Annotated in this window: 54 protein-coding genes, 1 tRNA gene and 2 pseudogenes (1 of these 57 only partly in view); 30 read left to right on the forward strand and 27 right to left on the reverse strand. The window is 64.1% G+C overall.

Features of this window, described 5'->3' with window-relative positions; translation table 11 throughout:
- Window positions 1–48 precede the first annotated feature (48 nt).
- Window positions 49–885 carry a D-hexose-6-phosphate mutarotase gene (locus QZY06_RS10830; RefSeq protein WP_295683998.1) on the forward strand — a complete coding sequence of 279 codons (837 nt, stop codon included), beginning with the start codon at window positions 49–51 and terminating at the stop codon, window positions 883–885.
- Here QZY06_RS10830 and rsgA read toward each other — a convergent pair.
- Entirely contained in the window at window positions 882–1,919 is a 1,038-nt protein-coding gene (gene rsgA, locus QZY06_RS10835; RefSeq protein ID WP_295684001.1) for a ribosome small subunit-dependent GTPase A, read from the reverse strand. The genes QZY06_RS10830 and rsgA overlap by 4 nt on opposite strands.
- A gap of 97 nt (window positions 1,920–2,016) precedes the next feature.
- On the opposite strand from rsgA, the gene QZY06_RS10840 reads away from it, so the two are divergent.
- Together QZY06_RS10840 and QZY06_RS10845 are read left to right on the forward strand one after the other, a co-directional pair.
- Window positions 2,017–2,619, forward strand: coding sequence for a DUF938 domain-containing protein (locus QZY06_RS10840; RefSeq protein WP_367275615.1), 603 nt, complete (start codon window positions 2,017–2,019; stop codon window positions 2,617–2,619).
- On the forward strand, window positions 2,616–3,005 hold the full coding sequence (locus QZY06_RS10845; RefSeq protein ID WP_295684007.1) for a YchJ family metal-binding protein: 390 nt from the start codon (window positions 2,616–2,618) through the stop codon (window positions 3,003–3,005). Before QZY06_RS10840 ends, QZY06_RS10845 begins: the two co-directional genes overlap by 4 nt.
- Here QZY06_RS10845 and QZY06_RS10850 read toward each other — a convergent pair.
- A complete protein-coding gene (locus tag QZY06_RS10850) occupies window positions 2,981–3,391 on the reverse strand; it encodes a hypothetical protein (protein WP_295684009.1) in 411 nt (136 codons plus the stop codon). The two genes, QZY06_RS10845 and QZY06_RS10850, sit on opposite strands and share 25 nt — an antisense overlap.
- 93 nt (window positions 3,392–3,484) lie before the next feature.
- Here QZY06_RS10850 and QZY06_RS10855 point away from each other — a divergent pair, with 93 nt between their 5' ends.
- The 6 genes from QZY06_RS10855 to hutG all read left to right on the forward strand — a co-directional run bounded on the left by QZY06_RS10855 (window position 3,485) and on the right by hutG (window position 8,353).
- Complete coding sequence (locus tag QZY06_RS10855) at window positions 3,485–3,715, forward strand: AbrB/MazE/SpoVT family DNA-binding domain-containing protein (RefSeq protein ID WP_295684011.1); 231 nt, start codon at window positions 3,485–3,487, stop codon at window positions 3,713–3,715.
- 7 nt (window positions 3,716–3,722) lie between these two features.
- Window positions 3,723–4,109, forward strand: coding sequence for a type II toxin-antitoxin system death-on-curing family toxin (locus QZY06_RS10860; RefSeq protein ID WP_295684013.1), 387 nt, complete (start codon window positions 3,723–3,725; stop codon window positions 4,107–4,109).
- A 26-nt stretch (window positions 4,110–4,135) separates the two neighbouring features.
- Window positions 4,136–5,275: a mechanosensitive ion channel family protein gene (locus tag QZY06_RS10865; RefSeq protein ID WP_295684016.1), complete on the forward strand. Its 1,140-nt coding sequence runs from the start codon at window positions 4,136–4,138 to the stop codon at window positions 5,273–5,275.
- Window positions 5,272–5,943, forward strand: a complete 672-nt coding sequence (locus QZY06_RS10870; RefSeq protein ID WP_367275614.1) for an MBL fold metallo-hydrolase — start codon at window positions 5,272–5,274, stop codon at window positions 5,941–5,943. Before QZY06_RS10865 ends, QZY06_RS10870 begins: the two co-directional genes overlap by 4 nt.
- A 222-nt stretch (window positions 5,944–6,165) precedes the next feature.
- The gene (locus QZY06_RS10875) at window positions 6,166–7,548 is read left to right on the forward strand and encodes a formimidoylglutamate deiminase (protein WP_295684018.1); all 1,383 of its coding nucleotides are present in this window, start codon (window positions 6,166–6,168) and stop codon (window positions 7,546–7,548) included.
- 1 nt (window position 7,549) lies between these two features.
- Window positions 7,550–8,353, forward strand: a complete 804-nt coding sequence (hutG, locus tag QZY06_RS10880) for an N-formylglutamate deformylase (protein WP_295684020.1) — start codon at window positions 7,550–7,552, stop codon at window positions 8,351–8,353.
- Here hutG and QZY06_RS10885 read toward each other — a convergent pair.
- The 3 genes from QZY06_RS10885 to QZY06_RS10895 form a co-directional block, all read right to left on the reverse strand.
- A complete protein-coding gene (locus tag QZY06_RS10885; RefSeq protein ID WP_295684023.1) occupies window positions 8,350–9,228 on the reverse strand; it encodes a pirin family protein in 879 nt (292 codons plus the stop codon). The genes hutG and QZY06_RS10885 overlap by 4 nt on opposite strands.
- A gap of 81 nt (window positions 9,229–9,309) precedes the next feature.
- Window positions 9,310–9,696 carry a DoxX family protein gene (locus QZY06_RS10890; protein ID WP_295684025.1) on the reverse strand — a complete coding sequence of 129 codons (387 nt, stop codon included), beginning with the start codon at window positions 9,694–9,696 and terminating at the stop codon, window positions 9,310–9,312.
- A 32-nt stretch (window positions 9,697–9,728) separates the two neighbouring features.
- Window positions 9,729–10,331, reverse strand: coding sequence for an FMN-dependent NADH-azoreductase (locus QZY06_RS10895; protein ID WP_295684028.1), 603 nt, complete (start codon window positions 10,329–10,331; stop codon window positions 9,729–9,731).
- Window positions 10,332–10,468: 137 nt separating this feature from the next.
- Between QZY06_RS10895 and QZY06_RS10900 the strand changes: the two genes are divergently transcribed.
- Genes QZY06_RS10900 through QZY06_RS10910 form a run of 3 tightly spaced genes read left to right on the forward strand, consistent with a single transcriptional unit; the run spans window position 10,469 to window position 12,137 of the window.
- Window positions 10,469–11,437, forward strand: a complete 969-nt coding sequence (locus QZY06_RS10900) for a LysR family transcriptional regulator (RefSeq protein WP_295684030.1) — start codon at window positions 10,469–10,471, stop codon at window positions 11,435–11,437.
- Entirely contained in the window at window positions 11,434–11,841 is a 408-nt protein-coding gene (locus tag QZY06_RS10905) for a GFA family protein (RefSeq protein ID WP_295684033.1), read from the forward strand. The genes QZY06_RS10900 and QZY06_RS10905 overlap by 4 nt, the downstream gene beginning before the upstream one ends.
- Before the next feature lie 32 nt (window positions 11,842–11,873).
- Window positions 11,874–12,137: a YkgJ family cysteine cluster protein gene (locus tag QZY06_RS10910; protein ID WP_295684036.1), complete on the forward strand. Its 264-nt coding sequence runs from the start codon at window positions 11,874–11,876 to the stop codon at window positions 12,135–12,137.
- Window positions 12,138–12,146: 9 nt separating this feature from the next.
- On the opposite strand, the gene QZY06_RS10915 is transcribed toward QZY06_RS10910, so the two are convergent.
- From QZY06_RS10915 to QZY06_RS10960, 10 genes are all read right to left on the reverse strand, one after another.
- A complete protein-coding gene (locus QZY06_RS10915) occupies window positions 12,147–12,710 on the reverse strand; it encodes a RidA family protein (RefSeq protein ID WP_295684039.1) in 564 nt (187 codons plus the stop codon).
- A gap of 38 nt (window positions 12,711–12,748) precedes the next feature.
- Entirely contained in the window at window positions 12,749–14,302 is a 1,554-nt protein-coding gene (locus tag QZY06_RS10920) for an FAD-dependent oxidoreductase (RefSeq protein WP_295684044.1), read from the reverse strand.
- Between the two features lie 157 nt (window positions 14,303–14,459).
- Window positions 14,460–16,328, reverse strand: coding sequence for an ATP-binding cassette domain-containing protein (locus tag QZY06_RS10925; RefSeq protein ID WP_295684046.1), 1,869 nt, complete (start codon window positions 16,326–16,328; stop codon window positions 14,460–14,462).
- A 47-nt stretch (window positions 16,329–16,375) separates the two neighbouring features.
- Window positions 16,376–17,827 carry a M20/M25/M40 family metallo-hydrolase gene (locus QZY06_RS10930; RefSeq protein WP_295684048.1) on the reverse strand — a complete coding sequence of 484 codons (1,452 nt, stop codon included), beginning with the start codon at window positions 17,825–17,827 and terminating at the stop codon, window positions 16,376–16,378.
- Between the two features lie 63 nt (window positions 17,828–17,890).
- Window positions 17,891–20,419, reverse strand: coding sequence for a Calx-beta domain-containing protein (locus QZY06_RS10935; protein ID WP_295684051.1), 2,529 nt, complete (start codon window positions 20,417–20,419; stop codon window positions 17,891–17,893).
- 200 nt (window positions 20,420–20,619) lie between these two features.
- A complete protein-coding gene (locus tag QZY06_RS10940; protein WP_295684053.1) occupies window positions 20,620–21,822 on the reverse strand; it encodes an ammonium transporter in 1,203 nt (400 codons plus the stop codon).
- Window positions 21,823–21,936: 114 nt separating this feature from the next.
- Window positions 21,937–22,764 (reverse strand): transporter, encoded by an 828-nt coding sequence (locus tag QZY06_RS10945; protein WP_295684056.1) that lies wholly within the window; start codon window positions 22,762–22,764, stop codon window positions 21,937–21,939.
- 79 nt (window positions 22,765–22,843) lie between these two features.
- Window positions 22,844–23,728 carry a metal-dependent hydrolase gene (locus QZY06_RS10950; RefSeq protein ID WP_295684058.1) on the reverse strand — a complete coding sequence of 295 codons (885 nt, stop codon included), beginning with the start codon at window positions 23,726–23,728 and terminating at the stop codon, window positions 22,844–22,846.
- 100 nt (window positions 23,729–23,828) lie between these two features.
- Window positions 23,829–24,878: an AraC family transcriptional regulator gene (locus QZY06_RS10955; RefSeq protein WP_295684061.1), complete on the reverse strand. Its 1,050-nt coding sequence runs from the start codon at window positions 24,876–24,878 to the stop codon at window positions 23,829–23,831.
- 38 nt (window positions 24,879–24,916) lie between these two features.
- Window positions 24,917–26,704: an ABC transporter transmembrane domain-containing protein gene (locus QZY06_RS10960; protein ID WP_295684064.1), complete on the reverse strand. Its 1,788-nt coding sequence runs from the start codon at window positions 26,702–26,704 to the stop codon at window positions 24,917–24,919.
- A gap of 202 nt (window positions 26,705–26,906) precedes the next feature.
- Between QZY06_RS10960 and QZY06_RS10965 the strand changes: the two genes are divergently transcribed.
- Together QZY06_RS10965 and QZY06_RS10970 are read left to right on the forward strand one after the other, a co-directional pair.
- On the forward strand, window positions 26,907–28,130 hold the full coding sequence (locus QZY06_RS10965) for an FAD-binding domain-containing protein (RefSeq protein WP_295684067.1): 1,224 nt from the start codon (window positions 26,907–26,909) through the stop codon (window positions 28,128–28,130).
- Window positions 28,131–28,282: 152 nt separating this feature from the next.
- Entirely contained in the window at window positions 28,283–28,969 is a 687-nt protein-coding gene (locus QZY06_RS10970) for a hypothetical protein (protein WP_295684070.1), read from the forward strand.
- Here the strand turns inward: QZY06_RS10970 and QZY06_RS10975 are convergent.
- From QZY06_RS10975 to QZY06_RS10985, 3 genes are all read right to left on the reverse strand, one after another.
- Window positions 28,966–29,919: an alpha/beta fold hydrolase gene (locus tag QZY06_RS10975; protein WP_295684073.1), complete on the reverse strand. Its 954-nt coding sequence runs from the start codon at window positions 29,917–29,919 to the stop codon at window positions 28,966–28,968. The genes QZY06_RS10970 and QZY06_RS10975 overlap by 4 nt on opposite strands.
- Before the next feature lie 126 nt (window positions 29,920–30,045).
- The gene (locus QZY06_RS10980; protein WP_295684076.1) at window positions 30,046–31,002 is read right to left on the reverse strand and encodes an alpha/beta fold hydrolase; all 957 of its coding nucleotides are present in this window, start codon (window positions 31,000–31,002) and stop codon (window positions 30,046–30,048) included.
- Window positions 30,999–31,301: a hypothetical protein gene (locus QZY06_RS10985; RefSeq protein ID WP_295684079.1), complete on the reverse strand. Its 303-nt coding sequence runs from the start codon at window positions 31,299–31,301 to the stop codon at window positions 30,999–31,001. The genes QZY06_RS10980 and QZY06_RS10985 overlap by 4 nt, the downstream gene beginning before the upstream one ends.
- A 149-nt stretch (window positions 31,302–31,450) precedes the next feature.
- On the opposite strand from QZY06_RS10985, the gene QZY06_RS10990 reads away from it, so the two are divergent.
- Window positions 31,451–32,440 (forward strand): nitronate monooxygenase family protein, encoded by a 990-nt coding sequence (locus QZY06_RS10990; RefSeq protein WP_295684082.1) that lies wholly within the window; start codon window positions 31,451–31,453, stop codon window positions 32,438–32,440.
- A 163-nt stretch (window positions 32,441–32,603) separates the two neighbouring features.
- On the opposite strand, the gene QZY06_RS10995 is transcribed toward QZY06_RS10990, so the two are convergent.
- Genes QZY06_RS10995 through rimO form a run of 6 tightly spaced genes read right to left on the reverse strand, consistent with a single transcriptional unit; the run spans window position 32,604 to window position 37,713 of the window.
- Window positions 32,604–33,245 (reverse strand): TetR/AcrR family transcriptional regulator, encoded by a 642-nt coding sequence (locus QZY06_RS10995; protein WP_295684085.1) that lies wholly within the window; start codon window positions 33,243–33,245, stop codon window positions 32,604–32,606.
- 39 nt (window positions 33,246–33,284) lie between these two features.
- A complete protein-coding gene (tesB, locus tag QZY06_RS11000; protein WP_295684089.1) occupies window positions 33,285–34,166 on the reverse strand; it encodes an acyl-CoA thioesterase II in 882 nt (293 codons plus the stop codon).
- 35 nt (window positions 34,167–34,201) lie between these two features.
- A complete protein-coding gene (locus tag QZY06_RS11005; protein WP_295684092.1) occupies window positions 34,202–35,386 on the reverse strand; it encodes an NAD(P)/FAD-dependent oxidoreductase in 1,185 nt (394 codons plus the stop codon).
- The gene (locus QZY06_RS11010) at window positions 35,383–36,084 is read right to left on the reverse strand and encodes a pseudouridine synthase (RefSeq protein ID WP_295684095.1); all 702 of its coding nucleotides are present in this window, start codon (window positions 36,082–36,084) and stop codon (window positions 35,383–35,385) included. The genes QZY06_RS11005 and QZY06_RS11010 overlap by 4 nt, the downstream gene beginning before the upstream one ends.
- Before the next feature lie 10 nt (window positions 36,085–36,094).
- Entirely contained in the window at window positions 36,095–36,373 is a 279-nt protein-coding gene (locus QZY06_RS11015; RefSeq protein WP_295684098.1) for a hypothetical protein, read from the reverse strand.
- Between the two features lie 11 nt (window positions 36,374–36,384).
- Window positions 36,385–37,713: a 30S ribosomal protein S12 methylthiotransferase RimO gene (rimO, locus tag QZY06_RS11020; protein WP_295684101.1), complete on the reverse strand. Its 1,329-nt coding sequence runs from the start codon at window positions 37,711–37,713 to the stop codon at window positions 36,385–36,387.
- 210 nt (window positions 37,714–37,923) lie between these two features.
- Between rimO and QZY06_RS11025 the strand changes: the two genes are divergently transcribed.
- From QZY06_RS11025 to QZY06_RS11045, 5 genes are all read left to right on the forward strand, one after another.
- Window positions 37,924–40,455 (forward strand): AsmA family protein, encoded by a 2,532-nt coding sequence (locus QZY06_RS11025; protein WP_295684104.1) that lies wholly within the window; start codon window positions 37,924–37,926, stop codon window positions 40,453–40,455.
- Window positions 40,452–41,693, forward strand: a complete 1,242-nt coding sequence (gene mutY / locus QZY06_RS11030; RefSeq protein WP_295684107.1) for an A/G-specific adenine glycosylase — start codon at window positions 40,452–40,454, stop codon at window positions 41,691–41,693. Before QZY06_RS11025 ends, mutY begins: the two co-directional genes overlap by 4 nt.
- On the forward strand, window positions 41,579–41,821 hold the full coding sequence (locus QZY06_RS11035; protein WP_293389119.1) for an oxidative damage protection protein: 243 nt from the start codon (window positions 41,579–41,581) through the stop codon (window positions 41,819–41,821). Before mutY ends, QZY06_RS11035 begins: the two co-directional genes overlap by 115 nt.
- 110 nt (window positions 41,822–41,931) lie before the next feature.
- A tRNA-Phe gene (locus QZY06_RS11040) sits at window positions 41,932–42,007 on the forward strand.
- A gap of 214 nt (window positions 42,008–42,221) precedes the next feature.
- Window positions 42,222–43,505 carry a site-specific integrase gene (locus QZY06_RS11045; RefSeq protein WP_295684110.1) on the forward strand — a complete coding sequence of 428 codons (1,284 nt, stop codon included), beginning with the start codon at window positions 42,222–42,224 and terminating at the stop codon, window positions 43,503–43,505.
- Window positions 43,506–44,025: 520 nt separating this feature from the next.
- On the opposite strand, the gene QZY06_RS11050 is transcribed toward QZY06_RS11045, so the two are convergent.
- Window positions 44,026–44,418, reverse strand: coding sequence for a helix-turn-helix domain-containing protein (locus tag QZY06_RS11050; RefSeq protein ID WP_295684112.1), 393 nt, complete (start codon window positions 44,416–44,418; stop codon window positions 44,026–44,028).
- Between the two features lie 220 nt (window positions 44,419–44,638).
- Here QZY06_RS11050 and QZY06_RS11055 point away from each other — a divergent pair.
- The 3 genes and pseudogenes from QZY06_RS11055 to QZY06_RS11065 form a co-directional block, all read left to right on the forward strand.
- A pseudogene (locus QZY06_RS11055) lies at window positions 44,639–45,058 on the forward strand (DUF1993 family protein); the annotation flags it as partial.
- Between the two features lie 112 nt (window positions 45,059–45,170).
- On the forward strand, window positions 45,171–45,662 hold the full coding sequence (locus QZY06_RS11060; RefSeq protein ID WP_295684116.1) for a hypothetical protein: 492 nt from the start codon (window positions 45,171–45,173) through the stop codon (window positions 45,660–45,662).
- A gap of 44 nt (window positions 45,663–45,706) precedes the next feature.
- Window positions 45,707–45,955, forward strand: coding sequence for a hypothetical protein (locus QZY06_RS11065; RefSeq protein WP_295684119.1), 249 nt, complete (start codon window positions 45,707–45,709; stop codon window positions 45,953–45,955).
- Window positions 45,956–46,367: 412 nt separating this feature from the next.
- Here QZY06_RS11065 and QZY06_RS11070 read toward each other — a convergent pair whose 3' ends face one another.
- Window positions 46,368–47,009 carry a TetR/AcrR family transcriptional regulator gene (locus tag QZY06_RS11070; RefSeq protein WP_295684121.1) on the reverse strand — a complete coding sequence of 214 codons (642 nt, stop codon included), beginning with the start codon at window positions 47,007–47,009 and terminating at the stop codon, window positions 46,368–46,370.
- A gap of 232 nt (window positions 47,010–47,241) precedes the next feature.
- Here QZY06_RS11070 and QZY06_RS11075 point away from each other — a divergent pair, with 232 nt between their 5' ends.
- The 3 genes from QZY06_RS11075 to QZY06_RS11085 all read left to right on the forward strand — a co-directional run bounded on the left by QZY06_RS11075 (window position 47,242) and on the right by QZY06_RS11085 (window position 50,819).
- Window positions 47,242–48,504 carry an OmpP1/FadL family transporter gene (locus QZY06_RS11075; protein WP_295684122.1) on the forward strand — a complete coding sequence of 421 codons (1,263 nt, stop codon included), beginning with the start codon at window positions 47,242–47,244 and terminating at the stop codon, window positions 48,502–48,504.
- 279 nt (window positions 48,505–48,783) lie between these two features.
- Complete coding sequence (locus tag QZY06_RS11080) at window positions 48,784–49,938, forward strand: hypothetical protein (protein WP_295684125.1); 1,155 nt, start codon at window positions 48,784–48,786, stop codon at window positions 49,936–49,938.
- 98 nt (window positions 49,939–50,036) lie between these two features.
- On the forward strand, window positions 50,037–50,819 hold the full coding sequence (locus QZY06_RS11085; RefSeq protein WP_295684126.1) for an SDR family NAD(P)-dependent oxidoreductase: 783 nt from the start codon (window positions 50,037–50,039) through the stop codon (window positions 50,817–50,819).
- Window positions 50,820–51,206: 387 nt separating this feature from the next.
- On the opposite strand, the pseudogene QZY06_RS11090 reads toward QZY06_RS11085, so the two are convergent.
- A pseudogene (locus QZY06_RS11090) lies at window positions 51,207–51,581 on the reverse strand (type I restriction endonuclease); the annotation flags it as partial.
- Window positions 51,582–53,183: 1,602 nt separating this feature from the next.
- Between QZY06_RS11090 and QZY06_RS11095 the strand changes: the two are divergent.
- The 4 genes from QZY06_RS11095 to QZY06_RS11110 all read left to right on the forward strand — a co-directional run.
- A complete protein-coding gene (locus QZY06_RS11095; protein ID WP_295684133.1) occupies window positions 53,184–53,942 on the forward strand; it encodes a hypothetical protein in 759 nt (252 codons plus the stop codon).
- Between the two features lie 68 nt (window positions 53,943–54,010).
- Window positions 54,011–54,253, forward strand: a complete 243-nt coding sequence (locus QZY06_RS11100) for a hypothetical protein (protein WP_295684135.1) — start codon at window positions 54,011–54,013, stop codon at window positions 54,251–54,253.
- A gap of 228 nt (window positions 54,254–54,481) precedes the next feature.
- Window positions 54,482–54,991: a helix-turn-helix domain-containing protein gene (locus QZY06_RS11105; RefSeq protein WP_295684138.1), complete on the forward strand. Its 510-nt coding sequence runs from the start codon at window positions 54,482–54,484 to the stop codon at window positions 54,989–54,991.
- 354 nt (window positions 54,992–55,345) lie between these two features.
- On the forward strand, window positions 55,346–55,818 hold the start of the coding sequence (locus tag QZY06_RS11110) for an ATP-binding protein (protein WP_295684141.1). The gene runs 3,274 nt beyond the window's last position; only the first 473 of its 3,747 coding nucleotides appear in the window; its start codon is at window positions 55,346–55,348; its stop codon lies beyond the right edge, outside the window.

Genomic DNA, 55,818 nt, shown 5'->3' on the forward strand with positions numbered 1-55,818 from the left:
CTAGCGGAGCAGTAGCTGTGTAGCCAGCCACTTTCTCCTCGCGCTCCCATGAACCATCCCGACGCCAACGCCGCCATCCTGAACCTCGTCGCCGCCGATGGCGCCCGCATCAGCATCCATCGCCACGGTGCGCATATCACCTCGTGGACGCCGGTCGATGGGCTCGAGCGGCTGTACCTCAGCGGCCTGACCGACTACCGGCCGACGGCGGCGATCCGCGGCGGCATTCCGGTGATCTTTCCGCAGTTCGCCGCGGAAGGCCCGCTGCCGAAGCACGGCTTCGCGCGGACGGCGTCATGGTCGTTCGTCGAGGCCGGACCGGTCGAGGGCGGCGGACTGTCGGTGCGCTTCCGGCTCGAAGACAGCGACCAGACCCGGGCAATCTGGCCGCAGGCCTTCGTTGCCGAACTGCTGGCGACGATCGGTGGCGCGCAACTGTCGGTGAGCTTGTCGGTGCGCAATCGCGGCACCGCAGCCTTCTCGTTCACCGCCGCCTTGCACACCTATCTGGCGGGCGAGGATCTCGCCGCCGTGCGCGTGCTCGGCCTGCAAGGGCTGCGCTATCGCGATAGCGCAAATGGCAATGTCGTGCGCCTGGAAGCGGGCGACCAAGTCGCCATCAATGGCGAAGTCGATCGCATCTATTTCGATGCACCGAACGAACTGTTGCTGAGCGAGCCGCGTGCCAGTCTGCGCATCAGTCAGCAGGGCTTCTGCGACACCGTGGTCTGGAACCCGGGCGCGGCGAAAGGCGCAGCACTCAGCGATCTCGATCCGCAAGGCTACCGGCGGATGCTGTGCATCGAAGCGGCGGTGGTCGGCTGCCCGGTGACCTTGGCCCCGGGCGCCACCTGGAGCGGCACCCAGACCTTCGACGCTGCCTAACGCTTCTTCGAGCGCCGCGTCGGGATCGGCGCGCTGGTGGCTTCCAGTCGCCGCTTCTGGGTGGCGGCCAGTTCGTCGCGCAGCTTGCGATAGTTGTCGAGCCGCTCCGGGGGCAGGCCGGCGACCACCGCGCAGCCCGGCTCGTTACCGTGGCTGCAGTCGCGGAAGCGACAGCTGTGCGCCAGTTCGGCGATGTCTTCGAACGCATCGGCGGTGACGTCTTCCTCACCGCCGAGCTTCAGCTCGCGCACGCCGGGTGTATCGATCAGACAGGCGCCTTGCGGCAGAGTGCGCAAGCTGCGAGACGTCGTCGTGTGGCGACCGCGATCGTCGTAGGCGCGTGTCGCGCCGGTGCGCTCCAATTCATTGCCCATCAGGCTGTTGACCAAGGTCGACTTGCCGACTCCGGATGAGCCGAGCAGCACCAGGGTCTGGCCCGCGGCCAGCCAAGGCGCCAGGGTCTGCTGGGCGCTGGCAATGCGGGCATCGAGCACGAACAACGGCGTTGCCGGCCCGGCCAGTGCCGCCACTTCGGCGCGCTGCGCCTCGATGTCGGTCGCCCGATCCGGCTTGGTCAGGATCACCACGGGCGCGACGTTCGCGGCGCGAACCATCAGCAGATAGCGTTCGAGGCGGTTCGGGCTGAAATCGTTGTCCAGCGCCATCACCAGCAGCGCGGTGTCGATGTTCGCGGCGATCCGCTGCACGCCGTTATCGCCACGGCTGCGCAGCAGCAGGCTGGCGCGCGGCAGGTGCTCGTGGACATAGAGGCTGCCGCCTTCTTCGGCGATCAGCACCCAGTCGCCAACGGCCAGGCCATCACCGGTGAGTTCCAGGCGATCGAACAGCGCCGTCAGCGTCTTTGCCTTGTGGCCGCGCTGGCCATCGTGAACGACGAGATGGCCGCGATGCTGCTCGATGATTCGCGCCGGCCGGCCCTGCGGGTTGATGAGCGCGGCGAGGGCAGCGGCGCAATGCGCATTCCAGCCGATGGCGCGCAGCAGGTCTTCGTCGTTCAGCGGATTCAGGAGCAAGACATCACGGGCGAGGGCAGGATGGTGGAAGTCGCTGGATGGTACGCAAAAAGCGTTTCGCTATGCTGCTGGCCCTGAACCCTTGCCCGCCGCAGCCATGATCGACAAGCCGTACTCCCCCGCCTGCGAGCGCAACCGCGAGCCGATCCTCGCGGTGCTGCGCGAGCACTTCGCCGATCGCCGCCAGGTGCTGGAAATCGGCAGCGGCACGGGTCAGCACGCCGTGCATTTCGCGGCCTCGCTGCCGCAACTGAACTGGCAATGCGCAGACCGCGAGCCCTACCTGCCAGGCATTCGCGCCTGGCTTGATGAAGCCGCGTTGCCGAACACGCCGGCACCACTGGCGCTGGACGTCAACGGCGCTTTTCCGGAGGCAGTGTTCGATGCGGTCTACAGCGCCAACACGCTGCACATCATGAGTGCGGCGGAAGTCGAGCGGCTGTTTGCGAAGCTGCCGGCGGTACTTGGCGAAGACGCAGTGCTGGCGATCTACGGCCCGTTCCGTTACGGCGGTCAGCACACCAGCGCCAGCAATGCCGCGTTCGACGCCAGCCTGCGCAGCTGCAACCCGGCCAGCGGTATTCGAGACTTCGAGTGGGTTGATGCGCTGGCCTCGGCGATCGGCCTGCGGTTGGTCGAGGATCGCGCGATGCCGGCCAACAACCGTTGCCTGATCTGGCGGCGCGGAATGCAGCCATGATCGGCGAAAGCGACGCCTGCCCCTGCGACAGCGGCCAGCATTACGGCGGCTGTTGCGGCCCGCTGCATGACGGCTTCGCCGCCGGGACCGCCGAAGCACTGATGCGCTCGCGCTACAGCGCCTATGTGCTGCTGCTCAAGGATTACCTGCTGGCGACCTGGCATCCGCGCACGCGGGCGGAGGACCTGAATCTGGCGACCACGCCACCGACCCGATGGCTGGGCCTGCAGATCCGCCAGCACCAGCAGACTGGCGACGACCGGGCGATCGTCGAATTCGTCGCCCGTTATCGCCTCGGCGGCGGCAGCGCCGTGCGCCTGCACGAAACCAGCCGTTTCATTCGCGAAGGCGGGCGCTGGTACTACCTGGATGGCGACGTGCGCTGAGGCTCCGGCCGCGTGCTCCACCAGACGTTGGCGATCAAGGCGACCTGGATCACCAGACGCAGCGACAGCAGCCAGACCGGGAACTGCGGGAACAGCGTCGCCTGCTGCTGCAGCATCCAGACATTGGCCGGCGTCACCGCGACGATCAGCAGGATCAGCGCAACCCCGGCCAGCGGCCGCGTCTTCTCCGGGATCAGCTGTGCGGCGAGTGCCAGTTCCACCACGCCACTGAGATAGACGACCAGCAGCGGCTCCGGCACCCAGGGCGGCACGATCGAAGCGAAGAATCCGGCCGCGGCGAAGTGGCCGATGCCGCCAATGAAGAACCACAGGAAAGTGAAAATCAGGCCGGCGCGACGGGCGGGGCTGGCGGGAAGCTTGATCATTGCGGGCGATTGGTCGATGAAGGGCTGGGTAGAAAATGGCGGGAGAGATTATAATTTCTGTATCAACATTCGTCGTCGATCAGGAGACCCGCCATGTATGAATTGAAAGTCCGCGCCGTCGGTTCCTCGTCCGGCGTGCTGCTGCCGAAGGAGATGATGATCGAACTGGGACTGAAGCAGGGCGATTCGGTGTTCGCGACCAAGGCGCCAGATGGTTCGTTCCGGATCACGCCGTTCGATGAAGGCTTTGCCGAGCAGATGAAAGTGGCCGAGGAAGTCGCGAGTGATTACCGCGATGTTCTGAGGGCGCTGGCGAAGCGTTGAAAGACGGATGATCTTTCTCGAAAGAGCCGTGGTCATCGCCATGCACGATCACCAGCTGGCCGTGCACGGCGGCGCTGCGGGCATTCGTGATTCCGGCTTGCTCGACTCCGCGCTGGCACGGCCGCAGAACAAGTTTGCATATGGCGAGACCGACCCGCATCAGCTGGCAGCGGCCTACGCTTACGGTATTGCCCGCAACCATCCGTTCATCGATGCGAACAAGCGCACCGGCCTGTTTGCCGCGCTGCTGTTTATGCGGCTGAACCGCATCGCTATGCCGCTGCCATCCCCGGAAATGGTCGAGCAGATGGTCCAACTCGCTGAAGGCCTACTCGATGAAGCCGGCTTCGCGACCTGGCTGGCCGCGCAGCCCGTGCGCACGGCTTCACGCTGAACCCTCAATAACTGCCTGCCGATTCGATGAATGACCTGATCTCCTACCTCAGCACGCTCGATCGCGTACTGGTCCGCAACCCTCTCAGCGACTGGCTGGTAGCCGTGGCTGTGGCGCTGGCCATCGTGCTCGTGGTGTTTGCGGTGCAGCGGCTGCTGATCCGCTGGCTGTCGAACTGGCAGCGGCCGAAGGCGACCAAGATGGATCCGGCGCTGATCAACGCCGTCGAGTCGACCAAGCTCTGGCTGATCGTGTTCGTGGCGCTGTACTTCGGCAGCCAGTACCTGGAACTCGGCAAGAAGACTGCGCTGATCCTCGATCGCATCGTCACCGCGGCGGTGCTGCTGCAGGTCGGTATGTGGCTGGGGGCGATGCTCGATTTCTGGGTGGCCGCTTCGCGGGTCCGCGCCGAGCAGCACGATGTCGGCACCGCTACCAGCCTGTCGGCGCTGAACTTCATCGGCAAGCTGCTGCTGTGGTTGGTGATGCTGCTGTTCATCCTCGACAACCTCGGCATCAATGTCACCGCGCTGGTCGCGAGTTTGGGCATCGGCGGCATCGCGGTGGCGCTGGCGGTGCAGAACATCCTGGGCGATCTGTTCGCGTCCCTGTCGATCGTCGTCGACAAACCCTTCGTCATTGGTGATGCGATGGCCGTCGACGGTTTTTCGGGCACCGTCGAACACGTGGGCTTGAAGACCACGCGCCTGCGCGCGGACACCGGCGAGCAGCTGATCTTCTCGAACAGCGATCTGCTCAAGGCGCGTCTGCGCAACTACAAGCGCATGCATGAGCGTCGCGTGGTGATGACTGTCGATGTCGAGTTCGCCACACCGGTCGACGTCGTCGAAAAAATTCCCGGAATGCTGCGCGACATCGTCAGCAGTCAGCAGAAGACGCGTGTGGACCGTGCCCATCTGCGAGCACTGGTCGGCGGCGCCTATCAGTTCGAGCTGGTCTACTGGATGATCGATCCCGCCTACGGGCTGTACATGGATACCCGCCAGCAAGTGCTGTTGACCATCGTCCGGCGCTTCGAGGCCGATGGCATCCGCTTTTCATTCCCGTACAGCGGCAGCAGCCGCGAGCTGCTGGCCGCCGTGGCCCAGCTTTCAGTCCAGACGACTCATCAACTTGGCAGCGAAGCACCGGAGGGCAAGCAATGAGCGAGCCTGCGAAGCCTGGGGCGCTGTTGAGTGGCGAGATCATTCCAGTGACGCCGTTCCAGCAGAACTGCTCGCTGATCTGGGATCCGCTGACCATGGAAGGCGCGCTGGTCGACGCCGGTGGTGAAGCCGAGCGCCTGCTGGCGAGAGTCGCCGCGCATGGCATCAAGCTGGTCAAGCTGCTGGTGACCCATGGTCATCTCGATCACGCCGGCTCGGTGGCCGAGATCGCTGAAAAGCTCAAGCTGCCGATCGAAGGCCCGCACCCGGACGATGCGTTCTGGATCGAAGGCATGCCGGACGCCGCCAGGCAGTACGGCTTCCCGCCGACGCGCAGCTTCGTGCCGGATCGCTGGCTGCAGCAGGGCGACACGGTGACGCTCGGCTCTCTGACCCTCGACGTGCTGCATTGCCCGGGTCACACGCCGGGCCATGTCGTGTTCCATCACCCGGCATCCAGGCTGGCGCTGGTCGGCGATGTGATCTTCCAGAACTCGATCGGCCGTACCGACTTTCCGCGTGGCAATCACGCCGATCTGATCAAGGCGATTCGTACCCGCCTGTTCCCGCTCGGTGACGACACCCAGTTCGTGCCCGGCCACGGACCGATGTCGACCTTCGGCGCCGAGCGCAAGCAGAACCCCTATGTCGCCGATTCGATGTTCTGAGCGTGGCTAGCTGCAGCCGCAGCGGCGCCACTCATCCTTGCGTCGCGCCTAGGGTGAACCACTATTCACGTCAATGACGCTTGGCCTCAATATGCTGAATTGCTGCAGCTTGCAGGGGGCGGCATGAAGCCTCAGAACCCGGTGATCGGCCCGCAGGCGACCCGCCTCCGGATTGCGTAATCTTCGCGCCAGCCAACCGTACTCGACCCCCACCGACCCGCCATGTCCCGCTACTTCGCGCCGTCTGCCTTGCTCGCCACCGGTTGGAACGACCAGGTTCTGTTCGAGGTCGCCGACGACGGCCTGATCACCGCGATCACGCCGCGCGCCGCGGCCGCCGACGTCGGTGCTGCCGAGGTGCTCAACGGCGCCGTCGTGCCGGGCATGCCCTGCCTGCACTCGAATGCTTTCCAGCGCGGCATGGCCGGGCTCACCGAGAAGGGCGGGCCACAGGGCGACAGCTTCTGGTCCTGGCGCAAGCTGATGTACCGCTTCCTCGAAGGCCTGCGGCCGGATGATGTCGAAGCGATCGCCACGCAGGTCTACATCGAGATGCTGCGCGCCGGCTACACCAGCGTTGCCGAGTTCCACTACCTGCATCACGACGCCGGCGGTCAGCCGTATGCGAATCGCGCCGAAGTCGGCGAGCGCCTGCTGGCGGCGGCGGACGCCACCGGCATCGCCCAGACCCTGCTGCCGGTGCTCTACGCGCACGACAATTTCGGCGGGACACCTCCCACCATCGGCCAACGCCGTTTCATCAATGACGCGGCCGGCTACGCGCAGATCGTCGAAGCGCTGATGAAAGCGGTGCAGGGCCATCCGGCGCAGCGCATCGGCATTGCGCCGCACAGCTTGCGGGCGGTGACGCCGGCGCAGCTCGCGGCGGCAGTCAGCCTCGCCGACAGTCTGCAGCCGGGCATGCCGATCCATCTGAATCTGGCCGCGCAGCTCAAGGAAGTGAACGACTGCCTGGCCTGGTCCGGCCAGCGTCCGGTGGCCTGGCTGCTTGATCACGTCGCCGTCGACGGTCGCTGGTGCCTGCTCCACGCCACCCATACCGAAATCGTCGAAGCCGAACGCCTGGCGCGTACCGGCGTCGTCGCCGGTCTGTGCCCGACCACCGAAGGCGACCTCGGTGACGGCTTTTTCAACGCCGTGCCTTATCTTCGCGCGGGTGGCCGCATCGGTATCGGCAGCGATAGCCATGTCGGCGTCGATCCGTTCCTCGAACTGAAGCTGTTCGAGTACGGCCAGCGTCTGCGCTTCGAGCGCCGCAACGTGCTCGCCAAGGGCATCGGCGATTCGCTCGGCGGCCATCTTTACCGGATCACCGCCGCTGGCGGCGCACAGGCGATCGGCCAGCCGGTCGGCAGTCTCGCGGTCGGCAACCGGGCCGACTGGCTGGTGCTCAACGATGACGATCCCGCACTTGCTGAACAGCGCCACGATGGACTGCTCGACGCGGCGATATTTGGCCCGGCGCGGCAGCCAGTGCGCGATGTCATGGTCGCCGGGCGCTGGGTAGTGCGCGACGGTCAGCACCCGCAGGCAGCGGCGAGCTTCGACCGCTACCGCGGTGTGATGAAACGGCTGCTTGCGTGAAATGACCGCCCCGCTGCAACTGCTGATTCGCGGCCACTCGCCGCTGATCATCAATATTCCGCACGCGGGCACCAGCCTGCCACCCGGTTACGCGGAGCGGCTCAGCGACGCGGCCCGGCCTTTGCCGGATACCGATTGGCATCTGCCGTTCCTGTTCCATTTCGCCGTGTATTCGGGCGCCACCCTGATGGCGGCCACCCATTCACGCTATGTGGTCGATCTGAATCGTGATCCGGGCGGGGCCTCGCATTACCCCGGCGTCGATCTGACCGGCCTGGTGGCCGACACCACCTTTTCCTATGACGACATCTATCGTCCGGGCTGCGCGCCGGATGCGGCGCAGATCGACGATCGCCGCCAGCGTTACTGGGAGCCTTACCACGACACGCTGGCTGAGCAGATCGCCACCGTGCATGGCCGCCATGGCCACGCCGTCCTGCTCGACGCCCATTCGATGCGCGCCGAAGTGCCGCGTCTGTTCACCGGGCGCCTACCGGATCTGAATCTGGGCAGTTGCAGCGGCCGCAGCTGCGATCCTTCGCTGCGCCAGGCCGCGGTCGCCGCGCTGAGCGCCGATTCGGCCTATTCGCTCAGCGTCGACGGGATCGTCAAAGGCGGCTACAGCGCGCACAACTACGGCATTCCGCAGATGGGCCTGCACGCGCTGCATCTGGAGGTCGTCCAGGCCGCTTATCTCGACGAAGCCAACCCGCAGGACTGGAATCCGGCGCGTGCCGAGCCGCTGCAGGCGGTGCTGCGGCGGCTGGTCAACGCGCTGGTCAGCTGGCGGCCGATGCCGGGCTAGGCGGCCTCGGTCAAGGTGCCATCGTTGTAATCGCGAATCGCCTGCTCGATCTCCTCCCGGGTGTTCATCACGAACGGGCCGTACTGCACCACCGGCTCGCGGATCGGCTGACCGGCGATCAGCACCAGTCGCGCACCCTGGGCGCCGGCGACGATGGTCACCTGCTCGCCTTGTGTCAGCACGCCAGCCGCCTGCGCCGGCACCGCCTTCGCCGCCGCGCCTTCACCGATGCTCACGCTGCCTTCGTAGGTGTAGACGAAAGCGTTGTGGCCGGCGGCAATCGCCTGCTGATGACGCGCCCCGGCTGGCAGATCGAGATCGATGTACAGCGGATCGGTCGACAGCCGCTGCGTCGAGCCATTGATCGGCCCGTCAAGCGTCTGCGTGCCGATCTGCACCGAGCCGGCGATCACCTTGATGCTGCCGCCATCGGGCAGCGCCGCGAGCGGAATCTCGGCCGCCGGAATGTCGCGATACCAGGCTGGCTGCAGCTTGTCCTTGCCCGGCAGGTTGATCCACAGCTGGAAGCCGCGCATCCGGCCGCTTTCCTGCAAAGGCATTTCCGAATGGATCACGCCACGGCCGGCGCTCATCCACTGCACGCCGCCAGGGCCGAGATCACCGACATTGCCGAGATGATCGCGATGCTGCATGCGGCCATCGAGCATGTAGGTGACGGTCTGGAAGCCACGATGCGGATGGGACGGAAAGCCGGCGATGTAGTCGCCCGGGTTGTCGGTGCCGAACTCGTCGAGCATCAGGAACGGGTCCAGATACAGGCCGCGCTGGGCGCCGATCGAGCGGCGCAGCTTGACCCCGGCGCCATCGCTGGTCGGGATCGACGGGATCACGTGCTGCAGAGTGCGAGTGCTCATGGAAGTCTCCGGGATCGGGAAAGAATCTGGGGAGCGGCGCCATCGCCGATTGACGGTGGCGCCGCGATATCGCGTTGCGGCTCAGCCCTTGCGCTTCGCATCCAGGCTCAGGGCGCCCGGGCCGTTGGCGGCCAGGATCAGGAAGCCGCCGGCCACCGACACGTTCTTGAGGAACATGGTCATCTGCATCTGGTCGGCGAAGTTCGCGTGGAAGAGTGCTGCGGCGACGATCGAGAAACCGGCCAGCGCCAGCGCCACGAGGCGAGTCTGGAAGCCGACGATGATCGCCAGCGCGCCGCCGACTTCCAGCGCGATCACCAGCGGCAGCAGCGCGCCGGGCACGCCAGCCGAAGCCATGTAGGCGGCGGTGCCGGCATAGCCGGTGATCTTCGAAATGCCGGCCAGCAGAAACATCAGCGCCAGCAGGATGCGGCCGGCGAGTTCGACGGCAGGATAGGACTTGTTCATGGTTTCGGGTGCTCGTTCGTGTCGGTTGAGAGTCAGGCAGCCAGCTTGGCAATGGCGTCGTTGGCTTTGCTGATCGCGGCGTCCTTCTGCTCCGGACCATAGGCGATCCCTTCGGCGTAGACGAACTCGACGTCGGTGATGCCGATGAAGCGCAGGAAATCCCGCACATAGCTGGTCTGGGTGTCGAGCGGGGTGCCGACGTACAGGCCACCGCGGGTCGCGAACACATAGGCCTTCTTGCCGGTTACCAGACCCACCGGGCCTTCGGCGGTGTAGCGGAAGGTTTCACCAGCGCGAGCGATATGGTCGATCCAGCTCTTCAGCTGCGAGGGCACGCCGAAGTTGTACATCGGCAGGCCGAGCACCAGCACGTCGGCCGACTTCAGCTCGGCGATCAGGGCATCGGAATAGGCGATGACGCTGTTCTGCTCGGCGGTGCGCTCGGTGGCCGGCGTGGTGAACGCGGCGAAGCGGCGGCCATCGAGATGCGGGACAGGATCGCTGGCGACATCACGAACCACCTTGCTGCTGCCCGGATGGGCGGCGAGATAAGTGGCGACGAAGCGGTCGGCGAGCTGGCTGGACTGGCCGTGGCCGGCGAACAGGCTGGCGTTGATCTGGAGCAGGGTGGTCATGGTGTGTCTCCTGAAGCTGTGTTAGCTGTGTTTGGGGGGGTACGTGTTTGGTGCGAGCATTTGACGATTGATTGATGAGATAAAAAAGCATAAGTTTTCGCGCTTAATCATCGAATGATTCGATCATAGAGTTCGCCATGGCGACGCCCCGCATCACCCTCGAGCAGTGGCGCGCGCTGATGCAGGTCGTCGATTCCGGCGGTTACGCGCAGGCGGCCGAGGCGCTGCACAAGAGCCAGTCGGCGATCACCTACGCCGTGCAGCAGATCGAGTCCCGCCTCGGCGTCAAAGCCTTCGAGGTGCAGGGCCGCAAAGCGGTGCTGACCGCCACCGGGCAATTGCTCTATCGCCGCGCCAAGGCCTTGCTCGATGAAGCCGCCGGACTGGAGCGCGCCGCCGGTCAGCTATCCGCCGGCTGGGAAGCCGAGCTGCGGCTGGCGGTGGAAGTGATCTTCCCGAACCGGGTGCTGCTGCCGGCGCTGGCAGCGTTCGGCGAGGTCAGCCCGCATACGCGCATCGAGCTGATCGAATCGGTGATCGGTGGCACGTCCGAGGCGTTGCTGACCGGCAAGGTCGATCTCGCGATCGCGCCGGTGATTCCGCAGGGCTTTCTCGGCGAGCCGCTGATGCCGCTCAAGTTCCTGCCGGTGGCGCATCCGGATCACCCGCTGCACCAGCTCGGCCGGCCGCTGACCTCGACCGATCTGCGCAATCACCGTCACCTTGTCGTTCGCGATTCCGGCGCCGCCCGCGATCCCGGCCAGGTTTCGCACGATGCCAAGCAGCGCTGGGTGGTCAGCCAGATGTCGACCTCGATCCAGGCGGTGGCGATGGGCTACGGCTTCGCCTGGTTCCCGGAGGAAAAGATCACCGACGAACTGGCCGCCGGCCGGCTCAAGGCACTACCACTGCGTGATGGTGGCGAGCGGCATCTGACCCTCTATCTGATCTTCGCCGACCGCGACTACGCCGGCCCCGGCCTGCTCAAGCTCGCCGAAATCCTCAGTGAAACGGCAGCGGCCAACTGCGCCGCCGTACGCGCCGAAGCCGCCGCCGCCGGGCATACTTCAAGGACCCAAAAAAACACGAGGAGGAGTGCGACATGAATATCGAAGGTGGCTGTTACTGCGGCGCCGTCCGTTACCGCGCCGAAGCCGAACCGCAGATGCGTGCGCAGTGCCATTGCCGCGAATGCCAGTACATCAGCGGCGGTAGCCCGAATGTCATCGTCGGCCTGCCGGAAGCACAGTTTTCGTACGTGAAGGGCAAGCCGGTGGTGTTCAAGCGCAGCGATCTGGATCAGCCGGTGATCCGCGAATTCTGCGGCGCCTGCGGTACGCCGCTGACTTCACGTGCGCCGAGCGTCCCCGGCGTCGTGCTGATCAAGGTCGGCTCGCTCGACAAGCCGGACCTGTTCGGCAAGGCCGACTTCGTGGTCTTCACGATCGACAAGCAGAGCTTCCACGCGCTGCCGGAAGGCGTGCCCGCGTTCGAGCGGATGCCGGCGTAAAACCAGTGACATCCGCAGCTGGCGCCCCAGCAATGGCAATTCAATGCCGCGCCGGCTGCGGAGCCTGCTGCATCGCGCCGTCGATCTCCTCGCCGATCCCCGGCATGCCGCTCGGCAAGCCAGCGGGCGTGCGTTGCGTGCAACTGCTGGACGACGAACGCTGCGCGATCTTCGGCGACCCGCGCCGGCCCGCGGTCTGCGCCGGGCTCAAGCCCAGTGCCGAGATGTGCGGGGTCAGCCGCGCGCAGGCGCTGTCCTTTCTCGGCCGGCTGGAGCAGGCCACCGCGCCTGGCTGAAGCCGTCGCTTACTTGGCGTCGGACGCGTTCTTGCCCTTGTCGCCGCCATGGCGATGCACGGCGATCAGATCGATCTCGACCAGCGCACCCGGCAGCACCAGACCCGCGACCTTGACCGTCGAACGCGCCGGCTTGTTCGGCTGCGCAGGCGCGCCGAACACCGTCGAGAACGCCGCGTTCATGCCGGCGAAATCGATTTCGCCGCCCGTGGCCGGATCGCCGACCAGGTAGACGGTGGCCGACACCACGTCACCGTAGCCAAGCCCGAGCGACTTCAGCGTGTCGCCAAGCTTCTTCAGCACCGATGCAGTCTGGGTTTCGGTATTGCCGTAGGCCTCTACAGTTCCCTTCGGTGCCTGGGCATTGGCGACATCGGGCAGATTGCCGCTCAGATAGGTCGTCGAATAGCCGTGCGGCACGGTCACCGCGGCGGCGATCGGAAACTTGGGATCGCCGATCGAGGTGCGCGTGACTTCGTCGTGCGCCTGCACGGCAAAGCCGGTGGACAGCAGCACGCCGGCAGCGAGCCAGGACAGCGTGCGGCGACGGCGGGACAGGGAAGGGTTGGTCATGGGTCTAGCTCCTCGTTCTTTCGTTTGTCGTTCTGGTGTCAGGCGGCAGCATTGCGTTCGGCGATCAGCTTCAGCACCCGGTGTGCGGACTGCGCCGAGCCTTCCTGCCAGCCGCTGATGTGGCTCATGTGCTCGCCGGCAAGATAGACGCGACCGTCCGGCTGGTCGAGCAGACGATAGACCGCGTTGTAAGGCTCTTCCCAGTGCGTCCACGGCGCCAGGTTGTAGGGCACGTGATTCCAGGCCACGGTGAGGCCGCGCGCCAGCAATCGCGAGCGTCCGGGAAACAAGGCTTCGATGGCATCGCGCGAAGCCTGCAGCCTTTGCGGAATGCTCTGCTGCATGAAGCGCAGCGCCACCTCGTCGAAGTTGTAGCAGCCGATCAGCACGCCGCTGGGCTGGAAGTAGCCGCCGCTGGGATACCAGATCAGCTGCACGTCGCGCTTGACGAAGCTCAGGCCGCCGTAGATCTGGCGATCGGTCTCCCAGAAGCGCGGTGACTCCCAGGCGATCTTGTTGGCGCCGCCGGATGGAATCTGCCGGATGCCATCGGCGAACGGCTTGGAGAAATTGCTCGGCACGTTTTCCAGTACCCGCGGCGGAATGGTGCAGATGCAGTAGTCGGCAGTGACCGTCTGCACCCGGCCGGTCTTCTTGTCGCGGTAGACGATCTTCACGTCCCGCTCGCCGTTGCGGATTTCCTTCACTTCGCTGCCGAGGCGGACCACCGATTTCAGCCGCTCGTGGAAGGCCTTCGGGATGCGATCCATGCCGCCGACCGGCTGGAACATGGTCGGCTGCATCTCGAAGGTATCGTCGAACATCGGGCCCTGCCAGAAAACCGGGTCGAGCAGGGTCGGCAGGCTCAGCGGCTCGCGCAGCACACCGACCGCATCGCCGGCGGTGGGAAAGGCGCTGTAACCGGCGCGGCTCGAGCCTGCGTAATGCAGGTTCTTGTCGAGATTGCCGTAGCCGCTCAGGAAGCCGAGAAAGCTTTCGACATCGACGCCGGTCAGTTCCTGGTCGAGCGCGTGCTGGCTGGTGCACTTGGCCAGCAGTTCGGAAACCTGGCCGCGCATGTCATGCACCGCCTGGCGCATCTCGATCGGCTTGCCGCCGTTGGCGCTATCCGACTGCAGCAGCGCGCTGCGGCTCATGTTCACTTCCACTTCCAGCGGCACGCCGAACTCGCGGCAATAGCCGAGGATGGTCTGGTGGTGGCTGGGCAGCCGCGCCGGGCCGGCGTTGAAGTAGTGGCCGTCGTCGAACTCGCAGGTTTGCCGGCTGCCATCGTCCATCTCGATGCGATCGCCCTTGCGCACCGTCCAGTTGCGGCCGCCGACTCTGTCGCGCGCTTCGAGCACGATGCACTGGTAGCCGGCCTTGCCCAGTTCCCAGGCCGAGACCAGCCCGGCGATGCCGGCGCCGAGGATCACCACCTTGCGACCTCGGCCGCTGCCGGCCGTCAGCTGTGGCGTGGTGGCGAGGCTCGGCATGGCCACCAGCCCGAGCGCACGCATCGCGCTCCAGGCCGCTTTACGGCCCCCGGCCGCAGCGAGTGCAGTGACGAACTGACGACGGCTGATCGGCATGGCGCATTTCCCCGGCCCGGAAGCCCGGGCAACGGGAAAGCGGCAGCGAAATTCGTGCCGCGCTGCTGCTGGTTCAGCGGATCAGCGCGTAGGGCGGCCCATGGCCGCCCTACGAAGCGGGTCTCCTTCCCCCGCTAGTGGGAGAAGGAGAGCCACATCAAGCGCTCAAGGCTTCCAGCTGCTCATTCGCAGCAATCCACTCTTCTTCCGTCTCGGCCAGTTTCTTCTTGGCCGCCGCCTGCTCTTTCTGGAGCTTGGTGAAATCCCATTTCTTCTCCGGCGCATACAGCGCCGGATCGGCGAGCTTCACGGTCAGCGTGTCGACGTCCTTGGTCAGCTTGGCCATGGTCTGGTCGAGCTTGCGCACGGTGTCTTTCAGCGCCTTGGTCTGGGCGGCGATTTCTTCGGCGCTTTTCTGTGGCTTCTTGTCCTTCTTCTTGCCGCTGCCCGGGTTCAGCTCCCGCGAGTTCAGCCATTTGGCGTAATCGTCGAGATCGCCCACGAACGGCCGGCAGCCGCCTTCGGCAACCAGCCACAGCTGGTCGCAGGTCGAGGTCAGCAGATGGCGATCATGGGAGACCACCATCACCGCGCCGACGAACTCGAGCATCGCGGTCTCGAGCGCATGACGCATGTCGAGATCGAGATGGTTGGTCGGTTCGTCGAGCAGCAACAGATTCGGCTTCTGGTACACAACCATCGCCAGCGCCAGACGCGCCTTCTCGCCACCGGAAAACGGTTCGACGTTCTCGTAGACGCGATCGCCCTTGAAGTTGAAGCCACCGAGGAAGCCGCGCAGGTTCTGCTCGGTCGCGGTCGGGTCGATGCGCTTCAGGTGCAGGATCGGCGAGGCGTTCGGATCGAGGCTGTCGGTGGTGTGCTGGGCGAAGTAGCCGACTCTCAGATAACCGTCGCGCATCGCATCGCCCTTCAGTGGCGGGATGGCGCCGGCGATGGTCTGCACGAGTGTGGATTTGCCGGCGCCGTTCGGGCCGAGCAGGCCGATGCGCTCGCCGGGGGCGATCAGCATCCGCACGTTCTTCAGCACCACCTTTTCGCCGTAGCCGCAGACCACGTCGTCGAAGCGCACCAGCGGCGACGGCAGGCGATCCGGCTCGGAGAACGAGAATGAAAACTCGGAATCGGCATGCACCGCCGACACCAGTTCCATGCGCTCCAGCGCCTTGATGCGGCTCTGCGCCTGGGTGGCTTTCGCAGCACTGGCGCGGAAGCGGTTGATGAACTTCTGCAGATGGGCAACCTGCTTCTGCTGCTTGGCGAACATGCCTGCCTGCAGGGTCAGCTTCTCGGCGCGGGTGCGCTCGAAGGTCGAGTAGTTGCCGGTATAGAGCGTCGCCTTGGTGCCTTCCAGATGCAGCGTGTGCGTGGTGATGGCGTCGAGGAACTCGCGATCATGCGAGATCACCATCATCGTGCCCGGATAGGTGCTGAGCCAGCTCTGCAGCCAGATCACGGCATCGAGATCGAGATGGTTGGTGGGCTCGTCGAGCAGCAGCACGTCGGAGCGGCACATCAGCGCGCGGGCCAGATTCAGACGCATGCGCCAGCCGCCGGAGAAATCGGCGACGGCGGTCTGCTGCGCTTCCTGAGAGAAACCCAGGCCATGCAGCAGCGCGGCGGCACGAGCGCGGGCGGCATAACCGCTGATATCGTTCAGGCGCTCGTGGATGGCGCTGATCTTGTCGATGTCCAGCGCGTCCTCGGCCTTGACCAGGCGCCGCTCCAGTTCGCGCAGCTCGACATCGCCATCGAGCGCGAACTCGATCGCCAGATCGGGCAGGGACGGCGTGTCCTGGGCCACGGTGGCGACCGCGAGGTTCTTCAGCGAGCTCAGCTCACCCTTGTCCGGCGCCAGCTGACCGAGCACGGCCGCGAACAGGGTCGACTTGCCGGTGCCGTTACGGCCGATGACGCCGCAGCGCCAGCCCGGATGGATCGTGAAATTGGCATCTTCAAGCAGCGGACGCGGTCCACGGCGAAGGGTGAGGCGAGAGGCGGAGATCATCCGCGCAGTTTACCGGCTGGCGCGATTCTTGGTGCGCTGCAACAGGATCAGCCCGGCTGCATCGCGTAAAGCTTGACCACCTCGTACAGAAAGCGCCGGCCATCGAGCAGGGATTTGACCCGGATACGCTCGTCCAGCCCGTGCGCGTGGCTGCCTTCGGCATCGTGGAACATGCCGGACAGGCCATAGCTCGGAATGCCGGCGGCGTTCAGGAAGCGGCTGTCGGTGGCGCCGGTCGACATGGTCGGCACGAGAGCGGCAGTCGGCCACAGAGTTTTCGCGATCTTTTTCACCGGTTCGAGCATCGCGGCGGTCAGCGGCGGTGCCGGGCCGATTACCGCGTCCTCGCCGACCGTGCTGATGGCGATGCCATCGTCGGCAAAGATCTGTTTCAGGCTCGCCTGCACCGCGGCCACAGGCACGCCGGGCAGGATGCGGCAATTGACGTTGGCCTGAGCCCGCTGCGGCAGCGCATTCGGCGCGTGGCCGGCGTTGACCTGGGTGGCCACGCAGGTGGTGCGCAGCATGCTGTTCCAGCCCGGGTTCAGCGACCACAGCGTTTCGGTTGCCGGGCCATCGACCGGATTGGCGAGCACTGCGCGCATCGCGCTCGCGGCTTCGGCCGGAACGATCTTCGACTGCGCTTCGAAATACGCCGTGGTGACCGGATTCAGCGCCAATGGAAACTGGTAGGCGCCCAGGCGGCTCAGCGCGGCACTGAGCCGGTAGATCGCGTTGTCGCGCACCGGTCGCGAACTGTGACCGCCGGTGTTGCTGATCTCGAGCTGGAAGTCCTGGTAGACCTTTTCGCCAGCCTGGATCTGCAGCACCGTCGGTTTGCCGCTGGCATCGAGTTCGCCGCCAGCGCCCTCGTTCAGGGCAAAGGCCGCCTTCAGTGCTTCCGGATGGGTCTTCAGCAGCCAGCTGACGCTGTTGTAGGTGTCCGCGGTTTCCTCGCCGCAGGTCAGCGCCAGCTTGATCGAGCGGCGTGGTTTGAAACCGCTCTGCTGATAGCGGATCAGGCTGTCGGTGAACACCGCCGCCATCGCCTTGTCGTCGCTCGCACCACGGGCGTAGAAGAAGCCGTTTTCCTCGACCAGGGTGAAAGGATCGCGCTTCCAGTCTTCGCGCTTCGCTTCGACGACATCGATATGCGCCAGCAGCAGGATCGGCAGGGCCTTGGCGTCATGGCCGCGCAGGACGGCTATCAACGAGCCGTCTTTCGGCCGCTCGGGCGGCGCCAGGATCTGCATGTCGGCAGCGGGCAGTCCGGCCGCTTGCAGGCGTGCCGCCATCGCCTCCGCGGCCTGCGTGCAACTGCCGACCGACAGCGTCGTGTTGATCTCGACCAGTTCCTTGTACAGCGCTCGGAACGCGGGTTCGCTGGCGTCTGTGGCGGTTTGGGCTTGAGCCGGGATGCCAGCCAGCAGCATCAGGGCGGTCAGTGACGACGCCAGCAAGGCCGCTGGGCGCAGCCTGTGGAAGTGAGCGATATTCATCGGCATTCCTGAAAGGCGGAGTTGCCGAAGTATCGCAAGGACGGTGCCGCGTGCTGCCTGTCGTCAATCGTTATCGATGATGGTCACCGTGCCGCTGGCCGGGCTGCCGAGCGTGGCGGTCTGCGGATTGCTCAGGCGGATCAGGATGGTTTCCGGGTTCTCCTTCAGCTTGTCGTTGAGGATCGTCACGGTGAAGGTTTTGCTCGCGGCATCGCCGCTGGCCCAGACCAGCCTGCCGGCCTTGGCGGTGTAGTCGCTGCCAGCCATCGCCAGGCCGTTGGCGGTGGTGTAGTCGATCGCTGCCGTGCCGTAGCTGCCGCCGCTGCGGGTCACGGTGACGGTGGCCACGCCGCCGGCTTCGCCGACCGTGTAGTTCGTCGATGACAGCGCCAGCGTGCCGGGCGCGCCATCGTTGTCGATGATGCTGAGCGTCTGGGTTTTGGTCGCGCCGAGCACCGCGCCGCCGCCGGGCGCGCTCAGGCTGAGCGTGATCGTTTCGTTGGCTTCGGCAGCAGTGTCGTTGTTGATCGGCACCGTGAAGCTCTTGCTCGCGGTATCGCCCGCGTTCCAGCGCAAGGTGCCGCTGACGGCGCTGTAGTCGCTGCCGGCCAGCGCCGTGCCATTGCTGCTCGCGTAGTTGACGCTGACCGCGCCCGTCGAACCCAGGGTGCGTGACACGGTCACCGTCGCGCTTCCGGCCGCTTCGCTGATCGACGCGCTGCCGGCGGTGAACGCCAGGGTGCTCTTGACGCTGGAGCTGTCGTCATCGGCGATCGTCAGGGTCGCGGTCTTGACGCTGCCCAGGCTTGCGCCGCCGCTGGGCGCGCTGAGCGCCAGTGCCAGGGTTTCGCTGCTTTCGGCGAGGGTGTCATCGATCATCGGCACCGAGAAGGTCTTGGTGGTGATATCGCCATCGGCCCAGTTCAGCGTGCCGCTGGTGGCGATGTAGTCGCTGCCGGCGATTGCCGTGCCGTTGGCGGTTGCGTAGTTCACCGACACCGCGCCGGCACTGCCGCCGCTGCGCTGCACGCTGATCGTGGCGCTGACGCCGTTCTCGGTCACTGCGTAGCTGGCTGTGCTGAAGCGCAGGCTGCCCGGTCCGGGCGCGATTGCCGCGAGTGCCAGAGTGGCATCGACCAGGCCGGCACCGCAGCCGCTGCAACTGACCGGGAAGCTGCGGACGTTGCCCTTCAGCGTGCTTTCGACTTCGTCCGGCGTGATCGAAGGCTTGGCGGCATAGAGCAGCGCGACAACGCCAGCGACATGCGGCGAGGCCATGCTGGTGCCCTGCAGGTAGGCGTAGGAATCGCTGCCGGGCGTCGTTGCGCCGTTGTTGTAGGTCGAGAGAATTCCCACCGTGCTGCCGCGGCTCATGTCGCCACCTGGTGCGGCGACGTCCACCGAAGCACCGTAGTTCGAGTAAGGCGCGCGGCTGCCGCCATCGCCGATCGCAGCGACGCTGATCACGCCGTTGCAACTGGCTGGCGAGAAGCCGGCGGCATCCATGTTCGAGTTGCCGGCCGCGACCACGACGGTGCTGTTGCGCGAGCGAGCGCTGTCGATCGCGCCCTGCAGGGTCGGCGACGACGAACACGGGTACTGGCCGCCAAGGCTCATGTTCAGCACCTTGGCCGGCCGCGGATTTGCCGGCACGCCGGACACGGTGCCGCCGGAAGCCCAGATGATCGCGTCGGCGATGTCCGAGGTGGTGCCGCCACAGCGGCCAAGCACGCGGGCGATCACCAGCTTCGCGCCGTAAGCGACGCCGGCGACGCCGACGCCGTTGTTGGCGAGTGCTGCAATCGTCCCGGCGACATGGGTGCCGTGCCAGCTCGAGTTCGAGGTGCCGCTGCTGCCACAGGAGCCGGAGACCCGGAAATCGCCGGGGTCCGTAGCGTCGCTGTCGCGGCCGTTGCCATCGTTGGCGCTGGCGGCATCGCTGATGAAGTCGTACTGGGCGACGATCTGGCCGGCGAGATCGGCATGCGGCCGGTAGCCGGTGTCGATCGCCGCGACGGTCGCGCCGCTGCCGTCGGTGCGATCCCAGGCCGTGTAGGCGTTGACGCCGGCCAGGCCATTGACCTGCGCCGGCCCGGCGATGCCCCAGAGATTGCCCAGCCAGGGATCGTTCGGCGTCAGTACCGGCTGCAGGATGCGATCGGGTTCGACATAGCGCAGCCCGGCCGGACGGCGCGCCTTGATGCGCGCTGCAAGGCGAGTGAGTGCCGCTTCATCGAGCCCGCCATCGGCATCGACCAGCAGCGCGCCGTTGCCGAGCCGGCGCCGGTAGCGCATCGGCTGGCCGGCACTGGCCGCGAGATCGTCGATCCGAGTGCGCGCCGTTGTGTCGAGCGCCTGCGCAGCTGCAAAGCTCATCGCCGTGCGGCGTTTACCGCGGAACGCCGCGATATCGTCCTCGTAGGCAACGATCAAGCGCGATGGCGGCAAGGGCTCGCTGGCGGCAAGAAAGCGGGCCTGCGGTTCGGGCGACACGGCCGGCGCTGCACTGACGCCGGTGCCTGTCGTTGCCAGCACTGCCACGGTCAGCGCAGCGGCGAAAACGGTTTTCAGCGAGCTGGTGAAAAGGGGCATGGCTGCGTCCGCAGATCAGGGTGTACGACCTGTATCGGCGGCAACGCAGTGGCCTGAAACGCCTCGTCAACCGCTTGCGCCGTGCTCTCGCACCACTGGTCGCGAATGCCATGAAACGGTGACGCAAAGCCGGCGCGGAAGGGCTTTTCAGGGGCTTTTTCGATGTGCTCCGGCCAAGGAAAAACCGGGCCTGCCGCGATCTACCAGTAAGTGTCGCGCTCGGCAGTCGCGGCGATCTTGTGGATGCTCAGATCGGCGCCGTTGAACTCTTCTTCCGGGCTCAGGCGCAGGCCGAATGCGGCTTTCAGTGCGCCGTAGACGATTGCACCGCCGGTGAAGGCGATGACCACGCCGAGCACGGTGCCGACCAGCTGCGCGCCGAAGCTGACACCGCCGATGCCGCCGAGGGCGGTCGAGCCGAAGATGCCGGCGGCCAGTCCACCCCAGGCACCGCATAGGCCGTGCAGCGGCCAGACGCCGAGCACGTCGTCGATCTTCCAGCGGTTCTGGGTCAGGGTGAACATGTAGACGAACAGGCCGCCGGCCACGCCGCCGGTGGCCAGCGCGCCGAGCGGGTGCATCACGTCCGAGCCGGCGCAGATCGCCACCAATCCAGCGAGCGGGCCGTTGTGCACGAAGCCCGGATCGTTGCGGCCGACGAACAAGGCCACCAGGGTGCCGCCGACCATCGCCATCAGCGAGTTCATCGCCACCAGGCCGCTGATCTTGTCGAGCGTCTGCGCGCTCATCACGTTGAAGCCGAACCAGCCGACGATCAGGATCCAGGCTCCGAGCGCCAGGAACGGAATGCTCGACGGCGGATGCGCGGAGATCTCGCCGGTCTTCGCGTAGCGCCCACGCCGGGCGCCGAGCAGCAACACCGCCGCGAGCGCGATCCAGCCGCCGACCGCATGGACCACCACCGAGCCGGCGAAGTCATGGAAGTGGGCGCCGAAGGTGGCCAGCAGCCAGTCCTGAATGCCGAAGCCGCCGTTCCAGGCAATGCGCTCGAACAGCGGATAGACGAAGGCGACCAGCAGGAAGGTCGCCGCCAGCTGCGGATAGAAGCGCGCACGCTCGGCGATGCCACCGGAAACGATCGCCGGCACTGCGGCGGCGAAGGTCAGCAGGAAGAAGAACTTGGTCAGTTCGAAGCCGCTGTGCTGCGACAGCTCGGCGGCCGGCGCATAGAAATGCTGGCCGTAGGCGAGCGCGTAGCCGAACACGAAGTAGGCGAGTGTGGAGATCGCGAAATCGCACAGGATCTTGACCAGGGCGTTGACCTGATTCTTGCGCCGCACCGTCCCGAGTTCGAGAAACGCGAAGCCGGCGTGCATCGCCAGGATCATGATCGCGCCCAACAGGATGAACAGGACGTCGGACGGCGTCTTGATGTCGTGCACTGCTTTGGTCTCCGCTGGGCTGATTCGGCGTCTATCTGGTGCGCCGGTCGCGGATTATTGCTGATTCATGATCTGTGGCGGTGCGTTGCGCACCATTTTGAGTGCGGGCTCGACTTACTTGAAGCGAAACGCCAGGCCCGTCCCGGCAAAGTAATCATCCGAAGCGTCGTTCAGTCCCTTGCCGACGCGGACGTCGATCTGCAGGTCGTCGCTGAGGGCATAGGTCAGACCGACGTCGAGATAGTGCTCGGTCGATGCCGTAGCGCTACTGACCGGGAACAGCGCATACCACTCGAAGAACGACGACAGGTTGGTGGTCAGCGACCAGTCGATGCTGAGCGATTGGGCCCATTCCGTGTAGCTGTGCGCGTCGTCGTCGACCGCGAGATTGAGGTGGGTGCTGGCGTCCATCGACAGCGCGTCGTTCAGGTCCCAGCCGTAAAGCAGATTGATGCCGGGCAGGACTCTGTCGGCGGAAAATTTCGCCGAGCCGGTGGGTACGGTCATCTGCGGCACCACGGCGAGGCCCGGCAGCAACCCGTCCTGCTGCATCAAGCTCAGCTTGACGCCCAGAGACAGGTCTTCGATTCCGGATCGGGTCGATGTCGATCGTTCGGTGACCGGTGCCACGGCCATTCGCAATTCGATCCAGTTGGCTAGCACGCCATAGCGAATCATCGGCTCGCCCCAGCTATGGCTTTCGGTGCCGCTGGATTTCGTGAAGGTGTAGCCCGTTTCCAGTTGAAGCACACCCAGCCTGACGGTAGTGCTGGCGTCCGTGAAGTCCGGCCGATCAGTATTGATGCCGCCCAACGGACCCAGCGGTGCAGGCTGGCCGGTCCACGAGAACAAGCTTGCCGGCAGGGCTTCGCGGTCCTGTGCGAGCAGCGACTGCACAGGCAGGCAGCACAGCAACAAGAACAGCAGGACGGGACCGCGCATGCGGATGTTTATCTAGAGGGATCTCGGCTGGATTCTAGTGTTTGCGGACCTCGATCGATGGGGCCGGACTATCGACAGCTCAAGCCGCCCCGGCGTAAGCCTCATTGCCGGCCGCCACCGCGTTGCCGCCGTTCTGCGCATAGGCGACGCGCCAGCGCTCGTAGGCGCCCATGCCGCCGTCCTGCCAGGGATGGAAGCCGGGCTTGTAGTAGGCGAGGTAATGGCCCATCAGCGGACGGAACAGGCCGTTCCAGCCGTACAGCCAGCGCAGGCCGCGCGCCCACAGGCCAGCGCGCTGCCAGAAGCTGTAGCCATCGACGATCAGCATGTGACGGAGGATCAGGAACACATGCAGCGGGAACATCACCGAGGTGTAGAGCATCACTCCGGCGCGGGTGAAATAGCCGGCCTTGGCGACGTTCTTCAGCACGTCGAAGGCTACGGCTTTGTGCTCGATCTCTTCGACACCGTGCCAGATGTACATCGCGCGGATGCGCGGATCAGCCTCGGCAAACACGTCCGGCCGATCGAAGAAGCTGTGCGCCATGATCGAGGTCAGATGCTCGGCAGCGGCGGTCTGCGCCAGGGTGAAAGAAGCCGGCATTACTTCGCGGATGCGGGCCAGGATCTTCCGCGTGTTGGCCTCGATGTTGTCGACCCGCACGCCCTGCGCTTGCAGGCGATCGTTGAACTGCTTGTGCACTCTGCCGTGCTGCGCTTCCTGGCGCATGAAGTCCTTCACTTGCTGCTGCAGCTCCGGATCGACGATCTCGTCCTTGTAGTCGCGCACGCAGGTGATGAAAAACTTTTCGCCTTCGGGAAACAGTGTCGACATCGCATCGAAGAAGCGCGACTTGAAGGCATCGCCGCCGAACCAGTAGCGTGGAATGTCGCCGTCGAGATCGAAGTCGACCTCGGTGCGCGGCACGATCGGGTAGCCGGATGCGGTGGTGGTCTGCTTCATGGGGCTGCGCCTTTCACGAAATTCGTGATCGGACTCTAGGCGTCGCCGGCGGGGCGGGATATGACCGGCCGCGACCCGAGGGAACATTTCGCGACAGTGCTTAGCTCTCGCTGCCTTGCCGGCCCCGGAACGCGCTCGGCGACAGCCCGGACCAGCGGGTGAACGCCCGCGTGAAACTGCGGCGATCGGAAAAGCCGAGCCGCTCGCTGATCGTTTCCAGATCCTGCGTGGTGTCCTGCAGCCACTTCGCCGCCAACTTGAAGCGGGCACGATCCTGGACATCGGCGTAGCGCTGATCCTCGTCCTGCAGGCGCCGCTGCATGGTTCGTTGATGCAGGCCGAGTGCCGCGGCCATCCGCTCCACGCCTTGTCCGAGCAAGGCCGGCTGCGCCTCGAAAGCCTGCTCGATCGCGGCGACAAGCCCTGTGTTGGGACCCGGCTTGGCCGGCAGCTTCGCGAGCCGCTGCTCGACCCGATACTCGGCCTGCTTGTGCAGCGCCGGGAATGCGCCTTCGAGCGGGCGATCGAGCAGCACGCGGTCGAAGGCCAGCAGATGTTCGGGCTGATCGAACAGCACCGGCACGCGGAAATAGGCTTCGTAGGCATCGCCGTGCGCCGGGCGCGCATGGCGGAAACACAGCCGCAGGAACGGCGCCGACGGGCCGAGCAGGCGCCGGCCGAATTTGACGATCGAGGCGAAGGTGGTTTCGCTGAAATAGGGATTCGGCGGCGGCTCCACGCCGGCGGCGAGCTTCAGCACCAGATGCGCTTCGTCGCCGGCATCCTCGAGCTGCACCTGGATCATCGGATTGATCAGCTCGCGCACCCAGTCGAACACCCGCAGGCCGTCGCGCAGGGTCGGACTGGTGGTGAGGTAGGTGTCGATGTCCGGCAGATAATCGAACGCGAAAGTCTCGCCGAGCACGAACGGGAAATGCAGCGGCGAATCGCGGGTGCGCGCCACGCAGGCGTTCATCACCTGCTGCAGCATCGGCGCGCTGACCGTTGCGCTTTCCAGATGGATCAGGTCCATCTCGATGCCGACTTCGCGAAACACCGGCTCGATGTTGAAGCCGCACTGCGACGCCGCCTTGACCCAGTTCGGCAGGGTGATGAACGGAATCGGATCGAGATGCAGCGGCTGGGTCATCGGCCGAGTATGCCGCGCGCCGCTGATATCTCGGGGGCTCAGGCCATCAGCTGCAGGCTGGCCAGCCGCGCGTACAGGCCGCCGCTGTGCAGCAGCTCGGCCGGCGTGCCGATCTCGACGATCTTGCCGGCTTCGAGCACGACGATGCGATCGGCGCGCTGCACCGTGGCCAGGCGGTGGGCAATGATCAGGGTCGTGCGGCCGACCATCGCCGCTTCGAGGCCGCGCTGCACGAAGGCTTCGCTTTCGGCATCGAGTGCGCTGGTAGCTTCGTCGAGCAGCAGCAGCGGCGGATTCTTGAGGATCGCGCGGGCAATCGCCAGACGCTGGCGCTGACCGCCGGACAAGCGCACGCCACGCTCGCCGAGGAAGGTCTTGTAACCGTCGGGCAGGCGATCGAGGAACTCGTCGGCCCGCGCCGTGCGCGCCGCTTGCTGCACCTGCTCGTCGGTCGCTTCGGCGTTGCCGTAGCGGATGTTGGCGCTGGCATCGGCGGAAAAGATCACCGCGTCCTGCGGCACGATGCCGATCTGGGCGCGCAGCTCGGCGGGATCGAGATCGCGCAGATCGATGCCGTTGAAGCGGATGCCGCCGGCACCGGAATCGACATCGTAGTAGCGCAGCAGCAGTTGGAAGATCGTCGTCTTGCCGGCGCCGCTGGGGCCGACCAGCGCCACGGTTTCGCCTTCGCGAATGTCGAGCGTCAGGCCGTCGAGCGAGGCCGTATCGGGCCGGGACGGATAGTGGAAATGCACATTCTGGAATTCGATCCGTGCCTGCCGGGTCTGCGGCAGCGGCTTGGGATTGGCCGGCGGCTGGATGCGGCTTTCGGCGTGCAGCAGTTCGATCAGGCGTTCGGTGGCGCCGGCTGCGCGCAGCACGTCGCCCCAGACTTCGGCGATCACGCCGACACCGCCAGCGGTCAGCACCGCATAGAGCACGAATGAGGCGAGCTGGCCGGCGCTCATGGTGCCGGAGATCACCGCGTGGGCGCCAAGCCAGAGCACGAAGACGATGGCGCCGAACACGCCGGCGATCACCGATGCGGTCATCAGCGCGCGCAGCCGGGCGCGGCGGATCGCCGACTTGAAGCTGTCGTCGACGCTGCGGTCGTAGCGCGCCGATTCGCGGCCTTCCTGGGTGAAGGCCTGCACGGTGGGAATCGCGTTGAGGATTTCACCGGCGACTGCCGAGGTATCGGCAAGGCGATCCTGGGCATCGCGGGACATCCGGCGCACGCCGCGGCCGATCAGCACCAGCGGCACCACGACCACGGCGAGCAGCACCACGGTGATCACGAACAGGCGCGGGCTGGTGACGCCGAGCATCACCATGCCGCCGATGAACTGCAGCAGGCTGCGCAGGCCCATCGATACCGAGGAGCCGACCACGGTCTGCACCAGAGTGGTGTCGCCGGTCAGCCGAGACAGCACTTCGCCGGTGCGCGTGGTTTCGAAGAACTCCGGCGACTGCGCCAGCATCCGCCGATAGACCGCGCTGCGCAGATCGGCAGTGACCCGCTCGCCGATCCAGCTGACGAAGTAGAAGCGCCCGGCAGTAGCCATCGCCCAGAAGATGGCGAGCAGGCCGAGTGCGGCGAAATGGCTGTTGATGTGGCTGTCGGCAGCGGCGTTGGCGACGAAGCCCTTGTCGATCAGATCGCGGAACGCCAGCGGCACCATCAGCATCGCGCCGGAGCTGAGAATCAGCGTCACCGTCGCCATGATCAGCCGGCCGCGGTACGGCGCCAGGAACGGTAGCAGGCCGGCGAGGGCGGACAGCTTGCGGCGTGGCGGGGTGGTATCGGAGGTGGTCGTTGCGGTCATCGGGCTTGCTTCGGAAGCTGGTGCGGCGGGGATTCTGTCATGGCTGGTGCTGCGAGCTTGAGCCCACCGCGTTCTCTGTAGGTCGGGCCTCGCCCGACGCTGCTGGCCGTAGCGCCGTCGGGCAAGGCCCGACCTACAACGCTTGCATCCGCTGCGGCGATCACGCAGCGTCGGCGCCCGATCTTCTCGCCCTCCATCCACGATGACTGCCTTCATCCCGACTCGCGCCGCCGCGCTCGCGCGGCTTGCCGAGTTTCTGCCCAACACAGCCAGCCACTACGCGAACGAGCGCAACAGCGATCTTGGCCCCGCCCAGCGCGACAATGTGTCGCTGTTGTCGCCAGCGCTGCGTCATCGCCTGATCACCGAGGACGAAGTTGTCCGCGCCGTGCTCGGCAGTCATTCGTTTCCGGCCGCCGAGAAGTTCATCCAGGAAGTCTGCTGGCGCACGTACTGGAAAGGCTGGCTGGAACTGCGGCCGAAGGTCTGGCGCGATTATCAGAGCCAGCTCGAAGACCTGGTCGGCAAGATCAGCGATGGTTCCGGATTGGATAGACCGCTGCGCAAGCGTTATCAGGCAGCCATCGATGGCCACAGCGGCATCGCCTGCTTCGACGCCTGGGCGCAGGAGCTGCGCGCCACCGGCTATCTGCACAACCACGCGCGCATGTGGTTCGCGTCGATCTGGATCTTCACCCTGAACCTGCCGTGGCAGCTCGGCGCGGACTTCTTTTACCGCCATCTGCTCGACGGCGATCCCGCCTCGAACACGCTGAGCTGGCGCTGGGTCGCAGGGCTGCAGACCCAGGGCAAGCATTACCTGGCGCGCGCCGAGAACATCCAGCAGTACACGGCGGATCGCTGGTCACCGAAAGGCCAGCTCAAGGAAGACGCCAGCCCGCTGAAGGCCGACGAGATTCCAGCGGCAGGGAAGCTCGGCGAACTGCCGCTGCCGAACCCGCGCAAGCGCACGGCGCTGTGGCTGCACGAGGACGATCTCTGCGCCGAGTCCTGGCCGGACGTCGAGGGTCTCGATGTGGTCGCGATCGCGGGCGATGTGTCGCCGGTGCGTCGCTCCTGGCTGCCGGTCAGCGACTCGGTGATCGTCTACACCGAGGCAGCACTCGCCGATGGGCTGAGCCGCGCCAGCGCGCATTACCGCCAGCCGGCACAACGAGTGCTGACCGCTGATCGCCAACACTGGCTGGCCGAGCACGGTATCGAGCAGGTGGTCACCGCCTATGCGCCGGTTGGCCCGGCGGCCGGCGCGCTCGGTCTGCTGACGCGCGATCTGCGCGCGCGGGGTATCAGCCTGGTGCAGTTGCGTCGCGCCTGGGATACGGCGTTCTGGCCGCATGCCGACAAGGGCTTCTTCCAGTTGCGCGAGCGGATTCGTCCGGTGCTCGCCGAACTTCGGATTCCTTGAACCGACGACCGAGCCAGCGGTAGTGCCAGGCCGATCGCTGGCGGCATTCGTTAGCAGCCGCCAAGTCACTGTGCTAACAGGAATTTTTGACGGCGCAGCGGCATGGGATGTGCATAGTCTCTCGGGTAGCTCAACCGCTCTCGGAGGTCGTCATGCAATCGCCCGACTTTGCGCAGTTTGGTGCCACCGCGCTGGAACAGAAGGATCTGCTGTTCCTGTTCGAGCATTTCCCGGTGCCGGGAACCGATGCCGTGGAAGCGGCGCGTCGGGTCATCGAACAGCCGAGCACCTTGGAATCCCTGCTCGAAAGCCGCTACGTGCAGGACGCGATGCTCGATCCGGCCTCGGCCTGGGTCGATGTCTCGCCGAAGCTCTACTTCAACGTGATGCTACGCCGGGCGCTGGCCGGCCGCCGTGATTCCGGCGAGCGCCGGACCATTCACTATCTGTCGAATCTGCTGGCGTTGTTTTCGAGCAACGAGCGTCTGCACCGCGTGCAGGCAGGCGAGACGCAGGACTACGACTATCTCGTCGATCTGATGCACGAAGCCCAGAACGCCGGCCACGAGCGGCGCTTCCTGGTGCTGTCGCAGATCGGCAACTACGCGCTGTTCCTGGCCGGCTGGTGCGCGCCGTGGATCGAGCATCGCCGCCGCTATTTCAACCGGCCGCTGGGCCTGGACTACTACTGCAACATGAGCCGCTCGCACTTCGCTTCAGCGGCGAAGCACGAATTGGCCGATACCTTCGGGCTGAAGCCGGTGTTCGCGCAGCTGGCGGTCCGCTTCGATTACTACCGTGGTGGCATCGAGCGGATGGCGAGTACGACGCTGCATTAGTCAGGCAGGCCGGCGCGGAAGGCGAGGTAGTCCTGCGCCGCCCGGCCCGGCGCTTCGAGCATCGGCAGATGGCCGATGCCGGCCATCATCAGCACCTGCGAGTTCGGCAGCAGGCGATGCAGGATCGCAGCACCCGAGGGATGCAGCACGCGATCCTTGTCGCCCCAGACGATCAGGGTCGGCGTCGCCAGCGGCGGATTCATCGCGGCCAGCGTGGCGTCGAGCGCGCCGGACTGCTCGCGAATCTCGCCGAAGATGGTTTCGTTGAGCGCGTAGTTGGCGATCTGCCGATCGATCAGCACTTGCCGCACCGGCGCCGGAATGAACGGCGGCTTCTGCATCACGAATTGCATCAGCCGGCCGAAATCCTGGGCACTGCGCGCGAACAGCGGTGGCGGCATGCCCGCCGCCATCAGCTTGGTCATTTCCGATTCCTCGGCGCTGAAGACTCCGGCCGGATCGAGCAGCCACAGGCTTTGCACGGCTTCCGGATGGGCGATTGCATAAGCCGCCGAAATCCAGCCGCCCATCGAGTTGCCGCCCAGGTGAAAACGCGTCAGACCGAGCTTGCTGGCGACCAGCGCCACGCGCGCCACCTGATCACTGATCCGGTAGCGAGCATCGGCCGGTTTCGAGCTTTCGCCGAAGCCGGGCAGGTCGATCGCGTAGACGCGGTAGCGCTTGGTCAGCGTGGCGGCGACACGGGTCCAGTTGTCCTTGTCGGCGCCGATGCCATGCAGCAGCAGCAGCGGTGGCGCGCTCTGCGGACCACCTTCCAGGTAGACGATGTGGAAGCCGTCGATGTTCATTTCCGAACGCTGCAGGCCGGCGCGCATCCGCTCCAGGCTCATCGCGGTATCGGCAATCTTTTTCGGCGCCAGGAAGTACAGGCCGACATAGACGGCGATGGTCAGCGCGAGCAGCAGCAGGAAGGCTTTCAGGATCAGCACAGGCTTGGGTCTCTTGGTGGCGATGCCGGATGGTAGTGAGTTCAGCGGATCAGGCCGCTTCTGTAGGGCGGGCCACGCCCGCCGTGTGCGCATGTCGTCGAGGTGCGCCGGCGGCCATGGGCCGCCCTACTTCAGCCAGCGCAATAGATGTGGGTAGACATCGGGATGATTGACCAGCCGCAGATGATGCAGGCTCGGCAGCATCAAACCATCGCCATCGATGAACGGCACTTTCAGCGTTTCGTTCAGATGGTGGCCGCTGGCGCTGTCGTGCAGCACCAGACCATCGCCGATCCAGCGCGTGCGTGGATGCAGCGGGCCGTCGCCGAGCATCGCGCCGATGAAATGCAGACGCGCCTTCGGCAGGCGCAGCACCGGCAGACGGGTGTCGTGGCCGATCAGGTCCTGATCGTGGTCGCGCCAGTCGTCGTGACGCAGGCTGCCGTGGCGCAGATCCTTGATGCCGGCCGAGCGGGCGTTGATCGCCGTCGCCAGCGGCCGGGTGATGTCGAGCATGCCGAGCAGGCTGGTCGCCAGATGGCCGAAGCGTTCCAGCGGCGCGCCGTGATGCGGGCTGCCGAGGCAGACCAGATGAGTGATCTTCTCCGGCCACTGCAGGCCTTGTTCGAGCGCCTGATGCGCTGCACTGCGGGCGATCAGCCCGCCCATGCTATGACCGATCAGCGCCACTCTGCGCACTTTCACTGGCCAGTTCGCGAGCAGGGTTTCGAGGGCGGCGGCGAAATCCTCGCCGTTCTCGGAGATGTGCCGGCCGCTGTTGTAGCGCAGGAACACCGGCGTGTAGCGATGCTCGCGCTGCAGCTTCGAGGCGTAGGTATCGCCACCGTTCTCGTCGGCGTAGGTCAACCAGATGTGCTCGTCGCAGCACAGGCCATGCAGGAACACCGCGATGTCACCGCTGGCGTCCGGGTGCTCGGCGGCGAGCGCAGCGCGAGTCAGCGACAGCAGACAGCCCTGGCGATCACGGAAGCCGAAAGTGGTCGCCAGGCCATTGCCGCTCTTGGCGAGGAAATCGCCGAACACGCCATTGGTGGCGCTGACGACCGCTTGCAGGCGATTCACCAGCGCGTCCGTCCCGGCTCGTCCTGAAGCTGGTCGAGCACGCGGATCGCCGCGTCGCAGCCGACAGCGCTCAGGCCGCGAACGCCGAGGTGCACGCCTTTCGTGATGCCATCGTGGAACTGCCGGACGACGCCGCTGAACTGCGCCACCACCGGCACGAAAGCGAGCACGCGGAACGGTTTGTCGGCGATCGCCAGATGGGTTTCCTCGATACGGGCGCTGCCGCGATCGATGCCAGCCTTAAGTAAGGCGATGGCGCCGCGCAACTGGCGCGATGATTCCTCGGTGCTTGCGGACATGATGGCGACCCGGTTGGTTATGTGAACAATCGTGCACAAATATTTGCGCCCTGTCCACTGGCTATGAAGATTTTCCTTTCCGGCGCCCTGTTCTGCCCGCAGAATCGCGCCCGATCCATTCAGCCCTCACAAGCAACCGGAGATTCCCCTTGGCCCTGCCTGCCGTGCTGCAAAACCTGCGTCTGCCGGTGATCTGTTCGCCGATGTTCATCGCCTCGAACCCGCGCCTGGTCATCGAGCAGTGCAAGGCCGGCCTGGTTGGCTCGTTCCCGGCGCTGAACGCGCGGCCGCAGTCGCGGCTCGGCGAGTGGCTGGTCGAGATCGAAACCGCGCTGGCGGCGTTTGAAGCGGCCAATCCGGGCAAGAAGGCGGCGCCGTTCGCCGTCAACCAGATCGTCCACAAGTCGAACGATCGCCTCGAAGCCGACATGGCGACCTGCGTCGAGCACAAGGTGCCGATCATCATCACCTCCCTGCGCGCACCGGACGCCATCGTGCCGGCCGTGCACAGCTACGGCGGCCTGGTGTTCCACGATGTGATCAGCGTGCGCCACGCGCAGAAAGCGCTGGAAGCCGGCGTCGACGGCCTGATCCTGGTCTGCGCCGGTGCCGGCGGCCATGCCGGCACCTTGTCGCCGTTCGCGCTGGTCGGCGAGATCCGCAAGTTCTACAAGGGCCCGATCATCCTGTCCGGCTCGATCGCCAGCGGCGATGCCATTCTCAGCGCGCAGGCGATGGGGGCGGACATCGCCTACATCGGCACCCGCTGGCTGGCCACGCCGGAAGCGAATGTCAGTGATGGCTATCGCCAGGCGATCGTCGAATCCGGCGCTGGCGACATCGTCTACACGCCGTATTTCTCGGGCGTGCACGGCAACTACCTGAAGAAGAGCATCGTCCTTGCCGGCATGGACCCGGACAATCTTCCGCACGCCGACGCCAGCAAGATGAATCTTGGTAGTGGTGGTGCCGAAGCCGACAGCAGTACCGCCAAGGCCTGGAAGGACATCTGGGGCGCCGGCCAGGGCGTTGGCCTGATCGACTCGATCAAGCCGACTGCCGAAGTGGTCAACCAGCTCGAAGCCGAGTACCGCGCGGCGAAGGCGCGGATGCTGGCGGCGACTGCGGCTTACGCCTGACGGCCGAGGTCAGCGGCCGGTGTTCGGTGATCAGGGTTAAAAACAAAAAATCGTCATTCCCGCGCAGGCGGGAATCCAGTTCCGATGCGGCGCGCTATGGCCAAAACTGGATGCCCGCCTTCGCGGGCATGACGGTTTCGCTTGGGGCCACTGAACCCCAGCACTAACCGCCGCTTCTGCGCTTCCTGGCCGAGGCTTCCACGACGGCGAGCAGGCGTGGCCCGAACAGCGTGTCGAGCATCGGCTGGATCAGTTCCTCCAGGCTGCGGCCGACGGTCAACTGGCCAGCCAGATGCAGGCTCAGCAAACCGTGGAGCGCCGCCCAGGTGAGGTGTGCGCCAGTCGCCCCGTCGCCGGGAATCAGTCGGGCATCGACGGCTTCCTGATATGTGGTCTGCACCGTGGCCATCGTGCGCAGCCGCGCCGTGTGCAGCTCGGGAAAATCGGTTGGGTCCGGCTGACTAAGCGAGAACATCAGCCGGTACTCGGAAGGCTGCGACTGCGCGAAGGCGATGACGGTGCGCGCAATCGCGTGCAGCTTCAGCAGCGGCGATTCCAGACCCTCGATCGCGTCGGCCATCAACTCGGTCAGACGGTCGAACCACACTGCGCGCAGTGCCGCGAAGATGTGTTCCTTGTTCTTGAAATAGCGATACGGCAGCGCCTGGCTGCGACCCATCGCCGCCGCGATCGCCCGCAGGGTCACGGCATCGTAGCCATCACGCTCATAGAGCGCCGCCGCGGCCGCGCAGATGTCGGCGCGGATGCCGTCAGCAGCTTCGGTGGATAGGCGGGGGCGTGCCATGAGCAGGGACGAGTCGTTTCAGCAAAACGCCGGTCGCAATCAGCGCGTGATCTGCCGCATCAAACACTCCTGCGCCGCACTCGCCACCAGCCGTCCACTGCGGTCATAGATCAACCCGCGCGACATGCCGCGCACCGATTGCGCGCTGGGCGAATCCATCGCGTACAGCAGCCAGTCGTCGGCACGCACGTCGCGATGGAACCACAGCGCGTGGTCGATCGAGGCGACGATCATGTCGCTGGAAAACCAGCTGCGGCCGTGCGGCAGCAGCGCGGTCGAGGCCAGGTTGAAATCAGAGGCGTAGGCGAGCACGCAGCGATGCAGCATCGGATCGTCCGGCAGCTTGCCGGCGGCGCGGAACCAGATGCCCTGCTGCGGCGCCCGCTTCTCCGGCTGGAACGGGTCCATCGGCGCCACCCAGGCGAACTCGAAGGCCTGCTCGTTGGTGAAGGCGATGCGCAGGCGCTCGGGGAAATCCGGATTGCGTGCCACCTCGTCCGCCAGCCACTGCTTGCGCAGTTCCAGCTGGCTGGCCAGCGATTCCGGCGTCGGCACCTCGGGCATGTCGACCTGATGCTCGAAGCCCTCCTCGGCGCGCTGGAACGAGGCCATCAAGGTCAGGATCGGCTGGCCGTGCTGGATCGCCTGCACGCGGCGCGTGGTGAAGCTGCGGCCGTCACGGACGCGATCGACTTCGTAGACGATCGCCGCGTCCATGTCGCCCGGACGCAGGAAATAGGCGTGCAGCGAATGCGGCAGCTGGTTTTCGACGGTGCGCGTCGCCGCCACCAGCGCCTGGCTGACCACCTGGCCGCCGTAGACGCTGCGGCCGCCGAGATGGCGGGACTGGCCCCGGAACAGGTTGACTTCCAGGGGTTCCAGATCGAGCAGGCTGACCAGATCGGCGAGGCAGGGGTTCATCGGTGTTCCACTTGTCTTAGATACGAAAGGGTAGCTCAGACCGCAAGGCCGGCTGCATGGCCGGACGCCCAGGCCCATTGGAAGTTGTAGCCGCCGAGCCAGCCGGTGACATCGACCACTTCGCCGATGAAGTACAGGCCGGGCTGGTGCTTGGACATCATCGTGCTCGATGACAGACCGTTGGTATCGACACCGCCCAGGGTCACTTCGGCGGTGCGATAGCCTTCGGTGCCGCTGGCGGTGATCGGCCATTCGCTCAGTTGCGCAGCGATCGCTTTCAGTTCGGCCGCACGGTACTGGCGCAGCGGCTTGTTGGCGATCCAGCGTTCGCAGAGGCGCTGCGCGAAGCGCTTCGGTAGTGCTTCAGACAGCACCGTCTTCAGCTCGCTGGCCGGGCGCTCGGCTTGTTGCGCGGCGAGCCAGGTTTCTGCTTCCTCAAGCGGCAGCAGATTCAGCGACAGCGGCTGTCCCGGCTGCCAGTACGAGGAAATCTGCAGGATCGCCGGGCCGCTGAGGCCGCGATGCGTCAGCAGCAGCGCGCCGCGAAAGCTCGTGTCCTCGGCCGAGACTTCGACCGGCAAGGCAACGCCGGACAGATCGGCGTAATCCTCGAGCGGCTTACCCGACAAGGTCAGCGGCACCAGGCCGGCGCGCGTCGGCAGCACTTCGTGGCCGAACTGTTTGGCGAGCTGATAGCCGAAGCCGGTGGCGCCCATGGCCGGGATCGACAGGCCGCCGGTGGCGACGACGATCGAAGGCGCCGAGTAGACGCCGTGCGTGGTGATGACCTCATAGACGCCATTGCGCTGCTGCACGGCACTGATCGTGCAGTCGGTCTCGATCACCACATTCGCATCGCGGCATTCGTCGAGCAGCATGCGCAGAATCAGCTTCGAGGACTCGTCGCAGAACAGCTGGCCGAGTTCCTTCTCGTGGTACTTGATGCCGTGCTTGTCGACCAGCGCGATGAAATCCCAGGGCGTGTAGCGGGCGAGGGCCGATTTGCAGAAGTGCGGATTGGCCGACAGGTAGTTCGCCGCCGTGGTACCGGTGTTGGTGAAATTGCAGCGCCCGCCACCGGACATCAGGATCTTCTTGCCGACCTTGTTGGCGTGCTCGATGACACGAACGCGCTTGCCACGCTGGCCGGCGGTGAACGCGCAGAACAGGCCGGCGGCGCCGGCGCCGAGCACCAGCACGTCGTCGGTGGTGATGGTCACCAGACCTTGCGCTCGGGCAGCAGCCCTTTCAGTTCGTCCGGCGTCAGATCCCGCCAGGCGCCGACTTTCAGATTGCCGAGCCGCACGTTGATGATCCGCACGCGCTGCAGGCGCACCACCTTGTAGTCGAAAGCGGCGCACATGCGGCGGATCTGCCGGTTCAGGCCCTGGGTCAGCGTGATCTTGAAGCTGAATTCGCTTAAGCCTTCGATCTTGCAGGGCTTGGTGCGTTCTTCGAGTTCGGTGAGGAACACGCCGCGGCTCATCGCGGTGATGAAGCTCGGCGTCACCGCGCGGTTCACCGTCACCCGGTATTCCTTCTCGTGATTGTTTTCCGAGCGCAGGATTTCGTTGACGATGTCGCCGTTGTTGGTCAGCAGGATCAGGCCGTCGGAATCCTTGTCGAGCCGGCCGATCGGGAAGATGCGCTCTCGGTGCTTGATGAAATCGACGATGTTGCCAGCGACGTGGCGCTCGGTGGTGCAAGTGATGCCGACCGGCTTGTTCATCGCGATGTAGACATGGCTGGATGCCGCACCGATCGGCTTGCCGTCGACGGCCACGGTGTCGCCATCGTTGACCTGGGTGCCGAGGGTCGCGACCACGCCATTGACCGAGACGCGGCCAGCTTCGATCCAGCCGTCGGCTTCGCGGCGCGAGCTGATGCCGGTTTCGGCGATGAATTTGTTCAGACGCACGATCAGAAGCTCAGCCGATGTAATGCATCGCAGCCGCCGCGCCGAACGAGAACGCGGCACGCAGCAGGCGGGCGGTGCGATCACGCGGCAGCATCAGCGCATCGATTTCTTCTTCCGGCAGGCCTTCGCGCTGATAGCTTTCCTCGCGCTCCTTGCGGGTGATCGTGCGGTCGATCAGGCCGGACACCAGCCAGCAGAACACGAAGTAGATCGCGCTGACGAAACCGAACGCGACCAGGCTGACCAGCAGCAGGCCCCAGGACGTCAGCGGCTTCAGCCAGCGATCCATGAGGTCGAGGGCTAGACGATGGTGGCGTACAGATCGTGGGTGTCGGCCGAGGTGACCTTGGCCATCACTCGCATGCCTGGCCGCAGCTTCGGCACAGTGTTCAGGATTACCCGGCCATCGACTTCCGGTGCGTCCGCCTGGCTGCGGGCGATGACGCCGTCGGGGCCGACTTCGTCGATCAGCACTTCGATGGTCCTGCCGATCTTCTTCTGCAGCTTGGCGGCGCTGATGCCGGCCTGGCGAGTCATGAAGCGTTCGAGGCGCTCGTCCATGACTTCCTGCGGCACCGCACCCGGCAGCGCGTTGGCGGTGGCGCCATCGACCGGCGAGTAAGTGAACGCACCGACTCTGTCCAGTTGCGCTTCATCGAGCCAGTCGAGCAGCGTCTGGAACTCGGCTTCGGTCTCGCCGGGGAAGCCGACGATGAAGGTCGACCGCACGGTGATGTCCGGCGCAATCGCGCGCCAGGCTTCGAGCCGGCGCAAGGTGTTTTCGGCGGCCGCCGGGCGCTTCATGCGCTTCAGCACGCTGGTGGCGGCATGCTGGAACGGCACGTCGAGATAGGGCAGCACCAGGCCTTCGGCCATCAGTTCGATGACGGCATCGACGTGCGGATACGGATAGACGTAGTGCAGGCGCACCCAGGGCTTGTGAGGCGCATCGAGATTGGCGAGGCCGCGGCAGAGATCGAGCATCCGCGTCTCGTATTCGCGCTCGCGGAACGTGCGCTTGGCGTACTTGAGATCGAGGCCGTAGGCGCTGGTGTCCTGCGAGATCACCAGCAGTTCCTGGACGCCGGAGCGGGCCAGCTTCTGCGCCTCGATCAGCACTTCATCGACCGGCCGCGAGCGCAGCTTGCCGCGCATCGACGGGATGATGCAGAAGCTGCACTTGTGATTGCAGCCCTCGGCGATCTTCACGTAGGCGTAGTGGCGCGGCGTCAGCTTGATGCCTTGGGGCGGCAGCAGATCCATGAACGGGTCGTGCTGCGGCGGTACCGCCAGATGCACGGCGTCCATCACGCCCTTGTAGTCCTGCGGGCCAGTGATCGACAGCAGGTCCGGGAACTTGCCTTCGATCAGCCCGCGGCGCGCACCGAGGCAGCCGGTGACGATGACCTTGCCGTTCTCGGCCATCGCGTCGCCGATCGCGTCCAGCGATTCTTCGACCGCCGAATCGATGAAGCCGCAGGTCTTGACGATCACCACGTCGGCCGCATCGTAGTTGCCGACCGTTTCATAACCTTCGGCGCGCAGCTGGGTCAGGATTCGTTCGGAATCGACCAGCGCCTTCGGGCAGCCCAGCGACACGAAGCCGACCTTGGGGGCCAGTTTCGGCATCGCGGCGGCGGATTTGCGACGGGGACGGGCAGCGGCAACGGGCATGAATGCACCGGGATAAAGCGGGAAGCGGGCATTTTACCTGTTCGTGGCCCCGAACCCCGGCCCGGCATGACGGTCCTAAGCCGACAACACCTCAGGCCCGGCCGCCCTCGCTAGACTAGGGTCGAATCGGGCGGCAATGTCGTCATCCCCATATCGGAGTTCCCCATGGGCAAGCTGTTGAAGATCGTGTTTGCTGTCATCGGCGTCGTGCTGCTGCTCGTGGTGCTCGCAGTCGGGGCCTTCGCGCTGTTCTTCGATCCGAACGATTTCCGCAGCCAGATCACCGCCGCCGCCAAGAAGTCGACCGGCCGTGACCTTGCGCTCGGCGACATAAAGCTCGGCTTCTATCCGGTGCTTGGTGCCAACGTGAAGAACGTTTCCTTGAGCAATGCCGCCGGTTTTGGTGACGCGCCGATGCTGGTGGTGGCCGAGGCCGATGTCGGCGTGCGCCTGCTGCCGCTGGTGATGAGCCGCGAGATCCGCATCGGCAAGATCAGCCTCACCGGCATGAAGCTGAACCTGGCCAAGGACGCCACCGGCAAGAGCAACTGGGATGACCTGACCAAGACCGACGAGACCGCCGCCAAGCCCGAAGAAGAGAAGTCCGGAGGTGGCGCTGGCATCAAATCGATCGACATCAGCGGCATCGCCATCAAGGGTGCCGACATCAGCTATGACGACAAGCAGAGCGGCCAGGCCTACGCGGTGTCCGGCCTCGAGCTGGAAACCGGTTCGATCAGCCCCGGCGATCCCTTCGACATCAAGCTGGCGTTCTCCACCACGGTGAAGCAGCCGGCCGCGAAGGCCGACATCAAGCTGTCGACGCGCGTGGAATACGACCTGAAGGCGAAGACCTACAGCGCCGACAAGCTGGCCCTGAAGGTGCTGGCAACGATGCCGGACCAGAAGGCCGATATCGATCTCAGCGGCAATCTGTCCGCCGACATGAACAAGCAGACGGCGAAAGCCGACAAGCTCAGCCTCAAGGTCAAGGCGACGACCAAGGACGGCACGGCCGATGTCGATCTCGCGGGCAATGTCTCTGCCGATCTCGGCAAGAAGACCGCGTTGACCGACAAGCTGACCGTCAAGCTGAAAGCGGCGCTGAAGGATCTCAACGCCAATGCCGATCTCGCAGTGCAGGTCTCGGCCGAGTACGACAAGCCGCTGGTCCGCGCCCAGGGCCTGACCGTGAAGGTCGATGCCGACGGCGCGGCCGTGCCCGGCGGCAAGCAGACGGCGACCTTCGCGGGTGACGCGATCTACGACGGCGAAAAGGGCACGCTGAAGCTGGCCAGCGGCGATCTCAAGGCGGCCGGCCTCGATGCGACCATCGCCCTCGACGCCATCGGCCTGAACACCGATGCGCCGCGTTTCGTCGGCCCGCTGTCGGTCAAGACCTTCAATCCGCGCGAGCTGATGAAGCTGCTCGACATCAAGGTCGAGACCGCCGATCCGGAAACGCTGAAAGCGCTGACCTTGAGGCTGAAGTTCGACGCCACCACCAAGGCGGCGCGGATCAGCGATCTGAACATGAAGCTCGACCAGAGCACTTTCACCGGCTCTGGCGCCGTGACCAGCTTCGATTCGAAGGCGGCAGAGTTTGCGCTGAAGCTCGATGCGATCGACGCCGATCGTTATCTGCCGACACCGGCCGTGCCAGTCAAGGAAGCGCCGCGGACGCCGGAAGAGAAAGTGAAAGCCAATGCCGCCGAGCTGCCCATCGATGCGCTCGATGGCTTCACTGCGAACGGCACCATCGACATCGGCAAGCTGAAGGTGTCGAACCTCAGCATGGCCAACGTGCAGTTCCGCCTGAACGCGACCAAGGGCCAGCCGAAGGAAATCGGTCTGGGTGCGCAGCTGTACGGCGGCAGCATTGCGTCGACCACCAAGATCACGCCGGGCGCCACCCCGCGTTACGTCGAATCGCTGAAGCTGACCTCGATTTCCGCCGGCCCGCTGTTGAAGGATTTCACCGGCAAGGAATCGATGACCGGCGAAGGCAACTTCGCGATGGACGTGACCGCCAGCGGCAAGACCGTTGGCGCGATCAAGCAGGCATTGAACGGCGATCTCTCGTTCAGTTTCCTGAATGGTGCGGTCAAGGGCTTCAACCTCGGCCAGATCCTGCGCAAGGGTGATGCGCTGCTGAAAGGCCAGCAGTTCAACGAAACCGCGCCGGTGCAGACCGACTTCACCGAGCTGAGCGCCGCCGCGAAGATCACCAATGGCATTCTGCAGTCCGATGCGCTGAACGCCAAGAGCCCGCTGTTCAGAGTCGATGGCGCCGGCAAGGTCGACATCGCCCATGAAACCATCGATTACACGGCCAAGCCGACCATCGTCAACACCGCCAGCGGCCAGGGCGGCAAGGAGATGCCCGACCTCGCCGGCATCGTCATTCCGATCCGGGTGACCGGCACCTTCGAAAATCCGAAGTACGCGCTGGATATCCGCGCAGCGCTGCAGCAGAAGGCTACCGAAGGCCTGCGCGAGAAACTGGTCGGCGAGAAGGGCGACAAGCTGCGCGAGAAGATCGATACCCAGCTCGAGAAGAAGCTCGGCAACCAGCTCGACGGCAATCCGGCGCTGAAGGGCAAGCTGCAGGACGGCCTGAATTCGCTGTTCGGCAAGAAGAAGCCGCCAGCTGAACCGGCTCCCGCACCGGCCCCGGCGCCCGCTCCAGCGCCTTGAGCGCAGCGATATCAGCAGCGGCTGACGAGGATTTCGCCAGCCGCCTGCTCACCTGGTTCGACCGCCACGGCCGCCACGGCTTGCCCTGGCAATCGCCGCGTACGGCCTATCGCGTCTGGCTGTCCGAAGTGATGCTGCAGCAGACCCAGGTGGCGACGGTCATCCCGTACTTCGAGCGCTTCATCGCCCGCTTCCCGAACTTCAACGCGCTGGCCGCTGCCGATATCGACGAAGTGCTGGCGCTGTGGGCCGGCCTTGGTTACTACGCCCGCGCCCGCAACCTGCACGCTGCGGCCAAGCAGGTGGCTTCCCTGCATCGCGGCGAGCTGCCGGACGATCTCGAAGCGGCACAGGCGCTACCCGGCGTCGGCCGCTCCACCGCCGCCGCGATCCTCGCCCAGGCCTATGGCTCGCGGCACGCGATTCTCGATGGCAACGTCAAGCGCGTGCTGGCGCGCCACGCGGCGATCCCCGGCTGGCCCGGCGAACCGAAAGTCGCCGCCAGGCTCTGGCTGGTCTCCGAGCGCTTTCTGCCGCAGACGCGCCTGGCTGATTACACGCAGGCGATCATGGATCTCGGCGCCACGTTGTGCACCGTGCGTGCACCGGCTTGCACGCGCTGCCCGGTCGCGGCGGACTGTGCAGCTCGGCTCGCTGATCGAGTCGAAGATTTCCCGTCATCGAAGCCGGCGAAGGCGCGGCCACTGCGCCGCGCGACCTTGTTACTGGTCGAGAACGAGCAAGGCGCGGTGCTGATCGAACGCCGTCCGCCGACCGGCATCTGGGGCGGCCTGTGGTCGCTGCCCGTGGCCGGCGAGGGCGAGTCCGCCGACGGGCTGCTGCGCGAACGCTTCGGCATCAGTGTCGAACCGCTGGAAACCCTGCCAGCCTTCCGCCACGCCTTTACCCATTTCGAGCTGGAGCTGACACCGCTGCTCTGCGCGCTGATCGACACGCCGCCCACCGCCCTTCATGAGCGACCGGAGCAGCGCTGGCTTACCATGCACCGCGACGCGCTGCCCGGCCTGCCGGCGCCAGTGCTCAGCTTCCTGACTCGCCGCTACCCCACCGTTACGACTCCGACCGAACCGTGTCCCGAACCGTCCACTGCATCAAACTCGGCATCGAAGCCGAAGGCCTCCCGCGTCCGCCAGTCCCCGGCGACCTCGGCCAGCGCATCTACGAGCAAGTCTCGAAACAAGCCTGGGCCGAATGGATCGCGCACCAGACCCGGCTGATCAACGAGATGCGCCTGTCGCTGGCGGAATCGGAATCACGCAAGTTGCTGATGACAGAACTGGAGAAATTCTTCTTCGGCGGCGGCGAGCTGACCAAGACCAGCTACATCCCGCCGAAAAAGGCCTGAGCGCCGCCGCCGGCCAGCCCCAGCCAGGGCCGGAAAGTGCTTGACGCCTGATACCCCTGTCGCGTCTAATCGCGCTCCGCGTTGAGACGCGGGCATCCAAGCAGCACGTTGGCCGAGTAGCTCAGTCGGTAGAGCAGGGGATTGAAAATCCCCGTGTCGGCGGTTCGATTCCGTCCTCGGCCACCATAAATTGGTGGAAAAGCCCCTGAAAACAGGGGCTTTTTTTTGCCTGCCGAATTAAGCGCTGCAGCCGTTTCGGATTTTTGTGCCTAAATTTGTGCCCAAATTCAGGTTCCGAGCGACACGGATACCGTCCCCCACAGACAGGGGATGGCGAATGGCAAAGAGAGGAAGACCGAACACCGGGTCGATCATCGAGAGAGGGCCGCACCAGTTTTGCGTGCGCCACACTCACGGACGTGAGCGCGAGAACACGACCTTTGAAACGCGCTTGCTGGCCGAACAGTGGCTGGCAGGCGTCAAAAGTGGCGAAGACAAGGGGCGGCTGACGAAGACAATCGACGCCCGCAATCTCTCACTGGCTGATGCGCTGAATCGCCGCCTTGCAATGTGCGGGGACCAGAAAAGCAACGCCGAGCAGACGCGGCAGACCCAGCGCCTCATCGAGAACTTTCCAGGACTGACGGGCAAACGCCTTTACGAGATTGACGAGATCGATGTCCTCGGATTCATCGAGGAGCGCGAGGAAGAGGTCGCCAACGGCACGATCAACCGTGAACTGTCCCTCATCAGCAACACGTTCAATCGCGCGCGGTCGCGCATGCACTGCGTCGGGCTCGTCAATCCGATCGGCCCCACGACGCGGCTGAAGGAGGCGAAGGGGAGAGACCACCGGCTGGCTGCGGACGAAGAGGAACTGCTCCTTCGGCTTGCCGATCCGGTAGAAGCGCTGACTCATACCCCTATCGGCAGCATCATCCGGTTCGCGGTCGGCACCGCGATGCGTAAGTCGGAAATAGCCCGAATGGATTGGCGTCACGTCAATCTTGATCGCGGAACGGCGCTGATTCCTGATTCAAAGAATGGCAGTCCCCGCACCGTGCCTCTGGGGCTCGCCATGCGCTCGCTGGTTCGCGAGCAGGGCCCCAAATCCTCAGGCTGTGTGTGGGCCGGTGCCACGGCTATTTCAAGCGCCTGGCAGCGACTCAAGCGAACGGCAATCGCAGAGGCGCAACAGCTAGTTTCGGCGGGCATCGCGCTGTCGGATCTGCCGGAACGGCTGCTCGATCTGCGCTTTCATGACCTTCGCCACGAAGCAACATCGCGTCTGATCGAGCGCACGGGCTGGGACAACGCGCGCATCCGGGCCGTGACCGGGCACAAGACAGACGCGATGCTGGCGCGGTACACGCATCTGAGGACGGCGTCACTCGCCTTGGAACTGGCCGCGCTTGAGGGCGGCGCGGTTTTGAACCTGCACGCTGCAGGTGCCAAAGAGCACGCCGATCACCAGCCAGAGGACCCTTCGATGCGGGCCCAATGGAAAGCTGTGGCAGCCAGCACCACGTTGCTGACGTTGCTGATCTCAGCAAAGCCGATTGCCGAGGTTGCCAAGGAGTTCGGTGTTTCGGATGCCGCCGTTCACAAGGCCTGCAAACGGCTCGGAGTTGAGAAGCAGCGCCGTGGATTTTGGCTTGAAGGCAGGCAAACTAAGGTTGCGTGACGGCTGCGGGCGATTGATGGCGAATAATCAGCGGTCTCATTCACACCGTGCTGATTTATGCAGTTTTCTCAGGGCTTCAGTAATTCAAACGACGACTTATTCTTGATTAATCTTGCTTGCATGAAATCGTGCAACGCCTCCGGCGGCATCAAGCCTGATCGCAAGCCGACGATCGGCACCAAAGGCTATGCCGCTCGACGCCTTACTATCACCGGCTAGGCCGGCACGGGCTTGACCCCGCCTCGGGTTGCCCAGCGGTTGACCGTGCCACGATGCCGAGAACTGCCCCGCATCGTGGCCAGCGGTCAGAGCGCGAAGGATGCTGTCTGATTCGCTCTTGTCGTCGCTTAAGTGCCAGTAGCAGACGGTCACGAGCGTCCGCTACAGGCGTCACCTTGGTCGACATCACGCGAGCCGCTGCTTACCTCGCGCTCGCAGCAGCAGCACGATAGGTGCTCACCTGCGGATTGTCCCCGTGCCGCGGTTTGGGTGATTCACCGCGCGCTCGGCCAGGATCGGCTCAAGCCAGGAAACTGGCGGGCAGCTCCCAGGTATTCGGCAGATAGCGGTGGCCCCAGCGCGCGGCTTCCTGGATCAGCGGCCGTAAGGACTGGCCTTTGGCGGTGAGCCGGTATTCGTAGCGGGGAGGCTTGGTTTCGTATTGATGGGCCTCGACGAATTCGCAGGTTTGCAGCCATTTCAGCCGCGTCGTGAGAATGCTGCTGGTGATGGCTTCCGGGCTCTGCATGAATTCTCCGAAGCGCTTTTTACCCATGAGCAGGTCGCGGATGATCAGCAGGCTCCACTTGTCGCCGATCAGGTCGAGTACCGACGAGATCGGGCAGTCCGACCGCCGGATAGCGGGATCGGGATTCCCTTCTGGCTTGCGCCTGAATTTCGGAGTCGCTTGCATTTTCGAAGTCTATCGTGAGATATTGTTACTTGCATAATGCAAGTAACTAGCCGCCCGCCAAGCCGGATCAAGGAAACGGCAAGATGGCCATCGGAAGTTTCCCCACTCTTTCCAACCGGATTTACTCAACATGAGCACTGCAAACCTGCATTCCTTCGTCGTGCCGATCATTACGCGCGTGCTGACCAATCTTCGTGCAGTTACTTAGAAAGGGGCTGCCCACGCCGACGCGAAGAAGATCGATCCGGCATCGTTGATCAATTTCCGCCTGTATCCGGACATGCTGCCCTTTTCCAGCCAGATCCAGATTGCCACCGATGCCTCGAAAGGCTGCCTGGCGCGCCTTGCCGGAATCGATGCACCCCGGTTCGAGGACACCGAGAAGACGTTCGGCGAGCTGTTCACGCGTATCGAGAAGACCCTGGCGTTCGTGGGCTCGGTCAAGCCCGAGCAGACCGAAGGCGCCGAGCAACGCGCGATCGTGATCAAGACACCTTCCGCCGAACTCAACTTCACCGGCCTGACCTACGTGCAGGGATTCGTCATCCCCAATCTTCTGTTCCATGCGACGACGGCCTACAACATCCTGCGCCATAACGGCGTCGAGATCGGCAAGATGGACTTCCTGGGCCGCCCCTGATCCGGATCAGAACCGGGGCAGTCCGACCGGCTAAACGGCCGAAAAACAGTGGCACCACACCAGCCGGCGCGCCGCTGTCATTACGGCAATCCGACGTTAAGGGAGCACGAGAATGGACTCGACACAAATATTTGGGATGCAGCTTCTTACGAGCGTTGTCGTCTTCGGACTCGTCGCGGTGTGGTACGTCTGGCCGCACCTCGCTAAACTTTCTTATAGTTCTGCTCTAGTTCTGCTGCTCTGGGTTCAGGTTCCACGCTATGTGGGAATGACACTATTAGTTCCGGGTATCGTCGATCCGAATCTTCCCGTAGGTTTTCTTTCCAGTGCTGCTTACGGTGATCTCTTGGCAGCGGCGCTGGCATTGGTTTCCATCGTTGCTCTGCGGGGCAAATGGAGTTTTGCAGCTCCTCTGGTGTGGGTGGCCAACACGTGGGGATTCGTGGACGCGCTAAACGGAGGCCGTAGCCTCGTGCAGTTGAGCGTGCCGAGCTTCAACCTCGGCACCTTTTGGTATCTCTTCACGTTCTACGGACCGTTGGTAATCGTTTCACACTTGATGATTTTCTGGGTTTTGATTAAGTCCAAGTCGTGGAGTAAATAACTGGGCTGCTGCTGGTTTCACGGACACCGAGTTTGGGTGTGGTGATGAAACCAGAGGTGGACCATGGGAAATGGAGCGGTGATTCGGCGGGCAAGCTGATCGAGCTGACGATCGAGTATGCGCCGGAGCCGCCGTACAAGTCGGGACGCCCGGAGCTTGCCGATGCGGAAACGCTGGTCACGGCTAACCAGTTCATGACGGCCGAGTTCGCCGCGTCGGCGGTGCTTCAAGCGGCACAGCGACTAAAGACGTCGTCACATCGCATGGCCGCCATTTCTGCCTGTTCTAGGTAACTGCTCCTTACACCGAAAGACACTTCCTTCGACGTAATCGCGAACAGTCGGGACTGCGGCGAGCCGACCAGATCCTCCCCCCGCGATCGTGTCTGACGATTGGAGGACTCGGCCGGGAAAATTCCGATGGGTCGCGGAGCACGTCAGACGTCTGCTTTCGGGATATTCGTTCCGCCCCTTCTGTGACGGCTTCGGGCTGACTGCCGACTGTGACGTAGGTCTCATACGTGCCAGAAGCAGCCGATCGCGAGTGACCGCTTACAGATGCTGTCGCTCGCGGTGTTCGGCATATCACATGGTGACTCCGTCACTCCGGCAAAGAGTGTTGATGATTCACTGGAAGAGCCATCGGTTGGCTGTTTGTGAGAGCCAGATGCACTTGACTGAGGCATCGCACCGTCGGCGATCCGACTCAATCTGGTGATGAGGTCTTCCGCCGCAGTTTCGATGGCGACATCGCGCCGCTGGTAGCCGGCGCGAGTAGCACGAACACCGGACGAATCGCGCCCTCTAGCAGTGCTCGCTCTGGTCGCGCTCGAACCAGCACACGCAGCGACACCATAAGGGCCAGAAGAAGGCTCGCCATCTCCTTTGGGGACAGCGATGCGTTGACGGTGCCCTCGCGCTGCCCTCGGCGAATCAGCTTCTCGAAAGACTTTTCAAACCTTGCCATCACCTGCACGACGACCTCGCGAAAACCTGCATCGTGCGGCCCTATTTCCACGACGGAGTTGGCCACCAGGCAGCCCCTGTTGTCCGGGTCTTCCAAGGACTTGCCGATCAGGTCGGCGAAGAAGCGCTCCAAGATCGTGAGCGGTGGGGCGTCCTCGTCAAAGTGCGCGGTGAGCGACCCGACCACCTCGAGAACGTAAAGCTGGAGCGCACGCTCGAAAACGGATCGCTTGTCGCCAAACGCGTTGAAGAAGCTGGAGAGCGTGACGCCCATCTTGTCGGAAAGATCCCGGACCGTGGTGCGCTCGTAACCGCGCTCCCAGAAGCGGTTCATCGCCACTTCGAGTGCCACATGTTCGTCGAATTGTCGGGGTCGAGCCATCGGGTCACACCTCCTGCATCACATCGTCGCGTTGGACTATAGTTTGTCATTAAAGATCATATGATCCAAAATGCTCTATGCTGCTTTCGGCAGCTCAAAAAAAACAGGCGGGTCTCCACACTCGCGCGATGAGACGCAGCTCAGGGGAGTCAAGACGGCAATGCTGAAAGTATGCAAGAAGGTCGTTGCAGCGAAACGTCAGCGAGCAGTTGCTCCGCTGATAAGTGCACTAATGCTGAGCAGCATGGGCGCGCATGCCGGTGGCGGCTATTTTCTTCCGTTCTACGGCGGTTACACGTCGCAAATGGCTGGCACCGCCACTGCGGTCGGACTGGATGGTCTTGCCGCCTCGACCAATCCCGGCAAGCTGTTCGCGGTTGGCAACCGCCTCGATCTCGGCACCAACGTCGCGGCGCTTTATCGGCGCGTCGAACGTCAGGGCGGGCCAGACCCTTCGCTTGATTTCGGCACGACTAGCGACAACAGCATCTTCTTCGTTCCGCAGGGCGGATTTGCTCATCGACTCGGCGACAACTACGCCTTCGGGGTAGCGCTGTACGCGAACGGTGCCCTCAATACGGCTTACCCCGGCGATACCGGGGTTCCGTCGAGCAACCAGAACCCCGCAGCTTGTGGCAGTCAACCGGCCAATTTCTTGAGCGGCTGCGGTCAGGTGGGTGTTGATCTTTCCCAGGTCATCGTCGCGCCGACGGCAGCGTGGCAGTTCGCGCCGGGCAACACGTTGGGAATCTCTCCGCTGATCGCTTATCAGCGTTTCCGCGCCTACGGCCTACAGGCCTTTGAGCCGCTGTCGCAGAATCCCGGCAATGTCAGCAACCGCGGCTACGACAATGCGTTCGGCCTCGGTGTCCGCGTCGGCTGGTATGGCGAGGTGCTGCCGAGCCTGACGCTCGGCGCAGCCTATTCGACCAAAATTTACATGCAGCGCTTTGATCGTTATCGCGGCCTGTTCGCAGGTGACGGGCATTTCGATGTGCCGGCGAATTACAGCGTCGGCGCGGCGTTCCGCGCAACCGAGCGTTGGCTGCTGGCGCTGGATGTCCAGCGCATCGACTTTCATGGAGTCCCAGCGTTGGGCAACAGCCTGCTGAACTCGCTCCAGAATCCTCAAGGTGCGCCGCTTGGAAGCAAAGATGGCAGCGGTTTCAATTGGCGCAATCAGACCAATTACCGATTCGGGACCGAGTTCGCCGTATCGCCGAGCGTGAACATTCGCGGTGGGCTTGCCTATGGAAGAGTTCCCGGCGACCAGTCCATCAGCTCGGTGAGCATCAATACGCTTTCGGCCACCCCGAAGACGACGGCCAGCGTCGGCTTCAATTGGTGGTACACGCCGACCCACGAGTTCCAGTTCGCGTACACGCACCATTTCTTCGGCACGTATGCCGGACCTTCGGCCGTTGTGCCCGGGGCGACTGAATCTGTCGTCGCCGATGTAGATGTGGTCTGGATCGGTTGGGCCAAACGCTTCTAGAGCCAAGGTGATAGAGATGGGTCGTGAAATGACAGCCGAAGGAAGCTTCCAGTATCGCTTTCATCGTGGATTGCCCTTCCTGCCTTCGCGATCCGGCGAAGAAAATGTCAAGCCTATGCTGCGTGCCCGCGACGAGGGCCCGAATCCGCTACCGAGGCTGCGCATCAGTCGAGATTCTCAGCCTCCTCCGAACGGGATGGGTGCGGCTGATCACGAATCGCCCTGGCCGGTATTGCAATGTATCAAGGCGTCCGCCCAATGACGCCGTACGGTATTTCCATGAGCGGCCTGCCCGACGCAACTAAGGTGGATCTGCTGATGGTCATCGCGCAGGTGGAAGCCGAACTGCAGTTGGCTGGCGCGCTGCGCGACAGCCACGAGCTGCGCCGACGGGTCCTGGGCGAGCGCAGCGTACTGGTCGGCAAACTGCCCAGCGACGCCTGGATCCGCGTCACAGTTGGCTCGTTTGAACTGACGCGGCATCCTCCGCTCGAACACGACGCAACGGAGACCCTGCCGTTCGAACAGATCCTCGGGCGGACGGCTGACGAACTCGAGGTGGAGCCTTCTCAGCCCCGCACCGGCGAATTGATTCGGACTTTGTTCCGCGACGATCGCGGTGCTTTCCGTCAGCTGCTTGAATGGGCGCCGCTGATCGAACACTCGAGTTACAAGTTGGTCGCCCGGATGTCTACCGCGCTCGATCAAATGCGAGCGGCCGTCCATACCGCGGTGCGGCAGAAGCTTCCACAAGTAGACGAGCTCGTCACCGTCTACCACCGCTTCGTCCTGGCCCTGGGACGTACAACCTTGCTCTCGACGGACTCCGGCTCGGCGTGGCTGGCCGGCCTCGCCGCAAGATTCAACTGGATCCGCTGGACCCCAAGTTTTCCCCTCATCCGCGAGCGCGACATGTGGAGCGCCGCAATCGCCGCTCGCAGTGCATCGCGCTTCGGTCCGCTGGTTATCGACGCCTACCTGGCGGCGTTCAGGCGGTCGAGACATCCGATGTATGCCCTCGATAGCTTGATCGCACTCGTGGCCATAGGGTTGCGGCATCCCGGAGAGCGGGAAGCCTTGCTGGACTCCCTGGATCGGGAAATGGCACTTCTGCCGAGCCGAGAGATACTCCGGCGCGACATCGTGGAAGCAGCCTACGGCGACGCGAGGCGCGCGATGCTGGGTGAGTTGCCGAAGCACCTCGGCGGTCCGAGCCGACTCCACAACGCCTTTGCGCTCGATGCAGCTCATCGAGTGCCCATTTTTCAGCTGATCGGCGATGCGATCGGTCTACCGGCTCACGAACTGATTCCCACCCTGGAGCGCGAGAAGACGCCGTCTGTGCCCAGAGCACGCGAGCGGTTCATCGACGCCTGGGGACCCGGCGACATGCGGCTGGAGGATTTCCCGCCTTCCGCATTCGGACATGCCTGATATGGACTGGCGCGAAAAAGAGGCACCGGGAGAATGCTCGGTGCCTTAAGCGGCGCTTGGATGCGCTGTAGAGGAGGCCACCGTGTGCCAGAGCACGATTGAAACCGCTGTACCACCATGCGATCGCTGAATCGATTGGATCAACGGAGACTGAAGTCATGGCAACAGATCGTCCTTTGTGCGTCATCGTCGGTGCCGGGGAAGGGTTGGGCGTGTCGTTGGCGCGCGCGTTCGCCCACGACGGGAACGACCTGATCCTCATAGGTCGGTCCGTGGAGGGCGTCACCAAAGCGCGCGAGGCGGCCCAGGACGCAGGGGCCAACGTCGAAGCCGTTCAAGCTGATGCGAGAGATGCTGGCGCGATCGCGGCAGCACTCGGGCCGCGCGGGGGAGAGGCGGAGATCCTTGTCTACAACCCGCGTGGCGCGTCGACTTTCAAACTACCGCTGGAGGTGACGGCGGCGGAGCTCACCGACGTCTTGGCGCTCGAAGTCGTCGGCGCCCTCGCCGCCGCCCAAGCTGTGCTTCCCGGGATGCTTGTGCGTGGCCGGGGAACCATTATCTTCAGCAGCGCGACGGCGGCACTGCGGGGGGCGGGGCGCAATCTGCTCTACGCGGCCGGCAAGTTCGGTTTACGCGGCATGGCGCAGTCGCTCGCGAAGGCCTACGCGTCCAAAGGGGTTCATGTTGCCCACGTTCGCCTCGATTGCGCGCTCGACGTGCCGGTGATCAAAAAGATGATGGGAGCGCAGTACAACCGCGAAAAGACAGCGGACCCGGACGATGTGGCCAAGAGCTATGTATGGGTCCACCACCAGCCGCGCTCGGCATGGAGCAATGAAATCGAGTTGAGGCCTTTTACGGAAGACTGGACGTTCTGAGGAATCGCCAGATCCCATGAGACTCCTCGGACGTGCTTTCAGGCCCCGCCTGGCTGCTGTTTCTGCCTGATCGAGATAACTTCTCCTGCACACCGAAAGACGATTCCTTCAACGCAAAAGCGAACGGTCGGGACCGCGGCGAGCCGACCAGATCGTCTCGCCGCGATCATGTATGACGATTGGAGGACTCGGCCGAGAAAAATCCGATGGGTTGCGCAGCACGTCGGACGTCCGCTTTCGGGATATTCGATCCGCCCCTTCTGTGACGGCTTCGGGCTGAAAGCTGGCATCAATATGACGTGCGCATCCTCGATGGGTAGTCCTGAGCAATTTCACTTTCCCTCAATCGGCAACAGCCCGTGACATTGGGGGTATGTGCTGCAAGACGTCGAGCGCCAGCGAGGTTTCCAGCACTTCGATCTGTGCGGTCTTGTCCTGAAAGACGAAGCCCTTGCCATTGCTGGCAAACACGAAAGGAATATCGAGGGACGAGGCATAGTCGGGCGCCTGCTGCATGCTATGCACTTTGCTGAATGTGCCCCTCTTGGCTCCGATCAGCGCCATCGGAATGTGTCGGTAGTACAGGACAAAGTCAGCGCGCTTAGGCTTGTCTCGTGCCACCAGCCGTCCGCGCACCATGATGCGACCCTTGTTAAAGGACACCTGTCGACGAATCTGCACGGTTTCATCCCAGCCGGCTTTATGCAGGGCTGGTGTGATGAACTTCACACTGATGTCGTCCTCGCTGAGGCTGCCGGTCATAGGTGCGCTTGTGAAAATTGCGTCTAGGGTTGGCAGGCGAGAGCGGTCGATCTTGTCGGTTTGAAGCAAGAACGCTTGCCAAGTTGCTGTAAATGTCGACTTCGGTGTGTGCGTAAGGATCGTTTCATTGCATCACCTAGAGCGAAATGGTTTGACGCCGAGCACGCAGCAGCAGCGACACCGCGCCTGATGCCAGCTCGGGATACAGATTCAGAAAGCCCCCACCTCCGAAGAGGGGGGGCTTGCACCGGGCCAGTGCGAATGAATCAACGCCCACCGCGTTCCCGTCCTTTACGTCCAACTCACCCGGGGCAGGTGAGCCGGGCCGCGACAGTCAGGCCGCCAAGCCTTTCTGCCACGACGCTGCGGAGTACATCTGCGACTTTCAGCCGCCAAGCCGTCCGTCTATGCCAAGGGAAGTGCGTCAACACCTCCCGCGGCCCATCTGACCTCTACGCCATATGCCGAAACCAATCGGCTGAGCACGTTGCATGCTCATGCGGGTAAACCCCGCGCAGCTTTTTCGCCGCCTCCTGAACCACCCGATCTCCTTCTGGAGAGCGTGCACGCCTTTCGAGCTTGCACACGACTTCGGTATTTCTCAGGCCATGTCTCCACCGCTGGTGCAGTCCCCGGGAGGGTCAAATTCCCGAACCTGCGATGGAGCTTTGATGGTGAAGCAATCCTCCATACGCCATGCTTTTCACGTGACGCATTTTTTCACGACCAGTACGCAGTCGACTCGCTGTTGTCTCGTGCCTTGCGGCACTCATCCGGGCTTTAACCGAACTTTCGTGGGTGCGAAGCACCGAGCTAACTCCACTACTTGAAACGACAACATCACTTCCATCGATTCGCAGGGACTGAAGCCCCTAGCTGCACTTGGCCCTCTGTTTGACCTTGGAATAACCCTTGGCCTTTTCCGCTTCGCTCCTCGCTCACCCGTCGGTCCTCTTCCTGTGCGACCAGGCTTCAGTCCAACGTGAGCCGGCTCATAACGCTATTCGCATCCAGCCGGTGACGCATTGCTGCGTTCAACGTATTGCGGTAACAGCACCAACCGCGCATCTCCTTGTCGGAGGTAGCGCAACCGGGGCGGGAAATACGCAACATCGCGTAGCCCGCTTGGAGAGATTGCCTGACTGATGATTTCTGTCCTTTCGGATTTTGTCATCGGCCCACTGTCCCACCCGCACTGCTTGCGCGATTTTCATCGCGCAGTAGGTTCGGATAGATGGGTCGGGTTACTGCGCTTTACGCGCGATTAGTCGACCACACCCCCCGAATACACCCCGTGAGCGAGTTTCCTGGCGCGGGGCGTTAACGGCTACCGGCTTGACGACCGGTATGGCTGCTATGGCGTGTGGTGTTGGCGCACCCCGATATGTCCGCGAGTCCGTGTCTGGTCGCGGGCGGGCACATGGGTGGTACGCCAAAACCACTCGTAGCACCTACGCGGTATCAATGTCCGGAGGTTTCGTGTTTCGCGGCTGCCTTGATACCCCGAGGTGTCCCTGCGAACAGCGGTGCTTCTATTGTTCAACTCGATAGGCGCACTTTGAAGCTGCGGCATCAGGGACTTACCTCATCAGGAGTCCTGTCATGACCTGTCTCGCCTCGAAGTTCCTCGTCCCGCTCAACCGGGCCGCCCTTATGAACCAGACGCAGCACCTGGTTTCGGTCGGCTACCACTACTTCAACACCGGGTCGGTGCCGGTCGCAAAGGCATCCGGGTTGATCGACAAGTTCGCCGCCCTGTATCCGATCCTTGCCACCCCTAGCCAGCGGTCGACGAACCACGCCAAGCGGATCGCCAATGTCGATCTGCTGTGGTCGACGGATCCGCAGGACCCTCATCGGCTGTGCTGGACGCTCCTTGCCACTAAGGGCCGCACGATCCCAGGGGAGCTGGGGTTTCCGGATCCGATTCATCAGCGTGAGCGGATGAAAGACGCCCGGCTTATTGCGCCGCTTTGGGACTCCCACTACCAGCTCCACCAGCGCCTGTTGGGTGGCGCGCAAGACCCTGATGCCAAGGCCAGAAAGCGGGGCGCCAAGCTGCGCTGGACGTGGTCGATGACGCGCGAAACCTTTGTAGGGTGGGCATCGCAGGTGCGTCAGGCCGCCCACTTGGGCGATCGCGCCTACCAGACGGTGTTCAGCAACCTCATCTTGTCGCCGATGTACGGCGGTGTCCGCGGCGACCTTCGCGAACTTGAGCGCGCCGGCTACCGCGCGTGGCTCGAAAACCATCGCCGCGACAGCTACCGGATGCCGCTGCCGTCGCCGTTGCCGACCATGCCGAGGATTCAGGTGTATTCCCGGATGACGCTGGAGGACCTCATCCGTTCGGCTTCGTAAAAAAAGGATACCGCTGGTGGGAGGCAAGCAGTTTCGCTTGCCCCATCACTGCCCAGGAGGTAAGCGATATGCTGAAGAAGAGGACGGAGAAGCAAGCGGCAAAGTTCGTGCTGGAACTCGATAAGTCGTTATTGGATCGGATTGAGCGAGTTCGGGTCGTGGGCCACGAACAGAGATATGTGTTGCAGGTGGAAGAGACGCTGATCCGCTGCATCACGCTTGCCGTTTCGGGGTGGGAGAAGGTGTTGAACCTGGGTTCGAACGCTGCTGCAGGGGCTCGCGAGCCGAAGCGTCCGACGCCTTCCGAGTGAGACGAACTCGCTGCCGTCCGAATGATCGCGATCAATCATTCAGACGGGGACCGGCGTTCGGTTTTGGCAATTCCTAAGGCCGAACGTCGCCAGGGTGTTTGATTCGGGGGCAGCCGACATTAAGCCACCCCAAGTGAATCATCACATCCACATCGCGTCCATGATGATCGAAAGTGGACGTGAACACTTGTATAGAATCTACGCTCCCTCCGCACCAAGAAGAAATCCATGTCCGAAAACGACAGCTCTGAATCCACCAGCACCCGCGTCACCGGCGTCAGCGCCAAGATCCTGAGCCTGCTGAATGGCGGCACGAGGTCCACCGCAGAACTCATCGCTGAAGGTGGCTTTTCCAGCGCAAGCGCCTTCCTCAACCTCAAGAAGCTGAAGGATCAGGGCCTAGTAGAAGCCGAGCGCGCCGGCCGCAATGTCATGTATCGCCTGGCTGAAGCTGCGGCCGTTCCCATTGAAGGCGCGCCGCGTCGCGGTCGCAAGAAGGGATCGAAGAACAAGGCCGCCGCCGCCCCGGCCAAGAAGGCCGGCAAGCGCGGTCCAAAGACAAAGGCGCCAGACAACGAAGCCGGGAGCTTGCGCGGCGAACTCGCGTCGATAGCGGCTCGCTTTGCACCGATCGACGAGCTGAAGCGGAAGCTCGACGTACTGGATCAGCTGGCGCAGTCGATGCCGCGTGAAGTGGCTTCGGTGCTCAAAGCGATCAAGGGTGACCTCAGCCGCTGAGCCTCGTTGTAGGTCGACAGGTTCAAGGACAAAGGTGGTGAGGCGCGCCTCACCACCTTGGATTCAGCATCAGTGGATCGATGTCTTTCTGGCTGGACGTGGTGAGGACACCTTCGTAAGCTGGACTGCGGTCGCGCACTAACTTTCTTAGAACGTTGATCATTACCTTCATGAGGACGAACCGACTTTGCCAAGTGCCCGGAAAACTTAAGCTAGTCAAGCAGAACAAGTTCGGCTCAGGGCACTGTCGAAGGGATTCCGCACGCATGGTGAAAGTGCCCAGTTAGAATGACTCAGTCGTTGGCAACGGCCTTACGCACCGGCCTACTTTGCAAGTGGTAGGAACCTTAGAAGATGGCCGAACCAAATAATTTAGGCGACCAGACCTTTCTTGGTGCAAGCGGCGAAATGGCCCGCCGAATGGCGCGGCACAACTGGTCGGCGACCGGGGTAGGGCCGCCGGAAACGTGGCCGCTAAGCCTGCAGACAATCGTTCGTGTCGCCCTACGTTCGCGCTTCGCGATGTGGCTGGCTTGGGGCGAAGACCTGACATTCTTCTGCAACGACGCCTATCTACCGACCTTGGGTATTAAGCAGGACTGGGCTCTGGGTGCCAGCGCCCGGCAGGTCTGGCGCGAAATCTGGCCGGAGATCGGTCCCCGCATCGACGCCGTCCTCGAACATGGCATTTCTACTTGGGATGAGGGTCTGCTGCTGTATCTAGAGCGCAGCGGCGCTCGCGAAGAGACCTACCACACGTTCTCCTACAGTCCGTTGTCTGGCGATGATGGCAACAGCCGCGGAATGCTGTGCGTGGTCGCCGAGGA

It is taken from the genome of uncultured Nevskia sp., from assembly GCF_903885465.1.
Classification (GTDB): Bacteria; Pseudomonadota; Gammaproteobacteria; order Nevskiales; family Nevskiaceae; genus Nevskia.

Bases quoted from the DNA above. Each gene is read 5' to 3' on its own strand.
- QZY06_RS10830 (WP_295683998.1), top strand. From the start codon at position 49: ATGAACCATCCCGACGCCAACGCCGCCATCCTGAACCTCGTCGCCGCC.
- QZY06_RS10840 (WP_367275615.1), top strand. From the start codon at position 2,017: ATGATCGACAAGCCGTACTCCCCCGCCTGCGAGCGCAACCGCGAGCCG.
- QZY06_RS10845 (WP_295684007.1), top strand. From the start codon at position 2,616: ATGATCGGCGAAAGCGACGCCTGCCCCTGCGACAGCGGCCAGCATTAC.
- QZY06_RS10850 (WP_295684009.1), bottom strand. From the start codon at position 3,391: ATGATCAAGCTTCCCGCCAGCCCCGCCCGTCGCGCCGGCCTGATTTTC.
- QZY06_RS10855 (WP_295684011.1), top strand. From the start codon at position 3,485: ATGTATGAATTGAAAGTCCGCGCCGTCGGTTCCTCGTCCGGCGTGCTG.
- QZY06_RS10860 (WP_295684013.1), top strand. From the start codon at position 3,723: ATGATCTTTCTCGAAAGAGCCGTGGTCATCGCCATGCACGATCACCAG.
- QZY06_RS10865 (WP_295684016.1), top strand. From the start codon at position 4,136: ATGAATGACCTGATCTCCTACCTCAGCACGCTCGATCGCGTACTGGTC.
- QZY06_RS10870 (WP_367275614.1), top strand. From the start codon at position 5,272: ATGAGCGAGCCTGCGAAGCCTGGGGCGCTGTTGAGTGGCGAGATCATT.
- QZY06_RS10875 (WP_295684018.1), top strand. From the start codon at position 6,166: ATGTCCCGCTACTTCGCGCCGTCTGCCTTGCTCGCCACCGGTTGGAAC.
- hutG (WP_295684020.1), top strand. From the start codon at position 7,550: ATGACCGCCCCGCTGCAACTGCTGATTCGCGGCCACTCGCCGCTGATC.
- QZY06_RS10885 (WP_295684023.1), bottom strand. From the start codon at position 9,228: ATGAGCACTCGCACTCTGCAGCACGTGATCCCGTCGATCCCGACCAGC.
- QZY06_RS10890 (WP_295684025.1), bottom strand. From the start codon at position 9,696: ATGAACAAGTCCTATCCTGCCGTCGAACTCGCCGGCCGCATCCTGCTG.
- QZY06_RS10895 (WP_295684028.1), bottom strand. From the start codon at position 10,331: ATGACCACCCTGCTCCAGATCAACGCCAGCCTGTTCGCCGGCCACGGC.
- QZY06_RS10900 (WP_295684030.1), top strand. From the start codon at position 10,469: ATGGCGACGCCCCGCATCACCCTCGAGCAGTGGCGCGCGCTGATGCAG.
- QZY06_RS10905 (WP_295684033.1), top strand. From the start codon at position 11,434: ATGAATATCGAAGGTGGCTGTTACTGCGGCGCCGTCCGTTACCGCGCC.
- QZY06_RS10910 (WP_295684036.1), top strand. From the start codon at position 11,874: ATGGCAATTCAATGCCGCGCCGGCTGCGGAGCCTGCTGCATCGCGCCG.
- QZY06_RS10915 (WP_295684039.1), bottom strand. From the start codon at position 12,710: ATGACCAACCCTTCCCTGTCCCGCCGTCGCCGCACGCTGTCCTGGCTC.
- QZY06_RS10920 (WP_295684044.1), bottom strand. From the start codon at position 14,302: ATGCCGATCAGCCGTCGTCAGTTCGTCACTGCACTCGCTGCGGCCGGG.
- QZY06_RS10925 (WP_295684046.1), bottom strand. From the start codon at position 16,328: ATGATCTCCGCCTCTCGCCTCACCCTTCGCCGTGGACCGCGTCCGCTG.
- QZY06_RS10930 (WP_295684048.1), bottom strand. From the start codon at position 17,827: ATGAATATCGCTCACTTCCACAGGCTGCGCCCAGCGGCCTTGCTGGCG.
- QZY06_RS10935 (WP_295684051.1), bottom strand. From the start codon at position 20,419: ATGCCCCTTTTCACCAGCTCGCTGAAAACCGTTTTCGCCGCTGCGCTG.
- QZY06_RS10945 (WP_295684056.1), bottom strand. From the start codon at position 22,764: ATGCGCGGTCCCGTCCTGCTGTTCTTGTTGCTGTGCTGCCTGCCTGTG.
- QZY06_RS10950 (WP_295684058.1), bottom strand. From the start codon at position 23,728: ATGAAGCAGACCACCACCGCATCCGGCTACCCGATCGTGCCGCGCACC.
- QZY06_RS10955 (WP_295684061.1), bottom strand. From the start codon at position 24,878: ATGACCCAGCCGCTGCATCTCGATCCGATTCCGTTCATCACCCTGCCG.
- QZY06_RS10960 (WP_295684064.1), bottom strand. From the start codon at position 26,704: ATGACCGCAACGACCACCTCCGATACCACCCCGCCACGCCGCAAGCTG.
- QZY06_RS10965 (WP_295684067.1), top strand. From the start codon at position 26,907: ATGACTGCCTTCATCCCGACTCGCGCCGCCGCGCTCGCGCGGCTTGCC.
- QZY06_RS10970 (WP_295684070.1), top strand. From the start codon at position 28,283: ATGCAATCGCCCGACTTTGCGCAGTTTGGTGCCACCGCGCTGGAACAG.
- QZY06_RS10985 (WP_295684079.1), bottom strand. From the start codon at position 31,301: ATGTCCGCAAGCACCGAGGAATCATCGCGCCAGTTGCGCGGCGCCATC.
- QZY06_RS10995 (WP_295684085.1), bottom strand. From the start codon at position 33,245: ATGGCACGCCCCCGCCTATCCACCGAAGCTGCTGACGGCATCCGCGCC.
- tesB (WP_295684089.1), bottom strand. From the start codon at position 34,166: ATGAACCCCTGCCTCGCCGATCTGGTCAGCCTGCTCGATCTGGAACCC.
- QZY06_RS11015 (WP_295684098.1), bottom strand. From the start codon at position 36,373: ATGGATCGCTGGCTGAAGCCGCTGACGTCCTGGGGCCTGCTGCTGGTC.
- rimO (WP_295684101.1), bottom strand. From the start codon at position 37,713: ATGCCGAAACTGGCCCCCAAGGTCGGCTTCGTGTCGCTGGGCTGCCCG.
- QZY06_RS11025 (WP_295684104.1), top strand. From the start codon at position 37,924: ATGGGCAAGCTGTTGAAGATCGTGTTTGCTGTCATCGGCGTCGTGCTG.
- QZY06_RS11050 (WP_295684112.1), bottom strand. From the start codon at position 44,418: ATGCAAGCGACTCCGAAATTCAGGCGCAAGCCAGAAGGGAATCCCGAT.
- QZY06_RS11060 (WP_295684116.1), top strand. From the start codon at position 45,171: ATGGACTCGACACAAATATTTGGGATGCAGCTTCTTACGAGCGTTGTC.
- QZY06_RS11065 (WP_295684119.1), top strand. From the start codon at position 45,707: ATGAAACCAGAGGTGGACCATGGGAAATGGAGCGGTGATTCGGCGGGC.
- QZY06_RS11070 (WP_295684121.1), bottom strand. From the start codon at position 47,009: ATGGCTCGACCCCGACAATTCGACGAACATGTGGCACTCGAAGTGGCG.
- QZY06_RS11075 (WP_295684122.1), top strand. From the start codon at position 47,242: ATGCTGAGCAGCATGGGCGCGCATGCCGGTGGCGGCTATTTTCTTCCG.
- QZY06_RS11080 (WP_295684125.1), top strand. From the start codon at position 48,784: ATGAGCGGCCTGCCCGACGCAACTAAGGTGGATCTGCTGATGGTCATC.
- QZY06_RS11095 (WP_295684133.1), top strand. From the start codon at position 53,184: ATGACCTGTCTCGCCTCGAAGTTCCTCGTCCCGCTCAACCGGGCCGCC.
- QZY06_RS11100 (WP_295684135.1), top strand. From the start codon at position 54,011: ATGCTGAAGAAGAGGACGGAGAAGCAAGCGGCAAAGTTCGTGCTGGAA.
- QZY06_RS11105 (WP_295684138.1), top strand. From the start codon at position 54,482: ATGTCCGAAAACGACAGCTCTGAATCCACCAGCACCCGCGTCACCGGC.